Below are 56,421 nucleotides of genomic sequence, written 5' to 3'. Positions count from 1 at the left end.
GGTGGCGACCGCGCTGCTGGACCGGCTGCTTCACCACGCCGTGGTGGTGCAGATCGAGGGCTCAAGCTACCGGTTGCGCCAGCACACCGCGCTCATGCCCGAGCACATCCGCTCGAAGGCAGCCCTGCAGGCTCCGCCGCTCGCCCCGCCCCCGCGTCGGCGCGGACGCCCACCCAAGAATGGAGGTGCTCACCTCGGCATCGCCTGACCGCCGAGCCCGCCGATCTGAGGAAAATTGCCCGCCCGAAATTGCGGAAGGTTCGAAGCCCGTTGACAGGGATCGGCGGGGCGAGGTGGCTTGCCGGGCGGGCGGGTCTCGTCGCGCAAGTGGCCGAGGCCGCCGATCGCGTCGCTCACGCGAACCCTTCGGGCCGGTCAGGGTTGTACGCCGGGCAGGAGCCGGGGCAGCCGGCCGCAGGGTCACCGGCCGAGTTCGACGACGCGCCTGGCGCGGAACCTTGAGTAGCACAACCCCTGTCTTCGGTCCATAACAGCCTCTTGGAATCGACCACAACGAGCTGTTATCATCGCCGTCTAGACGGCACCTTTCTCGATGGTGGATGCGCAAATGGTGGATGAGCAAATGGTGGAGAATGCCCTCGTTATTCCTAAATTGCTTTTGATACATATTCCAAAGACTGCTGGGACAAACATTTTCGTATCTTTGTCGGAACAAGTTCCTGCAGAAATGATCTGCCCGGCCCGTTTCAATGATCTTCATGTTGTACCGAAAAGTCTGCTCAACAAGTGGACGTATTTCGTCCTTCATTGCGGCTTTTCTCACATCAGAGCCATTGATGGTCATCTGATCACTGCCACGTTTATCAGAGATCCAGTCGAGCGCTTCATTTCGATGCTGCGTTTCGTGCGACGACAGAAAGACAATCCATCAGGATTGATGACCATACTTAATTCTATTAACGATTACGATTTTATCATGTCCAGTGAAACGGAGAACTTCGCGACTCATCTGGCAAACGATGCTACCTTCAGGCTGTCCCAGACTGAATTCGCTGCAAGCGAGTACGATCCAGGCGTTAATATCGCAGATCTCGCGGAATCCAAACTTGGTTTGGCAACCGAGAATCTCGAGAAGTTAGATTATATAGGCCTTTCGGAGTGTTTCGATTTCTCCTTTATGAACCTTTGCGGTATCCTCGGCATTTCCGCAAGTCAAAAGGGCCGCAAGATCAATACCTCTGCCGAGCAGCGTCCGAGTATTTATTCCGACGAGGCTGTCCTCACGAGGATAAAGTACCTCACTCGGTTCGATAATGAAATTTATCAACGTGGATCGAAGATTTTTTACGACAAAAACGGCGGCATGAAATTCGAGTTAAGTGCTATTTCGGGAGTCCTGCAAGAGCGCGCAGGAATGAAGTACGTGGTTCACGCCAAGAATGGGCACGTTCTAATCGGGCCCTACATTGATCTGCCAGCCGGTAGATACAAACTCGAATTCCAGATCCTGGAGGCGGAACTCAATTCGAACACAGGATATCTTCGGTTTGATGCCACCGCGGGCATGGGATCACATCTTTTGGCAGTACACGAAGAAGCGGTGACAGATAGTAGAATATCGAACAAAACGATCATATTCGATTTCCAGCTGCTTGAATTTTCGAGCAACATCGAGTTTCGCGTTGCGACGTAGGGAGTGACGGCAGCCGTTTCACGTCATATTCTTGTTAAGAGGATTTCTTGAACGATACTATACGCCAGACTTACTATTTTTTGCGTGAGTGTTGCCATGATAATGCTGTATCAATCGCAATTTGCGATCGTCAAAGGGTTTGGACTAGCGTCCATGCCCTATATACAGTGACTTCATGGGGCACATCTACGCCTGTTTATCAGGCGACATACTATGGAGGATTACGTCAACCGCGTTCGGCGAGCGTCGGTTGCTTCCCAGGCGGCGCTTGAGCGAAGCCGAAATCCGCAGGTCGACGCGATCCGTTGGATTTCGCATAGGTCGGCGCTTGTCAAAGACCCCGTCCGCGGCGGCAGTGGCCAAGTTGCCGTCCACCGGCGGACAGGAACAGGATTTCGCGGATGATTTCGCGGCCCGGCACCGTCGCCGGCGCCACGACCGTACGAACCGCACTTCCTGCAAGCAGTGCGGCACCCTCGCTCGTCCCCAACGCGAGGGGTCCATCGCCAAGCCGTGGCCGTGCAGCCAGCGCAGAGCAGTGGCGACCGTGCCCGAGACACCGCGCTCGCCGCCGCCTCGCGCGGTCGCCACCCACGCGCAGGACCGAGCGCCGGGCCGGCGCGGGGCGGTTCCATGTGCATCGACGCGCGGCCATGCCGCTCGGGCGGTTGCCGCGGCTGCGGATGCGGCGGTCATGGCCCCGGCCGGTCATCGGGCGTCGATCGGCCGATCCCCTCTGGACGGGCCCGGTCCCTGCGGCCGGCCTCCGCTCCCGCCGGGTCCCCCGGGGCCCGGCCTTTTCGTCGGCTCAGACGTAGAGGCGTTCCTTCTCCAGCCCCTTGTAGAGCCCGGCCACCTGCTCGGCGTAGCCGTTGAACAGGAGGGTCGGCACCCGCTGGTCCGTGCCGAGCACCCGCTCGCTCGCCTGACTCCAGCGCGGATGCGCCACGGCCGGGTTCACGTTGGCCCAGAACCCGTACTCGGACGCCTGCAGCGCCTCCCAGAAGGTCTTCGGGCGCTCGGCCGTGAACGTGATGCGGTTGATCGATTTCACCGACTTGAACCCGTACTTCCACGGCACGGCCAGCCGCAGGGGCGCGCCGAACTGGTTGAGCAGCGGCCTGCCGTAGACGCCCGTCGCCAGGAAGGCGAGGTCGTGGTTGGCCTCCGCCAGCGTCAAGCCCTCGGTGTAGGGCCAGGGATAGAAGAACTGCCGCTGGCCCGGCGCCATCGCCTTGTCGAGGAAGGTCTGCATCTGGATGTACTTCGCCTCGCCGGTGGGCCTGGCGAGGGCGACCAGGGCGGCGAGCGGGAAGCCCGTCCAGGGCACCGCCATCGACCACGCCTCGACGCAGCGGTGCCGGTAGAGCCGCTCCTCGAGCGGCATCTTGCGCACCAGATCCTCGAAGCCGATCTCGAACGGCTTCTCGACCAACCCGTCGATCCGGATCGTCCAGGGATCGACCTTGAGGGCGTTCGAGGCCGGGGTCACCGTCTTGGCGGTGCTGTACTCGTAGAAGTTGTTGTAGTCGGCGCTATAGCGCTCCTCGGTGAGCGGCCGGTCGAGCGTGTAGGCCGCGTTGCGCTTGGCCGGGTAGAGGTCGGCGGTCCTGCGCGCCCCGGTCCCCTCCCCCGGCACCGCGGCGCGGGCGGGCCCCGCCAGGGCGGCGGCCGCGAGGCCGAGGCCGCCCAGCAGCGCCCGGCGGTCGAAGAACAGGGCTTCGGGGGTCGCCAGATGCTCCGGGATCTCCCAGCCGTGCCGCGCCTTGATGTGCATGCTCGTCTCCCTGCGGCGGCCGCGCCGCCCTCCTGCCGGGCCGCCGATCCACGGTGGCCGATCCCCGGCAGATCGGCACGCGGCGGCGCCGACGCCAATCACGGTTCGGCGAGGCCGGATCCGCGGTTACTCCGCGGCGGGCGGCGAACCCGCCCGGGCGGGCGGCGAACCCGCCCGGGCGGGCGGCGAACCCGCCCGGGCGGGCGGCGAACCCGCCCGGGCGGGCGGCGAACCCGCCCGGGCGGGCGGCGAACCCGCCCGGGCGGGCGGCGAACCCGCCCGGGCGGGCGGCGAACCCGCCCCGGCGGGCGGCGAACCCGCCCCGGCGGGCGCCAGGCCCGCCCCGGCCGGCGGCAGCATCGTCCGGGCGAGGGGCAGCGGGCGACCCTGCAGGGTCGCGGCACGCACGCGCAGCGCCTGCGCGGTCCCGGCCGCGAGGGCCGCCGCGACGCCGGCGACCTCCTCCACCGGCACCAGCACGAAGACGTCCCCGCCCTGCCCCGAGAAGCGCAGGGCGAGCGTGTCGCCGCTGTCGATCACGTCGGCGGCGGAGAGCCGCGCGGACGGCAGCACGGTCGGCTTCGTGACGCCCATGGGAAAGTTGGTCCGTTGTCCGTAGAGCCGCCAGCATAAGGCAGTGACCTTGCGGCAAGACAAGGGCACGATCGCGCCGCGCTGCAGCGAAGAAAACCGCGGACACCACGGACCGCCCGTGCGATAGAGCCGCATGCCCGCGAAGAATTCGAAGCACATCGCCTACACGGTGGCGGTGTCGGCCCCGGCCGACGAGGCCGGGAGCGTGGCGCTGCAGGTCTACGTGGCGATGGCGCCGGACGCGCCCCGCGCCCTCGCGGCCGTGCGCGCGGTGGCGGCCCCGGACGCGGCGGTGGAACTCAACGGGACGCTCTCGGACCGCCTGACCGCGCGCCTCAAGTTGCGGCCCGGCGAGGTGCGGCCGATCTGACGGGTGTGGCCCGACCCGCCGCGGCCCTCAATCCGCGCCGTCGCGCAGTTCGCGGCGCAGCACCTTGCCGACATTGCTCTTCGGCAGCGTCTCGTGGAAGACGAATTCCCGCGGGACCTTGTAGGCCGTGAGGTTCTTGCGCGCGAAGGCGCGCAGGGCGTCGGCGGTGAGGTCGGGGTCGCGCCGCACCACGTGGGCGACGACCGTCTCGCCGGTCTCCGGGAGCGGCCGGCCCACCACCGCCACTTCGAGCACGCCCGGATGCGTCGCGAGCACGTCCTCGACCTCGTTCGGGTAGACGTTGAAGCCGGAGACCAGGATCATGTCCTTCATGCGGTCGACGAGGCGCAGCTGCCCGTCGGGCTGCAGCACGGCGACGTCGCCGGTGCGGAAGAACCCGTCCGGGGTCATCACCCGGGCGGTCTCGTCGGGCCGGCGCCAGTAGCCGGGCATGACCTGCGGGCCGCGCACGCAGAGTTCGCCCGCCTCGCCGGTCGCCACCTCCTGCCCGGCGGGATCGCGCACCGACACCTCGGTCGAGGGCACCGGGTAGCCGATCGTCCCCGACCACTCGGTCAGGTCGCGGCGATTGATCGAGACGACGGGCGCGGTCTCGGAGAGGCCGTAGCCCTCGATGATCGGCTTGCCGGTGAGCGCCTTCCAGCGCCGCGCCACCACGGCCTGCACCGCCATGCCGCCCGCATTGGCGTATTCGAGGGCGGACCAGTCGACCTGGCCAATGTCGGGATGGTTGAGGAGCGCGTTGAACAGCGTGTTCACGCCCGACAGGTTGGTGAAGCGGTTCGTGCGCAGCAGCTTCACGAAGCCCGCGATGTCCCGCGGGTTGGGCACCAACAGGCAGCACGCCCCGAGCCGCGTCATGAAGAAGAAGCAGCAGGTCAACCCGTAGATGTGGTAGAGCGGCAGCGCCGTGACCATGACGCGGCCGGGGCCCTCGTCGTCGCGCATGCCGAACCAGAGGCGGCTCTGCTCGATATTGGCGGTCACGTTGCGGTGGGTGAGCATCGCACCCTTGGAGATGCCGGTCGTGCCCCCCGTATATTGCAGGAAGGCGAGGTCGTCGGGCGCGATGTCGACCGGCGTGAAGCCGGCCCGGCGCCCGGCCGCGAGGCTCGCCCGGAAGGCGACGGAGCGCCCGGCGGGCAGGCTGTAGGGCGGCACCGCCTTCTTCAGGTGGCGCGAGGCGAGATCGATCAGCCGCCCGCGCAGGCCGAGCGCGTCGCCGGGCCCCGCCACCACCACCCGCTCCAGGCCGGGGAGCGCGGGCAGCGCCTCGGCGACCACGCCGGCGAAGTTCTCCAGCACGATCAGCACCCGGGCGCCGGCATCGCCGATCTGGTGGGTGAGCTCCCGCGCCGTGTAGAGCGGGTTGACGTTGACCGCGGTCGCCCCCGCGATCAGGGCGCCGAACAGGGCGATCGGGTAGGCCGGGACGTTGGGCAGCATCAGGGCGACGCGGTCGCCCTTGCGGATGCCCTGCGCCTGCAACCAGCCCGCGAAGGCCTCGGCCCCCGCCCTCAGGTCCGCGTAGGTGAGGTCCGCCCCGAAGCAGCGGATGGCCGGCCGGTCGGCGAAGCGCGCGGTCGATCGGGCGAAGAGGTCGGCGAGGGTGCCGAGCTGGTCGGTCGCGATCTCCGCCGGGACGCCCTCGGGATAGGCCCGCAGCCAGGGCCGATCCGGATGGCTGGGCGACGGAACGCGCACAGGGTCACCCATGTCTCTCCTCCCGATGCGCCGAACCGGGCGCCGCTCGATCGTGGTGCGTCCGGCCGGTCCGGATCATCTCGCCCGGGGGCCTCCGGGGTGCCGCGGGGGCCTCCCGCGACCATGCCTAGCCTTTTGTTTTGGCGAAGATTTTTGGTGAAGACCGGCGGCCCGGCCCCGACGCCTGCTTAGCGCCTCCGGGCCCCCGATTCAACCGGGGCGGCGCAGCCCGGCCAGGACTGCGTGGGGCAGGAAGGCGGCGAGCACGAGCCCGGCGGCGAGGAGCGCCTGCGCGCCGTCGAGGGGCCGCTGCGGCCAGGCGGCGAGGCCGGCGGCGCGGCCGAGGCCGAGGAGGCCGAGCGCCCACCAGAGCGCGAGGGCGCGCGCGGCCAGGGCCGGGAGCCAGCCGGGTTTCCGCCGCCGCCCGCCGACGAGTCCGGCGAGCGCCAGCCCCGCCCCGAACGGGAGCAGGGCCGCGAGGGCGCCGAGGGCCCGGGCCGCCGCCAGCGGCACGCCGTTCAGGAAGCTCATGCCCCCGACCATGAACCCGGCCCTCAGGACCGCGCCGCCGAAGGTCGGGTAGAGCGAGAGGCCGAGGAGCAGGGCAGTGCCGAGGACGGCGCCGGCGAGGCGGCGGGCGGCGGAGCGGTCGAGCGCCTCGGCGGTCACCGCGAGGATGCGGGCGACCCCGTAGATAATCGCGACGGCGTAGAGGGGGAATTGGTCGAGGAAGAAGCCGTAGACCCAGGCCCCGTAGCCGGCTGCCTCGGCGCGGGCCTGGCTGAACCCGGTGAGCGCCGCGAGCCCGACCGCCGCCAGGGCGGCCGCCAGGGGGACGAGCGCCGCGACCAGCGTGCGGCCGGAGAAGATCATGCGCCCGCCTCCCCTTCGCGCGAAGCTGCCCCCACGCCCAGGCTTACACCGCGGCGGGTGGGGTTGGAACCGGGCGCGGGGCGCGGCACCGGGACGGAGTCCCGCCCTCGCGCCGCCGGTCCCGGATCGCGCGACGGCGCCCGCCTTCGGCGAGGTCCGGCTTCGACGGGGTCCGACTTCGGCGGGGTCCGGCTTCGGGGAGCCGGCTTCAGGGAGCCGGCTTCGGGGAGCCGGCGGGACGTCCGGAGACGCGGCGCGCTGCCGTCGCACCGCGCCGTGGCCGCGCGGGTCTCACCCCCGCGGCGGCGCGGTCCCCTCCACGGCGCAGCGGATCTCGCCATCCGTGCAGCTCAGCACGATGGAGACGGCCGCGAGCGGTCCGCCGGGCGGAAGCGCTGTTCGCGCACGGTCTCGGGCTGCGGCTCTGCTGCCATGGCGCAGACCTCAGATGACGACGATGTTTGACAGTTCGGTCGCGCTGAGAAGGTGCGGGATGTAGAGCAGGCGCCGGAGATAGCCGTTGAGCTGAGAGCCGCCGGCGTAGTGCCCGATGTCCAGCGTGGTCAGGCTCGTCGGCACGGGCCAGGTTGCTGTCGCGACCGATCCGTAGAGGTAGTCGTTGCCACCGCCAGACTTCGCGGCGATCCAGGCGGAGTCTCGGTACGTGAAGCCCGCACGGATCAGGCCGAACTGCGGCGCGCCGTACATCGCGAGGCCGACGCCGGACGCCGCCACACCAACGGCCGGACCGAAATGACTCCGGCTCATCCCCATGAATGCGCCGCCCTCACCGCGCAGGGCGAACACCTGCTGATCCGAATACGGGCTGCCGTTGGCGATGAACTCGGCGACGAAGGTGCCCTCGACCGGGTTGAACCAGTCGCCCACGGCGAGGGATGCCGTCTCGGCCGCACGGGTCGATAGGCCTGCGCCTGACCGCATCGGGGAGGTCGCCTCTTCCCGGGCCTCCATGGAGATCGACAGAACATCGTAGCCGTTGTCGGGGTCCCGCGCCCACCGCCCGAGGCCGACCGTGATCCCGGTATGGCCGTGGGTGTTGCAGGCCGCGAGGATGCAGCGCCACGCCCCGAACGGCGCCGGGACCATCCCGCAGGAGGCGCCGGTGCCAGAGACGGCCTTGCCGAGCAACAGGTCGTAGACGGCGCTGCCGCCCTGGTTCCCCGATCCGCCGTGGAAGTGGATGGTGGCCTCGATGGACCTGACCCCGCCGGGGATCGCGCGCGCCGTGAACGCGGCCGAGTACGCGGCGTCGCCGGACCCGACGGCGATGTTCCGGGTGATCAATCCGCGCGACGACCCCGTGTCCACCATGCGGGTGCCGATGCTGCGACCGTCGAGGCCGGAGACGGAGCCGACGTATAGCTGGAGGCCCGTCTTGGTCCAGGCGTCGTTCTCGAAATCCTCGGTGCGGTCCCACAGATCGGCGCTCGGCGGCTCGATCAGCAGGCCGAGCGGCAACCCCGAATGCGGGTGGTAGGAGAGGCGCGGCATGCCCGCGGCGGCTTGGCGAAGCAGGCCGCCGACGTCGTAGTCCCAGGCCGTGCCGGCACGGGCGAAGGTGATCGCGTCCTCGAGCGAGGACTTCACGCCGGACACCATCGCCAGCCCGGTGAGTGGATTGAGATCGAGCGACACGCCGGCAGGCGTCAGCGCGCTCAGGCGACCCAGAGCGACCATCCGTTAACTCCGACAGCTGTGAGGGATCAGGCCGCGATCAGGCGCGAGAACTGGACGCACCAATTGTATTGCGGACCGCCACCGACGATGGAGATGTGAGCCGCGCTGTCCCGCAGGCAGCCCCGGGCACCGGTCAGCGGGCCGTCGCTGGTGTCGGGGCGCGCGTCGTCGCGGCGCTGGGCGTAGTTCACGCGCAGCCGGCGCGCGGTCGGCGCCACCGCGAGGTCGATGTCGAGGCGCGGCGGGCCGGCGTACTGCGTCGAGGGCACCCCGACCGAGACGGCGCTGATCGGAACCACGTTGCCAAGGTCGTCGTACACGTCGAACCCGTAGCCGCCGCCGGTCCCGCTCGGCGCCGCCGCCATCCCGGACACCGCGATGACGTTGCCCGAGGCGTCGAGGACGAGGGGCTCGACAGGCACCCGGAACGTGGCGCTGATGCGCGCCGCCACGCCCGCCGGCGGCGTCGCCCGCCACACGTCGAGCGGCGTGAGCGCGACGGCGCGGGCCGAGCCGTACTGGCGCATGAACACCGCGCGACCGAACATCTGGCCCATCTCGTAGGCGCCGCGGCTCGTCTTGTGGACGTGGTCAGCCGGGTTGACCGCGAAGGAGTACATGGGGCCGACGAGGCAGAGCAGCGGATTGCGCGCCGCCGCCCGGATCTGGGCCTCCTGCACCCTCTGTCCGAGGATGCTGTCCCACGTGTTGATGCTGTTGGTCTGGGCGAGATACAGGATCACCGGCTCGATCTGGCCGGTGATCTGCTGGATTCGCGTCTCCAGCCGCTGCTGCAGCTGATCCAGCATGCCGTCGTAGTGGTCGCCCCAGCCGCCGGTATTGTCGTTCTCGCCCTGCACCCACAGCACGCCCGGGACCAGCACGCGGCAGCCCTTGCGCCGCTGCTGCTGGTAGATCTGGCTGATCGCCCGCATGCCGAACGTGAACTGATCCGAGCCCTCGGTCAGCTGAGGGTAGGATCGCGAGCCGAGCGCGCTGATGAAGCTCGCGACGCGGAAGTTCGTGTTCGGGATCGCCGCGTCGAGGTCGCGCACGAGGTGGGTGGCGAAGCCGGAGGCGATGGTCTCGTGGGCGACGAGGTCGATGCCCTCCTGCATGTCCGCGAGGTTGGCCACCCCGCCGTAGGTGTGCAGCCCGCCCTCCGGCATCAGCACCCGGCCCGGATAGGGGTTCGAGGTGGACACCACGGCGCCGGTGGTGGCGCCGAAGGCGTTGGACTGCCCCATGATCGGGTAGAGCGGGAGCGTGTTCGCCGGGTCCGGGATCGCGATCGAGCGTGCATGCGCGCTGTCGTCCACCCACGAGACCCGCGTGGGGCCCCTGGGGGGCAGGTCGAGGGCCGCGACGGTCCCGAGCAGCGCGCGGAGCTGCGCCCGGGAGCGCGCGCCCTCCTCGCGCTGCGCTCGTGCGATCTCGTTCGTCAGGCTGGTCCGCAAGGTCGAGACGATCGTCGGGTCCATGCCCGTCGCGGCCGAGCAGGCGGTCACCGCGTCGAGCATCCGCCGGAGCAGTGCGATGATGTCGCCTTTCGGCGGGTCGTACACGTCGGAGGACGGGTTGTTGGCCGGATTGGCGGCGCGGAACACGTCTTCAGGCAGGACCGGAGGCGGCGCCATGCTGATCTCTCGCGTGGGGATATCGGGGTGTCGACGCGCGGCTCGACGTCCGCGACGAAGTCGACGGTCGGCGTGCTCAGCGGGCGGGCCGACCCGGTGTGAGCGCCGGTGTCATCCGAGGCCAACCGCGACCGGCGGACCGGGCGGTCGACATCGATCACGCTCCCTGACGGGCAAGACGGCGCAAGTCTTCGAGGCGGTGCAGTGACCGGCCGACGTCGCAACGACCTGATCTCCGCCCGCGAGGTTCTGGCCGTTGCTCCGCGCGGTGCTGCGCAGCATCCGCGACACGCTGCCGACGGGCAGAAGATCCGGGTTGATGACGAATTGGGCCATCAGGTCACCGCCACTCCGATACGTCATGCCGCAGAGTGAGCGGGACCATACCCGGAATGGTTGTTTGAGCGCAACCACAAATACCATCTGCCCGCGGGCGCGTCGGCGCCGCCCTCGACGGTCTCGATGGCGACCGGGTCGATCCGGGCGCCCGCGGCCGACGCGTCCACGACGTCGGAGGTCTGCGCGAGGACCGCCTGCGCCGATCCGACATTCGCCGAGGTGGGGCCGTCGTTCGGCGCGCTGGCGGGCTAGCTCGGCATGACCGTGCAGATGCTGCGGGACGCGGACGGGCAGCATCACCCGGACCGCCAACGCGGCGCGGCGGAGAGGTTTTCCGCGCGCATCCGGACGCCTCGATATGTGGGATCTTCGGTGGGCGCCCCACCAGGACCACTGCGCGATCCCGCCAACCTCTCGGTGATGGTGGTGGGCCCGGCAGGATTCGAACCTGCAACCAGACCGTTATGAGCGGCCGGCTCTAACCGTTGAGCTACGGGCCCCGCGCGGCGCAGCCGGCGAAGCGATAGCCGACCGGACACGGCGCGTCACCCCCGATCGTGCGGTTCGGGCCGGCACCCGGGCGGGCCGGCGATCCGCGCCGCGCTCCGGGCGGTCACGCCGATCATCCCTCGGCGCGGCCACGATCTGACGCCGCGCCCCGGCCGACCTCCAGCAAGGTTGCGGCCGCCCGGCCGCCCCGCCGCGGCCCCAGCCCCAGATCCGGCCGGCACGATACTTGGGTGGATCATGCCCGAATCCCTGGCTCGACTGGCGCGTCAGGAATTTTTAACCGCGCCGGGCGTAGGCGGATCCCACCGCGACCGACCGGGCAGATTTCTTAAACCGGCGGTGCGATCACAGCCCGACCAGGGTACGGGGTGAATCATGTCTGCCAAGACGCGATCGACAAGGGCGCGATCGACATGGGGCGAGGGCGAGCTCTACGAGGGCCTCTGCCTGCTGGTCATTGCCGGCTTCTGGGGCCTGATCGGCGCCAAGTCCGGCGTGTTCCAGGCCTTCGGCCGATTCATGCTGGAGAGCGGCCTCACCGACCTGTTCACCTTCATGCTGCTGATGGGGCTGACCATGGTCGGCGTCACCGTCCGCAAGTCGCTGAAGCTGCGCCGGGTGATGCGCGAGCGCGATGCCGCCGCCGCCCACGCGGAAGCCGTCGCCCGCCACGACGCGCTCACCGGCCTCGCCAACCGCCGCCTGCTGCTGGAGGCGATCGACCGCCTGATGCGGTCGAGCGCCACCGCGGTCTCCGGCGCCGTCCTGCTGATCGACATCGACCGCTTCAAGCCCGTCAACGACCTCTACGGCCACGCGGCCGGCGACGCGGTGCTCTGCGCCGTCGCCGACCGCCTGCGCTCCCTCGCCCCGAGCCAGGGCCTCGCCGCCCGCCTCGGCGGCGACGAATTCGCCCTCCTGGTCATCGGCGAGACCGGCAGCGAGGCGCTCGCCAGGCTCGCCGAGCAGGTCATCGCCGCCATCGCCCGCCCGGTCGAGTGGGCGCAGGCCGAACTCAAGGTCGGCGCGACGGTCGGCATCACCCTGATCTCCCGCGAGGACGTCGACGCCCACGGCATCATGCACGCCGCCGACCTCGCCATGTACCAGGGCAAGAAGGAGGGCCGCGGCACCTACCGCTTCTTCCAGAGCGCCATGGACCTCGAACTGAAGGAGCGGGCGCTCCTCGAGAGCGAACTGCGCACCGCGATCGAGACCGGCGAGATCGAGCCCTTCTACCAGCCCGTGGTCGCGCTGCCGAACCAGGAACTCGTCGGCGTCGAGGTGCTGGCCCGCTGGCGCCACCCGACCCGCGGCCTCCTCACCCCCAACCAGTTCATCGCGGCGGCGGAGGAGACCGGCATGATCGCCGAACTCAGCTACCGCCTGCTGCGGCAATCCTGCCTCGACGCGCGCAGCTGGCCGAGCCACCTGCGCCTCGCCGTCAACATCGCGCCGCAGCAATTCCAGGACCGCTGGCTCGCCGAGCGCATCCTGGCGATCCTCACCGAGACCGGCTTCCCGCCCAACCGCCTGGAGGTCGAGATCACCGAATCCGCCCTCGTCCAGGATCTCGAGGCCACCCGGGCCACCCTGACCTCGCTGCAGAATCTCGGGGTGCGCATCGCCCTCGACGATTTCGGCACCGGCTATTCGAGCCTCTATCACCTGCGCGAGCTGCGCTTCGACAAGCTGAAGATCGACCGCAGCTACGTCGACTCGATCACCATGAGCGACGAGCGCGCCAAGCTCGTCGACGCGATCATCAAGCTCGGCACCAGCCTCGGCCTGACCACCACCGCCGAGGGGATCGAGACGGCCGCGAGCGTCGAGTGGCTGTCGGGCCAGGGCTGCGATTTCGGGCAGGGCTACCTGTTCGGCGCCCCGATGCCGAAGGACGCCATCGACCGCCTCCTCGGCGCGCCGGCCGACGAGCAGAAGGCCTTCCTGGAAGGGCGCAGCGCCGCCTGACCGCGCCCGGGCGATTCAGGGCTCGGCGCTCGCCGCCGCCGAGGCGACCAAAGCCGGGGCCGGCTCCGCCAGGATCCAGCGGCTCGTGAGGGTGCCGATCAGCAGCGCCCCGGCCAGGAAGGCGACCGGGTAGGCCAGGGCAAGGAGCGGGCTCTGTTTCGGGGGAGTGATCATGCTGCCTCCTCTCGCGCCGCGGGCCCGCCGCGGGCCTCAACGATCCAACGCGGCGTCCGCCCCCGGGTGCCGCGCAACCCCGAGAAGCAGGTTGCGTGCCCGGCCGCTGCGCGGCGGGCAGGCGCCCGGGGCCGCGCGGGTTGTGCGGCGCCGCGAGTCCGCCTAACCTGACGTTGGGTCATCCGGAACGCAAGCTTATGGTCACGCGCGTCGTCACCGTCGCCTTCGAGGGGATCGAGGCGCGGGCCGTGGACGTGCAGGTGCAGATCGCGGCGGGCGCCGTCGCCTTCACGGTGGTGGGACTGCCCGACAAGGCGGTGGCGGAATCCCGCGAGCGGGTGCGCGCGGCCCTGATCGCCTCGGGGCTGGCGCTGCCGGCCAAGCGCATCACGGTCAACCTCGCCCCGGCCGACCTGCCCAAGGAAGGGTCCCACTACGACCTGCCCATCGCCCTCGGGGTGATGGGCGCGATCGGCGCCCTCCCGGCGGACGCGCTCGCCGGCTACTGCGTGCTCGGGGAGCTTGCCCTCGACGGCGGCATCACGGCGGTGGCGGGCGTGCTGCCGGCCGCCATGGCCGCCAATGGCCGCGGCCTCGGGCTGATCTGCCCGGCCGCGAGCGGGCCCGAGGCCGCCTGGGCGGGCGGCGACATGCACGTGCTGGCGCCCTGCTCCCTGATCCAGCTCGCCAACCACTTCAAGGGAAGCCAGGTGATGGCCCGGCCGCGCCCGGCCGTGGCGCAGCCCGGCCGGCCCCTCGGCGACCTGCGCGAGATCAAGGGGCAGGAGGGCGGAAAGCGCGTGCTGGAGATCGCCGCGGCGGGCGCCCACAATCTTCTGTTGAGCGGCCCGCCCGGGGCCGGCAAGTCGATGCTCGCCGCCCGCCTGCCCTCGATCCTGCCGCCGCTGGGGCCGCGCGAACTCCTCGAAGTCTCGATGATCCAGTCGGTCGCGGGCGAGCTGAAGGACGGCGCGCTCTCCAACCGCCGCCCGTTCCGGGCGCCCCACCACTCCGCCTCCATGGCGGCCCTGGTCGGCGGCGGCGCCGGGGCACGGCCCGGCGAGGCCTCCCTCGCCCATGGCGGCGTGCTCTTCCTCGACGAGCTGCCGGAATTCTCGCCCCAGGTGCTCGATTCCCTGCGCCAGCCCCTGGAGACCGGCAGCGTGATGATCGCGCGGGCGAATCACCGGGTGACCTATCCGGCCCGGTTCCAGCTCGTCGCGGCGATGAATCCCTGCCGCTGCGGCCACGCGACGGAGCCGGGCTTCGCCTGCCGCCGCGGCCCCAACGAGCGCTGCGTGGCGCAGTACCAGGCCCGGCTCTCCGGCCCGCTGCTCGACCGCATCGACCTGCGGATCGAGGTGCCGGCCGTCACCGCCGCCGACCTCATCCTGCCGCCGCCGCAGGAGGGCTCGGCGGAGGCCGCCGCCCGCGTCGCCGCCGCGCGCGGGCGCCAGGAGCACCGCTACGCCGAGGCCGGCCTGCCCCCCGGCACCACCAACGCCTCCTGCCCGCCGGGCGTGATCGAGGAGGCGGCGCGGCCGGATCCGGACGGCCAGAAGCTGATCCGCGATGCCGCCGACGCCATGCGCCTCTCGGCCCGCGGCTTCCACCGCGTGCTGCGGGTGGCGCGCACGCTGGCCGACCTCGACGGGGAGGCCCGGGTGCGGCGCGCGCACCTCGCCGAGGCGCTCTCCTACCGGGGCCGCTCCCATCCGCGCCCCGAGGCGGCGTAGCGCCGCCCGGCGACGCCGCGGATTCGCCGCGGGCCGTTTGCCCGCCGCTAAGCCTGTCCGGCAAGCCATCCTTGAGGAGCCGGCCCCATGCTGCGGCGGGCAGGCGGGGGGATGGCATGGGTGATGGCGCGGGGCCGGCCGGCACGGCGACGACGGCGCAGATCGGCGCGCTTGCGCGGGGCGAGGCCGGGCTCGTCCGCGCCGGTTCCGACGCGCTCGGGGCGACGGGGCTCGTCCTCGCCCTCCTGGTCCTGGCGACCGCCTGGTACGCGCGGCGGCTCGCGCGCTGGCGGCGGGAGCGCGAGGTCGAGCACCTGCACGACCGGATCTGGCACCTCGCCGAGAGCGAGGAGCGCTACCGCAACCTCGTCGAGGCGCAGATCGAGCTGATCGTCCAGCGCGACGCGGAGGGGCGCATCACCTTCGCCAACGAGGGCTTCGCGCGCCTCCTCGGCACCAGCCCGGAGGCGCTCCTCGGCACGACCCGGGAGGCGACCATCGCCGAGAGCCTGGCGGCGGAGACCCGGCCGGACGGCAGCCGCACCGCCGACCTCGCGATCGCCCCGGCCGCGGGCGGCCCGCCGCGCTGGTTCGCCGTCGTGGAGTCGGCCGTGGTCGGGCGCGACGGCCGGCCCGAGGTCCTGCGCGCCGGGCGCGAGATCACCGAGCGCGTCGAGGCGGTGCGCTCCCTCGACGAGGCGCGCAGCCGCGCCGAGGCGGCGAGCGTGGCGAAGTCGCGCTTCCTCGCCACCGTCAGCCACGAGTTCCGCACCCCGCTCAACGGCATCCTGGGCATGGCCGACCTCGTCCTGGAGACGCCGCTCAGCCCCGAGCAGGAGACCTACATCCGCGCCATCAAGACCTCCGGCGAGGCGCTGCTGACCCTAATCGACGGGATCCTCGACTTCTCGAAGATCGAGGCCGGGCGCCTCGACCTCGCCTGCGAGCCCTTCGACCCGGCGGCCCTGGTCGAGAGCGTGGTCGAGCTCCTGGCGCCGCGCGCCCAGGACAAGGGCCTGGAGATCGCCGCCGACCTCGCGGACGACCTGCCGCCGCGGGTCCTGGGCGACGGCGACCGGGTCCGCCAGATCCTCCTCAACCTCGCCGGCAACGCGGTGAAGTTCACGGAGACCGGCGGCGTCGGGATCACGGCGGAGCGGGTGGGCGAGGACCTCGTCCTCGCCGTCCACGACACCGGCCCCGGCATTCCGGAGGAGCGGCTGCCGCTCCTGTTCGAGGAATTCGAACAGGGCGACGGCAGCGCGAGCCGCCGCCACGAGGGCACCGGGCTCGGCCTCGCCATCACCCGCCGCCTCGTCGACCGGATGGGCGGGCGCATCGAGACGACCTCGCGCCCGGGCGCCGGCAGCTGCTTCCGGGTCGTGCTGCCCCTGCGCGCCCTCGACGGCGAGCGCCCGCGCCCGCCCGCCCTCACCGGCCGGCGCATCCTCGTGGCGGCGGCCTCGGCGGTCGAGGGGCCGTTCCTGCGCGCGCGCCTCACCCGGAGCGGCGCCGAGGTGGTGAGCGCCGACGGCGAGGCGGCGGCCCGCGAGGCCCTGCGGGCCGGCCCCTTCGACGCGGTCCTGGCCGACCGGGCCCTCGGCGACGAGGCGGTGCGGCGCATCGCCGGGGCGGCCAAGCGGGCCGGGGTGCCGCGCAGCATCGTCCTGCTGTCGCCCTTCGACCGGCGGGATTTCGGCTCGCCCGCCGCCGCGGGCTTCGACCGCTACCTGATCAAGCCGGTGCGGGCCCGCTCGCTCTACGCCCGCCTGTGCGAGGCGACGCGGCCGCAGGGGGGCGAGCTGCGCGAGGGCGCGCCGGCCGAGCGGCGCGGCCCGCCGCCGGGGCGGGCGCGGGTGCTGCTGGCCGAGGACAACCCGATCAACGCGCTCCTCGCCCGCAAGGCCCTGGAGCGGCTCGACGCCGCCGTGACCTGGGTGCCGGACGGGGCGGAGGCCCTGCGCCACCTGGAGGCCGCCGCCGCGGGCGCGGCGGAGGGTTTCGACCTCGCCCTGCTCGACATCCGCATGCCGGGCCTCGACGGGCTGGAGGCGGCGCGGCGCCTGCGCGCCTTCGAGCGCGCCCGCGGAGCCGCCCCGGCGCGCCTCGTCGCGCTCACGGCGAATGCCGGCGCCGAGGACGAGGCCGCCGCCCGCGCCGCGGGATTCGACGGGTTCCTGTCGAAGCCCCTCGACCTCGCCGCCCTGCCCCCGCTCCTCGCGGGCGCGGCCCGGGCGGCCTGAGGGGCCGGGCGCCGCCCGGTTGACAGGCCGCGCGCCGGCACGCGAGGAGTGCGCCCATGGCCGAGCCCGTCCCGTCCCCCGACCGCAGCCGCGACGCCACCCTGGCCGGCGGCATCGCCGCGCTCGCCGTCGCGGTCGTCCTCGTCGCGAACCTCGCGCCGAGTCCCCGCCCGGCGCCGGCCGCCCCCCGCCAGCAGGCGGCCTCGCCGGCCGAGGACCCGACCTGCCGCGAATGGACCGACGACTGCACCCTGTGCATCCGGGACGGGGACGCGATCGGCTGCACCACCCCCGGCATCGCCTGCACGCGCGGCAGGATGGTCTGCACCCGGCGCTGAACCGCGGCGGACGGGTCGCGGCGCGCCGGGCGCCCGCCTTCACCCCGCCTCCGCGACGAGCCCCGCCAGCCCCTCCCGGTAGGTCGGGAAACGCAGGGCGACGCCGAGCTCCTCCCGGATCAGCCGGTTTCGCACCCGCTTGTTCTCGCCGTAGAAGCTGCGCGCCATCGGGCTCAGGGACGCGGTCTCGAAGTCAATCTCCGGCGGCAGCGGCAGGCCCGCGAGCGCGGCCGCGTGGGCGGTCACGTCCTGCGGCGGGGCCGGCTCGTCGTCCGTCACGTTGTAGACCGCCCCCGCCCGCGGCCGGTCGAGGGAGGCCGCCAGCACCGTGGCGATGTCGTCCACGTGGATGCGGTTGAAGACCTGCCCGTCCTTGACGATGCGCTGCGCGCGGCCCTCGCGCAGCTTCACGAAGGCGTTCCGCCCCGGCCCGTAGATGCCCGACAGGCGGAAGACCTGGACCGCCTTGCCGGTCCGCGCCCCGAGGGCCCGCCACGCCTCCTCCACGGCGACCCGGTCGCGGGTGCGCTCATGGGTCGGCGCGGGCGGCGTCGCCTCGTCGATCCAGGCCCCGCCCTGGTCCCCGTAGACGCCGATCGTCGAGAGGTAGCCGATCCAGCGCGCCGGCCCCGCCGCGAGCGCCTCCGCGTAGGCGCGCAGCACCGGATCCCCGTCCTGGGGCGGGATCGAGACCAGGACCGCGTCGCTGCGGGCGACGTCGTCCAGGATCGCCGGATCCGCCCGCACCGGCGAGAACACCCGCGCGATCACGCCCTCGGGCGCGTCCGGCCGCGGCGCCTGCGCGGTCGCGGCGATGCGGGAGAAGCGCGCCCGTTCGCGCTCGACGAAGTGCCGCGCCGTGTAGCCGAGCCCGAAGACGAGGAGGTTCATGCCGAGTGCCCCAGGGAAACCGGTGTGATGCAGGGCTCCGCCCCGGCCGCGCAAGGGGGCTCGCCCTCCCGACGCCCGGGTATGCTCGCCGCGTGGGCGCGCGCCCACTCGGCCAGCACGTCCGGGTCGTCCTCGCCCGGCGGCGGATGCGGGGGCAGGTGCCCGGGCGCGAGCCGCGCGAGCGCCCACACGGCCATGCCGCGCACCAGCGGCGAGGGATCCGCGAGGAGCCGCGCGGCCTCTCCGGCGAGGCCGGGATCGCCCGAATTGCCGATGGCGACGAGGACGTTGCGCAGGATGCGGGCGCGGCCCGTGCGCTTGATCGGGGTGCCGGCGAACCGCGCCCGGAACGCCGCCTCGTCGAGCCGGGCGAGGTCGCGCAGGGCGGGCGCCGCGAGGTCGCTGCGCGCGGCGAGCCGCGCCTCCCTGGCCGCCCCGGCGAACTTGTTCCAGGGGCAGACCGCGAGGCAATCGTCGCAGCCGAAGACCCGGTTGCCGATCGCCGCGCGGAATTCCGGCGGGATCGGGCCGGCATGCTCGATCGTCAGGTAGGCGATGCAGCGGTTGGCGTCGAGCCGGTAGGGGGCCGGGAAGGCGTCGGTCGGGCAGGCGTCGAGGCAGCGCCGGCAGGCGCCGCAGCGGTCGCGCGCCGGCGCGTCGCGAGGCAGTTCCGCATCGGTGTAGATCGCCCCGAGCAGCAGCCATGTGCCGAAGGCGCGGGACACCGTGAGCGTGTTCTTGCCCTGCCAGCCGAGCCCCGCCGCGGCCGCGAGGGGCTTCTCCATCACGGGCGCGGTATCGACGAAGACCTTGAGGTCGGCGCCGCCCCGCGCGGCCAGCACGGCGCCGAGTTCCTTCAACTTGCCCTTGATCACGTCGTGGTAGTCGCGCCTTTGCGCGTAGACCGCGATGGCGGCCCGGTCGCGGGCGGCGAGCACCGCGCGCGGATCCTCCTGGGGGCCCGCATTGACCCCGAGCATCACGATGCTGCGCACCGCGGGCCAGAGCGCGGCCGGCGAGGCGCGCTGCGCCTCCCGCTCCGCCATCCAGCCCATCCCGGCCTGGTGCCCCGCCGCCAGCCAGGCGCGCAGGCGCCCCGGCAGCTCCGGCACCGCCTCCGGCCCCGTCACCGCCAGCGCGTCGAAGCCGAGGGCGCGGGCGCGCTCCTCCAGGAGGCGCCGCAGCGCCGCGCCGTCCCGCGTCAGAAGTCCAGGTCCGCGTAATGGTCGGCCGGCGCCATCCCGGGCACCCGGTCCGCCAGCAGGCCGCGGAAGGACGGGCGGGATTTCAGCCGCGCGTACCACGTCCGCGCCATCTCGTCCTCGTCCCATGGCACGTCGCCGAGGTAATCCACGCAGGAGAGATGGGCCGCCGCCGCCAGATCGGCATAGGTCAGATGGTCGCCCGCCAGCCAGTTCCGCCGGGCGATCAGGTAGCCGATGTACTTGAGGTGGTAGCGCACGTTGGTGCGCGCCGCCCGGATCGCGTTCATGTCGGGCGGGCCGCCGCCGAGATCCGGGGTCATGAAGCGCTTGTGGATCTTCTCGGTGACGAGGTAGCCGGTCACTTCCTGGTCGAACTTGGCCAGGAACCAGTCCAGGAGGCGGCGCACCTCCACCCGCGCGGCGGGCGCCTCCGGCAGCAGGCGCCGCCCCGACAGGCCGAGCCCCCGCGTCTCGTCCAGATACTCGGCGATCACGCCGGATCCCGGCACCGCGAGCCCGCCCTCCTCCACCAGCACCGGCGTCGTGCCGGCGGGGTTGAGCATCAGGAACTCCTCCCGGCGCTCCCAGGGCCGCTCCTCCGCCAGGACCGGCTCCATGCCCATCTCGGCGAGGACCAGCCGGACGAAGCGGGAATGCGGGCAGAAGGGGGAATGATGCAGCGTCGCCATACGGGCCGTGTCGCGCTTCGTGTCTGGGCTGGCCGGGGCGGGCAGGCCTTGCGCGGCGATTGAGCCCGGAACGGATTAACGGCCGGTCATCGTCCCCGCGGAATGAGCCGCATCCTTAACACGGGCGCGCCGGGCTGGTAACCGACCCGAAACCATGTCGTGCGACGGTTGCAACCATCCCCGACACTGTCCCGCCGCGAGCAGCGGCCTCCCAACGAGCGAGCGAGCGATGATGACGGCTGTGGCATGGCGGGCGGGGCGGCTCCGAGCGGGCCGGGGGATGCGCTGATGGACCTCGCGGGCATCGGCAAGGCCGTCATCCTCGCCCTCGTCGAGGGCGCCACCGAGTTCATCCCGGTCTCCTCGACCGGCCATCAGCTCCTCGTCGGCCACTTCATCGGCTTCCAGTCCCCGAACAACACCTTCGAGGTGCTGATCCAGCTCGGCGCCATCCTGGCCATCGTGAGCGTCTATTTCCGGACCCTGCTCGACCTCGCCCTGCGGGCGCCGCGCGACCCGAAGGCCCGCCGCTTCATCCTGGCGATCCTGCTCGCCTTCCTGCCGGCGGCGATCATCGGCGGCATCTTCTCGAAGACGATCAAGCTCTACCTGTTCAATCCCTGGATCGTCTGCTCGACGCTGGTGGCCGGCGGCCTCGTCCTGCTCGTCATCGACGAGACCGAGCTGGATCAGAAGTACGACGACGTCCACCAGTTCTCCCTCGGAATGGCGCTCAAGATCGGCCTGTTCCAGTGCCTCGCGATGATCCCGGGCGTGTCGCGCTCGGGCGCCACCATCGTGGGCGCGATGCTGATGGGCGCGGGCAAGCGCGCCGCGACCGAGTTCTCGTTCTACCTCGCGATGCCGACCATGGCCGGCGCCTTCGCCAAGGACCTGCTCGACAATTACAAGTACCTCTCGCGCGACGACGTCGGCCTGATCGCGATCGGCTTCGTGGTGGCGTTCCTGTCGGCTCTGTTCGTGGTGCGCAGGCTCCTCGACTACGTCTCCCGCCACGGCTTCGGGCTGTTCGCGTGGTGGCGCATCCTGGTGGGGGCGGCGGGCTTCGCGGGGCTGATCGTGTTCGGCTGAGCCGGGGCCGGGCGGCGGCTCAGGGCCGGTCCGCCGCCCCGTCGGCGCGCAGGGCCGCCTCGTGGGCGAGCCGGACCCAGCGCGCCATCGCGTCGGGATCGTCGTAGGCGTCGGCGGGGATCGACCAGTAGGGCATGCGGATCGCCTGGCCCTTGCGGCCCGCATAGCTCCACTGCGTGGCGCCGGCCGCCGCGAAGAGGGGCGCGCTCGCCGCGTCGGCCTTGAGCAGCAAGTCGCCCCGCACCTCCACGGCGACGATCCGGCCGCCGTGATAGATGCCCTTGCCGCCGAACATGCGCCGGACCGTCACCGGCCCGAGCCCCGAGAAGATCTCCTCGATCGCGGTCGCGTCCATTCCGGTCCGAATCCGTCGCAAGGTCCCGCCAGGTGCTGGAGGGCCCGCCAGGTGCTGGAGGGCCCGCCAGGTGCTGGAGGGCCCGCCAGGTGCTGGAGGGCCCGGCGGCCACGCTCCGGGCGGCGCGGCCGCGAGTCAAGCCGGGGCCGCGACGCCGCGACGGGCGGGCTCGACCATTGACGGGTGGCGCCGCGATCCCGTGTGATGCAGAGGGACATCCGCCGCGAAGGACCCCGCCATGGACGATCTCACGCTCGCCGCCGCGTTCCCCCCCGCCACGGGCGAGCAGTGGCGCGCCCTCGTCGACGGCGTGCTCAAAGGCGCGGAGTACGAGAAGCGCCTCGTGCACCGCACCCGGGACGGGATCCGCGTCGAGCCCCTCTACGGCGCCGCCGCGCCGAGCCCGCAGCCCCTGCGCGGCGCCGGGGCGCCGGCGCCCTGGCGCATCGCCCAGCGGGTCGACCACCCGGACCCGGCCGAGGCCAACGCGCTGGCCCTCGCCGACCTGGAGGGCGGGGCCGACGCGCTCACCCTCGTGCTGGCCGGGGCGCGCGCCGCCCGGGGCTTCGGCCTGCCCGGCCCGGAGGCGCTGGAGCGGGCGCTCGACGGGGTCATGCTGCCGCTGATCGCCCTGCGACTCGACGCGGGCCCCGGCGCCGCGGCGGCGGCCGAGGCCCTGGTCGCGCTCGCGGCGCGGCGGGGCGACGATCTCGGGCGCCTGTCGCTGGACCTCGGCATCGATCCGATCGGGCAATTCGCCACGACGGGCGCCCTGCCCGGCCCCTGGCCGGAGGTCGCCTCCGGCCTCGCCGCCACCCTGGCGGGCCTCGACCGAAGGGGCTTCGCCGGGAGGGCGTTCCTGGCGGATGCGCGGCCCTTCCACGAGGCGGGCGCCACCGAGGCGGGAGAACTCGCCGCCGTGCTGGCGAGCGCCGTCGCGCTGCTGCGGGCCCTGGAGGCCGGCGGGCACGACCTCGAACGGGCGCGCGACGCCATCGCGGTCCTGCTCGTCGCCGACGCGGACGAGTTCCTCACCGTCGCGAAGCTTCGGGCGATGCGCCGGCTCTGGGCGCGGGTCGAGGAATCCTGCGGCCTGACCCCGAAGCCGCTCACCCTCCACGCCGAGACGGCGTGGCGCACCACCACCCGGCGCGACCCCTTCGTGAACCTCCTGCGGGCCACCGCGGCGGCCTTCTCGGCCGGGCTCGGCGGGGCTGATTCCGTCACGGTGCTGCCCTTCACGGCGGCGCTCGGCCTGCCCGACGCCTTCGCCCGCCGCTGCGCCCGCAACACGCAGGTGGTCCTCCTGGAGGAATCGAACCTCTGGCGGGTCGTCGACCCGGCCGCGGGCGCGGGCGGCTTCGAGGCGCTGACCGCCGAACTCTGCGCGCAGGCCTGGGCGCAGTTCCAGGAGATCGAGCGCGAGGGCGGCCTCGTCGAGAGCCTGGCCTCGGGCCGGCTCGGCGGCCGGCTCGCCGCGATCCGAGAGGCGCGCGGGCGCGACCTCGCCACCCGCCGCCAGCCGATCACCGGCACCAGCGAGTTCCCCCACCTCGCCGAGGCGCCGGTGGCGGTGCTGGCCCCCGCCCCCGCGGCGGCGGCGACCCCGGCCGGCGCCCTGCCCTCGCTGCGCTTCGCCGAGCCCTTCGAGCGCCTGCGCGACGCCTCAGACGCGGCCCTGGCCGCGACGGGCCGGCGCCCGCGGGTCTTCCTGGCCAATCTCGGCCCGATCGCCGCCTTCAACACCCGGGCGACCTTCGCCCGCAACGCCTTCGAGGCGGGGGGCATCGAGGCGCTCACCAATGACGGCTTCCCGGACCTCGCCTCCCTGGTGGCGGCCTTCCGCGCGGCCGGCACGCCGCTCGCCTGCCTGTGCTCGTCCGACGAGGTCTACGCCGCCGAGGCGGTGCCGGCCGCCCGGGCCCTGGCGGAGGCCGGCGCGCGCAGCCTCTACCTCGCCGGCCGGCCCGGCGCCCTGGAGGCGGCCCTGCGCGAGGCCGGCGTGACCCGCGACCTCTACGCCGGCTGCGACCTCCTGCGCCTCCTGGAGGAGGCGCAGGACCTCGCCCGGGCCTGACATCGGGGCTCCCCCGCGCGCCGTCGCCCGCCTCGTGCGACGGCGCACCGATCCGGGGCAACCGCCGCGAAGCTCGGGCGTTTGTGGCCGGGGGCTATCCCAAGGGGAGACGAGAGTGACGACGATGCTGCGGGCCGCCCTAGCGGGCATGATCATCCTGACAGCCGCGGCGGGTCCCGCCCTGGCCGCGAAGCGCAGCGCGCCATCGGTCAAGCGCTTCGACGGGACCTGGAGCGTCGAGGTGATCACCGAGACCGGCACCTGCGACCGCGCCTACCGCTACGGCCTGATCATCCAGGACGGGCAGGCCCGCTACGCCGGGGGCTCGGACTTCACCATCACGGGCCGGGTGCAGCCGAACGGGGTCGTGCGCGGCGCGATCAGCCGGGGCGACGCGAGCGCCCAGGTGGTCGGGCGCCTCGCCGATGGCTGGGGCAACGGCACCTGGACGACCTCCGGCGGGACGCGCTGCGGCGGGCGCTGGAACGCCGAGCGCCGCGGCTGACGGTCGCTGGCGGCCCGCGCCACAGCCCTCCGGCGAACCTGCCGCAGATTCGCCCCGGACGGGGGGCAGGGTCGTCGGCTCGGACCCTCGAACCGCTTCGGCCGGCACCGGATGATGAGACCCCTCCTCCTCGGCATGCTCTGCGCGGCGACCGCCACCGCGGCGGCCGCCCGCGAGCCCCAGCACAGCAGCGTCCCGCCGCGCGAGGCGGCCGCGACGGATTGCTTCGCCGAGAGCATCGGCAACAACCCGGCGGCCCTCGCCCATGCCCGCAGCGGGCGCTGGTACGAGGCGGCCGGAGTGATCGGCTACCTCTGCCGCCCCGAGGTCGACGCCATGATGCGCGACCACGACCTGCGCCACGGGCCGGGCACCGGCGCGCGCTACTTCCGCGGCGCCTATACCCGCCACCTCGCCCAATCCCTGGAGGAGCGGCTGAAGCCGATGCTCGAGACCAAGGCCTGGGCCAATGCCGAGCCGCGGCCCGACGCCGAGCCGGCCTCCGCCAAGCCCTGATCGCGGGGCCGCTCAGCGGGTCGGCACCGGCGCCGCGCTCGTCGGCCCGATCCCCTTGGGCACCGGCACGCCGGCCGCGCCGCAATCGGCGTTGATGACGAGGCGGGGACCCGCGACCGGTCGAGCCGGCGCGCCACGATCGCCATGTGCTCGGACTGGTCGGCGACGGCGATGCCGGCGGCCCCGAACAGCACCGGGGCCCCGAGCCCGAACGCCATGACCCCGAATGCCATGACCCCGAATGCCATGACGACGTTCGCGGCGCGGCTCGCCCCGACACGCCTCGGCGCCTCCGCGAGGTGTCCCCCATCACCGACCCGTGCTCCGCTCGCCGGACGTATCGGACCGGACTCTCGCTCATGCCGCGCTGACGGGCGCGGCGGGTCGGCCCGCCGGATCGTCAATGCGTCAGGGTCGGCATGGCGCTGGTCGGCCCGATCCCCTTGGGCACCGGCACGTCGGTCGCGCCGTAATCGGCGTTGATGACGAGGCGGGGCGCGCTGGAGAGGTCGATCCCGCGCGCGACGATGGCGGTGAACTCGGACTGGTCGGCCACGACCTGGTTCGTCCTCACCGTGAAGGTGCCGCGCGGCAGGTAGATCGTGCCGACGAGGCGCCGGGCGGAATCGCTCAGCACGGCGAATTGGCGCCCGGGAGGAGCGTCGCGATCCTCGAAGAACAACAGCCCGGCCATGCTCCCGGTCTTGCCCGCCGTGAGGGACACCGTGGAGCGGGGCATGAACTGCACCGGGCGCACCGCGCCGTCCTGGTCCGGCGGGACCTTGCCGGTGAAGTAGAAGCCGACATTCGTCCCCGTGAGGATCCCGGGCGGGGAATTCGTGGTGGTCGTCCTCGGACACCAGAGCGCGTGCGAGCCCGGGACGAGCTCCGGCCAGTAGCACAGCAGCGGGACGAACGGGCGCCAGCCCCGCAACCCCCACCAGCCCCACCCCGTCGAGCGGGTCTCCTGCTTCTCCGAGCCGACCACGAGCGGCCCGTCCTTGATCACGTAGGTGCCCGGCGCGAGGGTGACGCTCGCCCCCGCGTTGATCATCAGGCCGCCGCAATAGGTCCCGGGCATGAGCGTGCGCCGCTCGTCCGCGATGGCGAGGTTGGTGTAGGTGCACCCGCCGACCGGCGGCGGCTCCCGCGCCTGGAGCGGGTCGCGCATGGGCGGGCAGCCCGAGATCGGCCGCGGCCTGACGTAGCCGCCGCCCGCGTAGCCGCCCACCACGCAGGATTTCAGCGAGGTCAGCGCCGCGCCGTCGGTCATCTGGAGGCCCCGGCGATCGGCCGACATCACGTAGACGGAGCAGTTGCCGGCGTCGATCCGGGACTGATCCCTGAGGGCGAGCGCGCCGCTGGCGGCGGCGTCGAGGACGAGGACGCAGACCTTGATCGTGCCGGCCATCTCCGCCGTCGCCTCGACGGTGATGTCCGTCAGGGCCGGCGTGACGAGGCGGCTCATGATCGCGCGCTTGCGCTGCGTGAGGGTCACGGACCAGCCATTGGCCGTGCGCACGTCGCCCTCGACCGGCCCCGGGGCGAACGGGTCGTCCGACGTCTTGCGGTAGCGCGGCGCCGTCCTCACCGCCACCGGCCCGTCGCCCTCCTTCAGCGGCACGAAGCGGCGCACCTGGCTCTCGGCGATGGCCTGCATGCGCTCCAGCTGCGGGGCGGCGATCTGGATGTCCGCGACGATCGCCAGGGCGGCCGCGTCCGCCGCGTTCTGGAGGATCAGCTTCTGATTCAGCCAGGTCGCGTAGTCGACCGTGATGCCGACCACCCCGAACAGCACAGGAGCGCCGAGGCCAAAGATGACCAGCACGTTGGCCGCCCCAGCGAGCCAGAAGCTCCGGGCGAGCTTCGCGAGCTTCCCGCGCACCCACGCACCCCCGTCGGAATTCGAAGCGGATTGAACGGCCTCTTCCGTTACGGAACTTCTTATGCGTGCGCCAAAACCTTCAGGTTAGAAGGCCTATGTCCAATCACAACGAAAGGTCTAATCCAAACAACCTTAGGTTATATTTTGCGCGATGTGGTCCTGACGAGGGCGAGCCCGGCAGGGGCGGGCAGGCGCCCGCGGGGGATCGGCCGGTCCTGGCGCCCTCCCCGAGCAGAACGGCTCGCGGCATCTCCGCTCGGGCCGTCGGTCCCGCGCCATCCCGGCGTCCGAGCCGGTGGTGGCCGTGTCGGCAGACCCGCGACGCGTCGGAGGCCGGCGCGACCGCGCCGATCGGCACGGCGGTCGCGCGAGGCGCCGGAGGCTCCCGTTCCCGCGCGGCGCCTCAGCTGTCCATCTTGAGCGCGGCGATGAAGGCTTCCTGGGGGATCTCGACCTTGCCGAACTGGCGCATGCGCTTCTTGCCCTCCTTCTGCTTGTCGAGGAGCTTGCGCTTGCGCGAGATGTCGCCGCCGTAGCACTTGGCGGTGACGTCCTTGGAGAGGGCCCGGATGGTCTCGCGGGCGATGATCTTGCCGCCGATCGCCGCCTGGACCGGGATCTGGAACAGGTGGCGCGGAATCAGGTCCTTGAGCTTCTCGCACATCGCGCGGCCGCGGGACTCCGCCCGGGTCCGGTGGACCAGCATCGACAGCGCGTCGACCGGTTCGGCATTCACGAGGATCGACATCTTCACGAGGTCGCCCTCGCGGTAATCCGAGATGTGGTAGTCGAACGAGGCGTAGCCCTTCGAGATCGACTTCAGGCGGTCGTAGAAGTCGAACACCACCTCGTTGAGCGGCAGATCGTACACGACCATGGCGCGCTTGCCGACGTAGTTGAGGTCGATCTGGGCGCCGCGCCGGTCCTGGCAGAGCTTGAGCACGCCGCCGAGGTAATCGTCCGGCGTGAGGATGGTGGCGCGGATCCAGGGCTCCTCGATCGTGTCGATCTTCATCACGTCGGGCATGTCGGCGGGATTGTGCAGTTCCCGCATGGTGCCGTCCGCCATGTTGAGGCGGTAGACCACGCTCGGCGCGGTCGAGATCAGGTCGAGGTTGAATTCGCGCTCCAGCCGCTCCTGGATGATCTCCAGGTGCAGGAGGCCGAGGAAGCCGCAGCGGAAGCCGAAGCCGAGGGCCGCCGAGGTCTCCATCTCGTAGGAGAACGAGGCGTCGTTGAGGCGCAGCTTGCCCATGGCGGCGCGCAGGTTCTCGAACTCGGCGGCGTCGACCGGGAACAGGCCGCAGAACACCACCGGCTGGACCGGCTTGAAGCCCGGCAGGGCCTGGTCCGTCGGGCGCCGGTCCTCCGTGATCGTGTCGCCGACCCGGGTGTCGGCCACCTCCTTGATCGAGGCGGTGAGGAAGCCGACCTCGCCGGGCCCGAGCTCGGCCACGTCCTGCATCTTGGGGCGGAAGACGCCGACGCGGTCGACGCCGTAGACCGCGTCCGCCCCCATCATCCGGATGGTCATGCCCTTGCGCAGCACGCCGTCCACGATGCGCACCAGCACCACGACGCCCAGGTAGACGTCGTACCAGGAATCGACCAGGAGCGCCTTCAGCGGCGCCTCGCGGTCGCCCTTCGGCGGCGGCAGCTTGGCGACGATCGCCTCCAGCACCGCCTCGATGTTGAGGCCGGTCTTGGCCGAGATCGGCACCGCCTCGGAGGCGTCGATGCCGATCACCTCCTCGATCTGCTCCTTGACGCGGTCGGGCTCCGCCGCCGGCAGGTCGATCTTGTTGAGGACCGGGACGATCTCGTGGTTGGCGTCGATCGCCTGATACACGTTGGCGAGGGTCTGGGCCTCGACGCCCTGGCTCGCATCGACGACGAGGAGCGAGCCCTCGCAGGCCGCCAGCGAGCGCGACACCTCGTAGGTGAAGTCGACGTGGCCGGGCGTGTCCATCAGGTTCAGGACGTACTCGCGCCCGTCCTGCGCCTTGTAGTCGAGCCGCACGGTCTGGGCCTTGATGGTGATGCCGCGCTCGCGCTCGATGTCCATCGAGTCGAGCACCTGCTCGGTCATCTCGCGCGCCGAGAGCGCCCCGGTGAGCTGGATCAGCCGGTCGGCGAGGGTCGACTTGCCGTGGTCGATATGCGCGACGATCGAGAAGTTGCGGATCGTGTCGATGGGCTTGGCGGTCATCAGCAGGCGGTCTCCGGCGCCCAGGCGCGGCGAAGGGCGTGGCGCACGGCGTAAATCGGGAAGGCGGACGGGAGATAGCAGCGGGGGATGCGTGCGCCAAGACGGCGGCGGGCCGCACGCCGTCCCAGTGTCGAGCCGGCGGCGGGCCGCACGCCGTTCCAGTGTCGAGCCGGCGGCGGGCCGCACGCGGTCCCCGGCATCGGGCCGGCTTCGGGCCGCCTCCCCTCAGGCGCCGAGCCGGTCCGCCACGTCCTCGGCGAGGGACAGGCTGGAGGTCAGGCCCGGACTCTCGATGCCGAACATCTGCACGAGGCCCGGCAGGCCGTGCTCGGCCGGCCCGTCGATCACGAAATCCATCGCCGGCTGGCCCGGCCCCGACAGTTTCGGGCGGATGCCCGCGTAGTCGGGGAACAGGGCGCCCTCGGGCAGGTCCGGCCAGTAGCGCCGGATCGCCGCGTAGAACAGGGCGCCGCGGGCCGGATCGACCTCGTAATCGGGCCGGTCGATCCACTCGACGTCCGGCCCGAAGCGCGTGCGCCCGGCGAGGTCGAGGGTCAGGTGGATGCCGAGCCCGCCCTCGACCGGGGCGGGGTAGATCAGCCGCGTGAAGGCCGGGCGGCCGAGGCAGCCGAAGTAGTTGCCCTTGGCGAGGACGAGGCGGGGCACCCGCGCCTCCGGGTAGCCCTCGGTGGCGCGGGCCAGCGCCTGCGCGCCGAAGCTCGTCGCGCTCACCACCGCGTCGACCCGCAGCTCGCCCGGCGCCTCGCCGCCGTAGAGCGCGACCCAGCCGCCGCCGTCGCGGATCAGCCGCTCGACGGGCGTGCGGAAGGCGAGCGCGCCGCCATGGGCCTCCAGGTCGCCCTGGAGCGCGAGCATCAGCGCGTGGCTGTCGACGATGCCGGTCTCCGGCGACAGCAGCGCCGCCACGCAGGCGAGGTTGGGTTCGAGGCGCCGCGCCTCGGCGCCGTCGATGAGCGCGAGCCCCTCGACCCCGTTCGCCAGCCCCTGGGCGTGGATCGCCGCGATCTTGGCGCGCTCGGGCTCGGTCGCCGCGACGATGAGCTTGCCGGTCCTGGCATGCGGCACGCCGTGGCTGGCGCAGAAGGCGTAGAGGCGGCGGCGGCCCTCGACGCAGTGGCGCGCCCGCAGCGACCCGGACGGGTAGTACATGCCGCCGTGGATCACCTCGGAATTGCGCGAGGACACCCCGGTGCCGATCTGGGCCTCGGCCTCCGCCACGATGACCTCGTGGCCGCGCAGGGCGAGGGCGCGTCCGCAGGCGAGCCCCACGACGCCCGCGCCGATGACGAGGACCAGCATGTCTCACATCCCCCCGCGCGGCTGTTGCGTGGCGCGGCGCCCCCGCGAGGAGACCGCCGCGCCCCGTTCGTCACGCTCGGCGGAGCCCCGCCGGGCCCCGCCCGCCCCTCACGCCGCGATCGACATGGTCGGCTCGGCGGCGCGCACGTCGGCGTCGACGTGGGCCTCGAAGCGCTTGAAGTTGGCCTGGAACATCTCGACCAGCCGCTTGGCCGTCTCGGCGAAGGCCGCCTTGTCCGCCCAGGTCTTGACCGGGTAGAGGATGTGCGGCTCGACGCCCGGCACCGAGGTCGGCACCGCGAAGCCGAAATAGGGGTCGCGGCGGTAATCGGCCTTGGCGAGCGAGCCGTCGAGGGCGGCGGTCAGCAGCCGGCGCGTCACCCGGATCGGCATGCGCCGCCCGGTGCCCACGCCCCCGCCGGTCCAGCCCGTGTTGACGAGCCAGCAATCGACGTGGTGGCGGGCGATCAGGTCGCGCAGCAGGTTGCCGTAGACGCTCGGGTGGCGCGGCATGAAGGGCGCGCCGAAGCAGGTCGAGAAGGTCGCCTCGGGCCCCTTCAGCCCCTTCTCGGTGCCCGCCACCTTGGCGGTGTAGCCCGACAGGAAGTGGTACATCGCCTCGGCGCCGGTGAGCTTGGCGATCGGGGGCAGCACCCCGAAGGCGTCGCAGGTCAGCATGACGATGTTCTTCGGGTGCCCCGCCCGGCCCGTCGCGCTCGCGTTCGGGATGAACGGCAGCGGATAGGCGCAGCGCGTGTTCTCGGTCTTCGAGGCGTCGTCGAAATCCGGCAGCCGGGTGACCGGGTCGATGACCACGTTCTCCATCACGGTGCCGAAGCGCTCGGTCGTGGCGTAGATCTCGGGCTCGGCCTCTCGCGACAGGCGGATGGTCTTGGCGTAGCAGCCGCCCTCGAAGTTGAAGATGCCCTTCGGGCCCCAGCCGTGCTCGTCGTCGCCCAGCAGCACCCGGGCCGGGTCGTTCGACAGGGTGGTCTTGCCGGTGCCGGACAGGCCGAAGAACAGGGCCGAGTCGCCCTGCGCGCCCACGTTCGCCGAGCAGTGCATCGGCATCACGCCGGCCTTCGGCAGAATGTAGTTGAGGTAGGTGAAGACCGACTTCTTCATCTCGCCCGCGTAGGACGAGCCGCCGATCAGCACGATCTTGCGGGTGAAGTCGCAGGCGATGACCGTCTCGGAGCGGACCCCGTGGCGGGCCGGGTCGGCCTTGAAGCTCGGCAGGTCGATGATGGTCAGGTCGGGCTCGTAGGCGCCGAGCGCGTCGCGCTCCGGCCGGATCAGCAGGTTGCGGATGAACAGGGAGTGCCACGCATACTCGGTGTAGACGCGCGCCCGCACCCGGTAGGCCGGCTCCGCTCCCCCGTAGAGATCCTGCGCGAAGAGGTCCTTGCCCTCCGCGTGCGCGACGAAGTCCGCGTGCAGGCGGTCGAACTGCTCGGCCGTGATCGCGCCGTTGTTGTCCCACCAGACCTGATCCTCGGTCCCGGAATCCCGGACGACGAACTTGTCCTTCGGGGACCGGCCGGTGTGGATGCCGGTCTCGGCCACCAGCGCGCCCCCCGCCGCGAGCTGGGCCTCGCCCCGCTGCAGCGCCTGTTCGTAGAGGCTCGGGGCCTCCAGGTTCCAGAAGACGCGCTTGAGGTTGCGCAGGCCGGCCCGATCCGGACCGAACGCCGCGTTGTATACGCCGATGTCGCTCACGAGTGTTCCTCCTGGCGCCGTCCGGGGCGGGGGTCCACCCGGCACGGGCCGATGCCCTCGTTCCGTCGGACGCCGCAAGGTCTGGACGTGGCGACCGCCGCACCCGGCCGGGTCCGCGCCGCTCACGCGGTGCGTGTGACCAGGTGAGGGCCGTTAGTAGGTGGCGAAACTTCGCGGTTCAATTGCCAACGCGCCGCAGCGGTGTAACAGGCCACAAGTTTTGTCATTCGCCGCCCGGGACCGCCGGCCGTTCCCGGCGGGCCTCGGCGGCCATCTCGACCAGGACCTGCCGCAGGGTTCCGGGGTCGCGAAGGCGGCGCGGGAAGGTCACGCGGGCGGTCCGGTCCGCGGCCAGGAGGTCGAGCCCCTCGGGATCGAGCCCGGTGAGGCGCCAGGGGCCGGGCTCCGCCCCCGCGAAATGCGTCGCGTAGAGGGCGAGCGCGTCGGCATGGTCGTCGTTCATGTGGGCGGCCGCCCCGGCCTCGCTCGCGGCGAGGCCCTCCATCCCGGCGAGGTCGGTGAGGAGTTCGGCCGCGCTCAGGGTCGCGGCCTTGGCGAAGCCGCCGTTCAGGTGCCCGGCCGCCGGCTCCAGCCGGAAGAAGGCGAAGTCCGGGAAGTCGGCGTAGAGCTTCGCCTTCGGGTGGCGGGCGAGGAAGCGGGCGCGCACCCGCGGGTCGTCGCTGCGGGCGGCGCGCCCGGCCACGGCGAGGCGCGGATGGGCGAGCGGGTCGCCCTTGCCGCCCGGGCTGAGCAGGAGCGAGCAGCGCGGCTCGGCCTCTAGGTTGAGCGTGTGGGCCGAGAGGCGCGAGAGCAGCATCAGGGGCGCGCCGTCGAGGTCGGTCGCCACCGTGACGAGCGACGCGAAGGGCGATCCGTCGCCGCGATCGAGCGTGGCGAGGGCCCCCGACCGGGTGCTGCGCAGCAGGTCCTTGGCGAGGCCGACCGCGTCGAACGGCGCCTGGGCGGCCGCGAAGGGGGCTGCCGGTTGTCTGTCGCTCTCCGCCATGGCGTCCAACTCCCGCGTCTCGCGCCACCCTGGCCGGGGCGGGCGCGCCCGTCCATCGCGCCTCGCGTCGCGGGTGCGGCGGGGCCGCGCGCCGCCGCCGCCCCGGGTGCTCGCTTTTTGATCGCTTTGGGCCTAAGGGTGTCGAAACCGTGGCCCGGTTGTCACTGTCCAGCGCTTTGTGGCAGACAGCCGGCGGCCCGCGTCTCAGGCCGGATCCGCACCGGCGCGAAGTCGGGTGGCGTTCAGGAGGATCCTGCGATCCTGTCGCACGACGCCATCCTCGTCCCAGGGAATGACCATGCCGACCATCGCCCTCGTCGACGACGACCGCAACATCCTCACCTCCGTGTCGATCGCGCTCGAAACCGAGGGGTACCGCATCCAGACCTACACGGACGGCGCCTCGGCCCTCGACGGGCTCAAGCACTCGCCGCCGGATCTCGCGATCTTCGACATCAAGATGCCGCGCATGGACGGGATGGAGCTGCTGCGTCGCCTGCGTCAGAAGTCGGACCTGCCGGTGATCTTCCTGACCTCGAAGGACGAGGAGATCGACGAGCTCTTCGGCCTCAAGATGGGCGCCGACGACTTCATCCGGAAGCCGTTCTCGCAGCGCCTGCTGGTCGAGCGGGTGAAGGCGGTGCTGCGCCGCTTCGCCGCCAAGGAGGCCGGCCCGGCCGCCGCCGCCCGCGAGGCCGAGGCCGCCGCCGCCCGCTCGCTGGAGCGCGGCCAGCTGATGATGGATCCCGAGCGGCACACCTGCACCTGGAAGGGCGAGCCCGTGACCCTGACGGTCACCGAGTTCCTGATCCTGCAGGCCCTGGCCCAGCGCCCGGGCGTCGTGAAGAGCCGCAACGCCCTCATGGACGCCGCCTACGACGACCAAGTCTACGTCGACGACCGCACCATCGACAGCCACATCAAGCGGCTGCGCAAGAAGTTCAAGGTGGTCGACACCAACTTCGACATGATCGAGACGCTCTACGGCGTCGGCTACCGCTTCAAGGAAGCTTGAGACCCGGCACGTGAGCAGCGGTTCCGCACTCGGCGCCATGCGGCGCCTCCTCGGGGCCGGTGCGCCCGGAACAGGCAGCGAGGCAGATCCCGACGCGGAGGCGCCGCGGGAGCCCCTCTCCCTGCGGCTGGTCGGCCGCTGGATCGCCCAGCGCGCCTCCTCCAGCCTGACCCGGCGCATCGTCGTGCTCAACCTCGCGGGGCTGATCGCCCTGCTGGTCGGCTTCCTCTACCTCAACCAGTTCCGCCAGGGCCTGATCGAGGCGCGGGTGAAGAGCCTGCTGACCCAGGGCGACATCATCGCGGGGGCGATCGCGGCCTCCGCCACGGTCGACACGGACGCGATCAGCATCGACCCCGACCGCCTGCTGCAGCTCCAGGCGGGCGATCCGGGCGCCGGGGCGGAGGAGCCGGTCTCGGCCCTCGAATTCTCCCTCAACCCGGAGCGGGTGGCGCCGCTGCTGCGCCGGCTGATCACCCCGACCGGCACCCGCGCGCGGGTCTACGACCGCGACGGGTCGAACCTGATCGATTCGCGCGCCCTCTACGTGCGGGGCGACCTCGCCCGGGGCGAGGTGCCGGTGCGCAAGGAGCGCCCGAGCCTGATGGAGCGGGCCTGGGACGGCCTGCGCCAGCACCTGCCCTTCCCGCACCGCGAGCCGGGGCCGGAGGATACCGGGCCCTCGGACGGGCGCAGCCTGCCCGAGGTGCAGCGGGCGCTGGCCGGGAGCCGGGGCACGCTGGTGCGCCGCAACGCCCACGGCGAGACCATCGTGTCGGTCGCGGTGCCGATCATGCGCGCCCGCACGGTGCGCGGCGCCCTGCTGCTCTCGACCCAGGAGGGCGACATCGACAAGATCATCGCCTCCGAGCGCTTCGCCCTGCTGCAGGTGTTCCTGATCGCGGCGCTCGTGATGGTGGTGCTCTCGCTCCTGGTCGCCGGCCAGATCGTCGGGCCGGTGAGCCGCCTGTCGGAGGCGGCCGAGCGGGTGCGGCTCGGGATCAGGTCGCGCCAGGAGATCCCCGACTTCACGACCCGCTCGGACGAGATCGGCCACCTCTCCCGGGCCCTGCGCGACATGACCCAGGCGCTCTACCGCCGCCTGGACGCGATCGAGAACTTCGCGGCCGACGTCTCGCACGAGCTCAAGAACCCGCTCACCTCCCTGCGCAGCGCCGTCGAGACGCTGCCGCTGGCCAAGACCGACGAGTCGCGCGGGCGGCTGATGCAGATCATCCAGCACGACGTGAAGCGCCTCGACCGGCTGATCAGCGACATCTCGGACGCCTCGCGCCTCGACGCGGAGCTCGCCCGGGCCGAGGCCGCGCGGGTCGACCTGAAGAAGCTCCTCACCACCGTGACCTCGGTGGCCAACGAGCGGCGCCGGCCGCGGGACGCCGCCATCACCTTCACGGTGGAGGCGCCGCCGGCCGGCATCGAGGACCCCTTCGCGATCATCGGGCACGACAGCCGGCTCGGCCAGGTGGTGAACAACCTGCTCGACAATGCCCGCTCCTTCTCGCCCAAGGGCGCGACCGTGCGGGTGAACCTGCGCCGCCTGCGCAACACGATCGAGCTCACGGTGGAGGATGACGGGCCGGGCATCCCGCCCCACGCCCTCGAGCGCATCTTCGAGCGCTTCTACACCGACCGGCCCGAGCAGGGCTTCGGCCAGAATTCCGGCCTCGGCCTGTCGATCTCGCGCCAGATCGTGCAGGCCCATCGCGGCACGATCCGGGCCGAGAACCGGCTCGGGCCGCCGGGCGAGGACGGCGAGCCCTGCCTGCTCGGCGCCCGCTTCGTGGTGCGCATCCCGGGGCTGCACCGCTGAGCGCCGGGCCGGTCACGCTCCACGCCACCTGCGTGGTGCTCGGCGAATCGGGCGTGCTGATTCGGGGGCCGGCCGGGAGCGGCAAAACGACCCTGGCGCGCGACCTCCTGGCGGGCGGTTCCCAGTGCGGCCTGCACGCTGCCCTGGTGGGCGACGACAGGGTGATCGTGGAGGCCTGCCACGGCCGCCTGGTGGCGCGGCCGCACCCGGCCCTGGCGGGGCTCGTCGAGATCCGCGGCGTGGGCCTTCAAACCCTTGAGAACACGCTGCCTTCGGCGGTTGTGCGGCTCGTCCTGGACCTCGCCGAGACGGCCCCGCGGATGCCCGAGGCGGGGGCGGAGAAAACGACTCTCCTGGGGGTCTCCCTCCCCCGCATGATCCTTCCCCGGGACCCCTCCCGGACGAGCACCGTGTTGTGGCGCTGGCGCCGCCCTCGTGGCATCATGATGACGGAGTGATGCGGATTCCGCCTCGTTGCTCTTGCGCTCGCCCTTGCGCTGCACAAAATGGCGGCTCGGCTCTGTATGGGGCGTCGGAACTCGTGTCGATGATTGGAATGGTGCTCGTCACCCACGGTTTGCTCGCGACGGAGTTCAAGGCCGCGCTGGAGCATGTCGTGGGTCCGCAGGAGCAGCTCGAAACCATCACGATCGGCCCCGAGGACGACATGGAGGTCCGGCGCAAGGACATCATGTCGGCGGTCTGCCGGGTGAACACGGGCGAGGGCGTGGTGGTCCTCACCGACATGTTCGGGGGTACGCCGTCGAACCTCGCGCTCTCGTGCATGAACGGCGGCTCGGTGGAGGTGGTGGCCGGCATCAATCTGCCGATGCTGATCAAGCTCGCGAGCGTCCGCGACGAGGAGAGCCTCGGCGAGGCCGTCCTGCACGCGCAGGAGGCGGGCCGCAAATACATCAACGTGGCCTCCCGGGTCCTCGCCGGGAAATAGCGCTCGCCCTCCCCGTTTTCGCCACGACGAGAGCCGGACGGCCGCCGACGCCATCGCAACCGGCTCCAGCAGGATCCGATCTCCGATGAACGACGACGATGCGGGTGGATGGGACGCTCCGGCGGTGCCTGAGGGCGCGACGGCGCGGGAATTGCCGATCATCAACCGCCGCGGCCTGCATGCCCGCGCCTCCGCCAAGTTCGTCCAGGCGGTGGAGCGCTTCGAATCCGAGGTGACGGTGACGCGCGCCGGCGAGACGGTGGGCGGGCGCTCGATCATGGGCCTCCTGACTCTCGGGGCCGCGCAGGGAACCAGCATCTTCGTGACCGCTCTCGGCCCCGACCAGGATGCCTGCCTGGAGGCGATCGCGGCGCTCCTGGCCAACCGGTTCGGAGAGGACGAGTAGGGGGCGGGGCCGTCGCGCCGCGCGCCCGTCCTCCCCGCGGTGCGCGCGGCGCGACGGCCCGCGCTCCTCTGCGCGCCCCGCTCCCTCAGGCCGAGCGGCGCTCCCCGTCCGCCGCGCGCCGGGCCGGCGCGACGCTCACCGCGGCGTCGAGCAGCATCACGCCCGGCCGCTCGCGCGCCGGCGCGAGCGCGCAGCCGGCCTCGCGCCAGATCCGGTCCTGCCCGGCCGGGCCGAGCCGGATCGCGGCCGCCACCACGGCGCCGTCCCGCCGCACGAGGTCGACCCCGCAGGCGCGGCGCTGGGCGAAGCGCCGGGTGACGACCCGCAGGGCCGTCGCCGCGTCCGCGTCGTGCAGGAGGTTGGGGCCGGGCCGCGCCCCCTCCAGCACCAGGAAATGCTCGACCGCGTCGCGCAGCTGACGGGGCGCGCGCACCCGCTCGAGCGAGGTGCGCCCCCGCGGCAGGGTCGGCAGGGGTCCGGCCGCCGGGCCGGGGGCCGGCCGGGAGGCGACCGTCAGGGGGCGACCGCTCGCGGCGGCGACCTCCCGCAGCGCCGCGATCAGGCGGCCGGCCGGGAGCAGCCCGGGCAGGCGCAGGGTGCCGACGCGCGAGCCCGCCCCCGCGAGGTGGTCGAGGGCCGCGCGCAGGATTGCGGCGGTCTCGCGGGCGTCCACGACCGGCGCCGCCCCCTCGGCGAGCGGCAGGACCCAGAGCTGCGCCGTCCGGCCCGGGCGCAGCCCCGCCGGCAGCTGCAGCGGCAGCACGCCGCGCAGGACGGGCATTCCGTCCCCGTGCTGCCAGACGAGGAGCAGGGCGAGGCGGCGCCCCTCCGCGAGGTGCTGGGCCAGCGTGAGCACGAAGTCGGGGTCGCCGGCGAAGCCCGGCGACAGGGCCCGGGGCAGGAGCGCCCGCCAGGCGGCGACCTCGGCCTCGCGCAGGCTCGCCGGGTGCCGCAATTCGGCGCTCCAGCGCCCCTCCTCCCGGATTCCGCCCTGGATCACCGAGAAGGGTGTCGTCGTCATGCCTGCCCCCCTTTGGCCCGACCGCTCCGGATCGGGTGGCCCGATCGTCCCGGATCGGGACGGATCCGCGGCCGAGGCGGCCGCGCCCCGTTTACCGATCAAGAACCATTCCGGGCGGGGGCGCCCTCAGCCGCCCGGGATCGCCAGGGGGTTGGCCGTGAGGGCGGCGGCGTCCGGCGCGTCCGGGGCCGGGCGGCCGAGGAAGGCGTCCCACAGGCGGCGCACGAAGGCCGGGTCGCCGTCGCGCAGGATCAGGACGAGCCGCGAGGTGCGGTCCGGCCCCGGCCACGCGTCGAGGGTGGCCGGCGCGTGGACGACGTGCTGCACCCCGTGCACGACGACGGGGCGGCCGGGATCCTCGGCGAGGCCGACGAGCCCCTTGAGGCGCAGGAGCTTGGCCCCCTGGCCGGAGCGCAGGAGGTCGAGGAACATCTCGAAGGCCGCCCGCGGCACCGGCTCCGGGCTGACCAGGCTGAAGGCCCGGATCGCGGCGTCGTGCCGGTTCACGTCGTGGTGGTGGTGGCCGTGATGCTGGGCGTGGTGGTGGCGCGCCTCCGCGGCCGCGACCGCCTCGGCGCCGAGCCAGGCCGCGACGTCCGCGATCTTGCCGTCGGTGCCGAACAGGCCGCCGAGCAGCGCCTCGGCCGGCGCGTCGGGCCCGAGCACCGGGGCGGCCGGGTTGAGGGCGGCGAGGCGCGCCCGCAGCGCCGCCGCCTCCCCGCCCGGGAGATCCGTCTTGGTCAGGACGAGGCGGTCGGCCACGGCGGCCTGGCGCAGGGCCTCGGGATGCGCGTCGAGCGTGCCCGCGCCGTTGACCGCGTCCACGACCGTGACGACGGCCTGGAGGGCGAAGCGCAGGGCCAGGTAGGGGTGGTAGAGGAGCCCGTGCAGGATCGGCGCCGGGTCGGCGAGACCGGTCGTCTCGATGATCACGCGGCGGAAGGGCTGGATGCGCCCGTTGTCGCGCTTGCGCAGCAGGTCCTCCAGCGTGGCGATGAGGTCGCCCCGCACGCTGCAGCAGAGGCAGCCGGCGCCGAGCAGGATCATGCCCTCGTCGACGGTCTCGATCAGCAGGTGGTCGAGCCCGACCTCGCCGAACTCGTTGACGATGACGACCGTGTCGGCCAGCGCCGGGTCGCGTAGCAGCCGGTTCAGCAGCGTCGTCTTGCCGGCGCCGAGGAAGCCGGTGAGGACCGTGAGCGGGATCGGGGCCGGCCGGCGGGATGGATCGGGCATCGGGAGGGACTCGAAGGGGCGGGGACACCGCCCTTCTCCCCCACGGGGCCCGGGAATCCAACCCCTCCGCGGGCGTTGCCGCCCCCCGGGTCCCGCGGCCTCGCGGGGCTCAGGCCGCGATCAGCCCCCCCATCGCGGCCACCCGGGCGAGGTGGTGGTCGGCATCCCCGAACAGGGCGTCGATCATCGTCACGCGCTTGAAGAAGTGGCCGACGCTGTACTCCATGGTGACGCCGACGCCGCCGTGGAGCTGCACCGCGCCCTGGCCGACGATGCGGCCCGAGCGGCCGATCTGCACCTTGGCGCCCGAGAGCGCCCGCGCGCGCTCCGCCGCATCCTCCTCCCCGGCCATCATGGTGGCGAGGAAGGCCATCGAGCGGGCCTGTTCGAGGGCGATGAACATGTCGGCCGCCCGGTGCTGCAGCACCTGGAACGACCCGATGGGCGTGCCGAACTGCTTGCGGGTCTTGAGGTACTCGACGGTGAGCGCGTGCATCCGGTCCATGGCGCCCACCGCCTCGGCGCAGAGCGCCGCGATCGCCTCCTCGACCACCCGCTCGATCGCCGGCAGCGCGTCCTCCGGGGCGCCCAGCACCGCCTCCGGCCCGACCTTGACCGAGGAGAGCGAGATCTCGGCCGCCCGCTGCCCGTCCTGGGTCGGGTAGCCGCGGCGGGAGACGCCCTCGGCCCTGGCATCGACCAGGAACAGCCCGATCCCGCCCCGGTCGCGGCGGGAGCCGGCGGTGCGGGCCGAGACGATCAGCCGGTCGGCGCTGTCGCCGTGCAGCACCAGGGACTTGTCGCCCTCCAGGACGTAGCCCGCCCCGTCCCGGCGCGCGCTCAGGCCGACGTCGTGGAGGTCGTAGCGCGCCTGCCGCTCGTGATGCGCGAAGGCGTAGCGGGTCTCGCCGCCGATCAGGCCCGGAAGCCACTCGGCCCGCTGCGCCGCCGAGGCCGCGCGGCGCATCAGCCCGCCCGCCAGGACCACGGTGGCGAGGTAGGGTTCGAGGACCAGGGCGCGGCCGAAGGCCTCCATGACGATCATGGTCTCGACCGGCCCGCCGCCGATGCCCCCGTCCTCCTCCGCGAAGGGCACGGCGAGCAGGCCCTGCTCCGCGTAGGACCGCCACATCTCGGGCGAGAACCCCTCCGGGTGGCGGCCGTGGCGCGTGCGGGCCTCGAAATCGTAGCGGTCGGCGAGGAGCCGCTCGACGCTGTCCTTGAGGAGGCTCTGCTCCTCGCTGAGATCGAAATCCATCGACGTCTCTTCCCCGAATTCCAGGCCGCGCGGGCCCGCGAGAGCATTTCCTGACGAAGTGGATGCCGGTTCGTCGAAGAAAACGCGGCAAAACCAAGGACCTGGACCAGCGCCCGATCGCGGCGCGATCGGGCGCCGATCTAGAGGCCCAGGATCGCCTTGGCGATGATGTTCTTCTGGATCTCGTTCGAACCGCCGTAGATCGAGATCTTGCGCCAGTTGAAGTAGGTCGGCGCGGCCGGGCCCGCGTAGTCGGGGCCGATCGGCGGCTCGTTGTGGCCCTGGTCCTCGTCCTCGGGCAGGTACGGCAGGGCGTAGGGGCCGACCACGTCGAGGAGGAGTTCCGTGGTGGCCTGCTGGATCTCCGAGCCCTTGATCTTGAGGATCGAGGAGGCCGGGTCGGGCTTGCCCTTCTCGCGGGTGCGCTCGGCGGCCACGACCCGCAGCTGCGTCATCTCCAGGGCCTTGAGCTCGATCTCGAGGGCCGCCAGCTTCTCGCGGAAGCGCGGATCCTCGATCAGCGGCGCGTCGCCGACCCGCTCCAGGGCCGCCAGTTCCCTGAGGCGCCGGATGCGCTGCTTGGAGACGCCGACCCGCGCGATGTTGGTGCGCTCGTTGCCGAGCAGGAACTTGGCGTAGTCCCAGCCCCTGTTCTCCTGGCCGACCCGGTTCTCGACCGGCACCCGCACGTCGTCGAAGAAGACCTCGTTGACCTCGCGGCCGCCGTCGAGGGTCTGGATCGGCCGCACGGTGATGCCGGGCGTGCGCATGTCGATGAGCAGGAAGGTGATGCCCTCCTGCTTCTTCGCGGCCGTGTCGGTGCGCACCAGGCAGAAGATCCAGTCGGCGTGCTGGGCCAGCGTGGTCCAGGTCTTCTGGCCGTTGACCACGTAGTGGTCGCCGTCCCGCACGGCCCGGGTCTTGAGCGAGGCGAGGTCCGAGCCGGCGCCGGGTTCCGAGAAACCCTGGCACCACCAATCGTCGAGGTTGGCGATGCGGGGCAGGAAGTGGCGCTTCTGCGCCTCGGAGCCGAACTGCGCGATCACCGGCCCGACCATGTAGACGCCGAATTGCAGCGGCGAGGGGGCCGGGAAGCTCTGCAACTCGTCGAGGAAGATGTACTGGCGCACCGGGTCCCATCCGGTGCCGCCCCACTCGACCGGCCAGTTCGGCACCGCCCAGCCCTTGGCGTTGAGGATGCGCTGCCAGGTGACGATGTCCTGCTTCGAGGGATGGTGCCCGTCGATCAGCTTCTGGCGGATCTCGGCGGGCAGGTTCTCCTCGAAGAAGCGGCGGACCTCCTGGCGGAAGGCCCGCTCCTCGGGCGTGAAACGAAGGTCCATGTCAGCCTCCCGATCGTGTGGTTGCCGGGCTTGCCGCCCGGCTGGCCGGGCCGCGGGGGCCGCCCGTCAGAGATCCCGGAACCCCTTCCCCTCGGCGGCGAGCCGCTCCAGCAGGGGCGAGGGCGCGAAGGCGTCGCCGTACTCCGCCTGGTAGGCGCGCAGGCGCTCCAGCACCGTCGGCAGGCCGATGCCGTCCGCCCAGAACATCGGGCCGCCGCGATAGACCGGCCAGCCGTAGCCGTTGATCCAGACGATATCGATGTCGGAGGCGCGGATCGCCTTGCCCTCGTCGAGGATCTTCGCGCCCTCGTTGACCATCGGGTAGAGGCAGCGCTCCAGGATCTCCTGGTCGGAGGCGGGCTTGCGCGCCACGCCCTGCCGGGCCGCGACCCTGGCGATGATCTCCTCGGTGACCGGCGACGGCGAGGCCTTGCGCTTGGCGTCGTAGTCGTAGAAGCCCGCCCCGGTCTTCTGCCCGCGCCGGTCGATCTCGCAGAGGAGGTCGCGCACGCTCTCCGAGCGGTTGGTCTCCCGGCTCCAGCCGATGTCGAGGCCCGCGAGGTCGCTCATCGCGAAGGGGCCCATCGGCAGGCCGAATTCGTAGATCACCCGGTCCACGTCCCAGGGCGTGACGCCCTCCAGGATCAGCCGGTTCGCCTCGCGCTGGCGCTCGGCCAGCATGCGGTTGCCGACGAAGCCGTGGCAGACGCCGACCAGCACGGCGATCTTGCCGACCTTGCGGCCGACCTGCATCGCGGTGGCGATCACGTCCTTGGCGGTCCTCGCCCCGCGCACCACTTCGAGCAGCCGCATGACGTTGGCGGGCGAGAAGAAGTGCATGCCGATCACGTCGGCGGGGCGGCCCGTCACCGAGGCGATCTCGTCGATGTCGAGGTAGGAGGTGTTCGAGGCCAGGATCGCGCCCGGCTTGGCGACGCGGTCGAGCTTGGAGAAGATCTCCTTCTTGATGCCCATGTCCTCGAACACGGCCTCGATGATGAGGTCGCAGTCCTTCAGATCCTCGATCGCCAGCGTGTCGGCGAGGAGGCCCATGCGGGTCTGGACGTCCTCGGGCCGCAGGCGGCCCTTCCTGGCGGTGTTCTCGTAATTGCTGCGGATCACCGCGAGGCCGCGGTCGAGGGCCTCGCGCTTGGCCTCCACGATGGTCACCGGGATGCCGGCATTGAGGAAGTTCATCGCGATGCCGCCGCCCATGGTGCCGGCACCGATCACCCCGACCCGGGCGATCGGGCGGGTCGGGGTGTCCTCGGGCACGTCCGGGATCTTGGCGGTCTGGCGCTCGGCGAAGAAGACGTAGCGCTGCGCGGCGGATTGGCTCCCGGAGACGAGCTTCAGGAACTGCTCGCGCTCGAAGGCGAGGCCCTGCGGGAAGGGCAGGCGGCAGGCGGCCTCGACGCAGGCGATGCAGGCCTCCGGCGCCTCGAAGCCGCGCATCCTGCGGGCATTCTCCTTCCGGAAGGCGTCGAACAGGCCGGGCGCGTCGCGGCCCTCGGCGAGGCGCTCGTCGCGGTCGCGGATCTTGGTGAGCGGCCGCCCCTGGGCGACGACGCGCTGCGCGAAGGCGACCGCGTGGGCGCGCAGGCCCTCCTCGGGGGCGAGCTCGTCGATCAGCCCCATCGCGGCGGCCTGCCCGGCGCCGAGCGGGGCGCCGCCGACGATCACCTCGAGCGCCTTGCGGGGCCCGACGATGCGCGGCAGGCGCTGCGTGCCGCCCGCGCCCGGCAGGATGCCGAGCTTGACCTCCGGCAGCCCGACCTTCGCGGAGGGCACCGCCACCCGGTAGTGGCAGGCGAGCGCCGTCTCGAGCCCGCCGCCGAGGGCGTTGCCGTGGATCGCCGCGACGACCGGCTTCGTCGCGGCCTCGATCCGGTCGAGGAGGTCCGGCAGGGAGATGCCGCGCGGCGGCGTGCCGAACTCGGTGATGTCGGCCCCCGCGGAGAACATCCGCCCGCCGCCGATCAGCACGATCGCCGTCACGGCGGGATCGGCCTCGGCGCGGGCCAGCGCCGCCGCGATGCCCTCGCGCAACGCCGTCCCGAGCGCGTTCACGGCTCCCGATTGCAGCGTCAGGACCGCGACCGCGCCCTCGCGGCTCTCGGAGACGGGGGTGGCTTCAGTCATCGCGAATTGTCCTCCGAGCGCATTGCGACCGCGTCGAGCCGGTCCGCCGGCGCGGGGCGCCGTCCCGACCTCGCCCGACGGGCCTCGTTCCGAACGCCTCAATAGATCTCGAACAGGCCGGCCGCCCCCATGCCGCCGCCGACGCACATCGTCACCACCCCGTACTTGGCGCCGCGGCGGCGGCCTTCCAGCAGGATGTGCCCGGTCATCCGGGCGCCCGACATGCCGTAGGGGTGGCCGATGCTGATGGCGCCGCCGTTCACGTTCAGCCGCTCGTCCGGGATGCCGAGCCGGTCGCGGCAGTAGAGCACCTGGCAGGCGAAGGCCTCGTTCAGCTCCCAGAGGTCGATGTCCTCGACCGAGAGGCCGTGCTGGCGCAGCAGCTTGGGCACCGCGAAGACCGGGCCGATGCCCATCTCGTCGGGGTTACAGCCCGCCACCGCCATGCCCCGGTAGGCCCCGAGCGGCTGCAGGCCCCGCCGCTCGGCCTCGCGGGCCTCCATCAGGACGCTCGCCGAGGCGCCGTCCGAGAGCTGGCTCGCATTGCCGGCGGTGACGAAGCGCCCCTCCTTCACCCGCTGGCCGTCCTTGAACACGGGCTTGAGGGCGGCGAGGTCCTCCGGACGCGTCTGCGGCCGGTTGCCCTCGTCCTGCGCCAGGGTGACCTCCCGCGAGGCGGTCTCGCCGGTCGCCTTGTCGGTCACGGTCATGCGGGTGGCGAGCGGCACGATCTCGTCGGCGAAGCGTCCGGCCGCCTGGGCCTCGGCGGTCCGCCTCTGGGATTGCAGGGCGTAGGCGTCCTGCGCCGCGCGGTCGATCCCGTAGCGCTCCGCCACGGTCTCGGCCGTCTCGATCATCGTCATGTAGAGCGCCGGCACCCGCTCCACGAGCCAGGGATCGGCCCCGCGGAAGCGGTTGATCCGGTCGTTCTGCACGAGCGAGATCGATTCGAGGCCGCCGCCCACCGCGACGTCGAGCCCGTCCGCCACGATCTCCTTGGCGGCGGTGGCGATCGCCATCAGGCCCGAGGCGCATTGCCGGTCCAGGCTCATGCCGGCGACGCTCGCGGGCAGGCCCGCCCGCAGGGCCGCCTGCCGGGCGATGTTGGACCCCGTGGAGCCCTGCTGGAGCGCCGCCCCCATCACCACGTCGCCGACCTCGGCCGGGTCGATGCCGGCCCGCGCCACCGCGGCGGCGATCGCGTGGCCGCCGAGCGCCTGAGCCTGGGTGTCGTTGAAGGCGCCCCGGTAGGCCTTGCCGATGGGCGTGCGCGCGGTCGCGACGATGACGGCTTCCCGCATCTCCAGTTTCCTCCTCGGGCCGGCTTCCGCAGAGGCGGCGGGCCGGGCGCCCTGGCTGTTATCGGGGAATGGGTATGGCGCCGCAAGGCCCGAAACCCCGGCCGTTCCCTCGGCGACCGGATCCCCGCCGCCGCGCTTTTCGAAAACACGGCTTGCTTAATCGCCATTGAGAGCTAAGGTCCGGGCAAAACGCAAGAGAATTTGGCGAGAGAATTTGGAGGGAGGCCCGTGCCGCTGTTCGATCTGACCGGCCGCGTCGCCGTGGTGACCGGCTCCTCGCGCGGCATCGGCCGCGCCATCGCGGAGCGCCTCGCCGAGCACGGCGCGCGGGTCGTGGTCTCCTCGCGCAAGGAGGAGGCCTGCCGGGCGGTGGCGGAGGCGATCAACGCGCGGCACGGGGAGGAGCGGGCCGTCGTGGTGCCGGCCAACATCTCGTCGAAGGCCGACCTCGAGCGCCTCGCGCGCCGCACGGAGGAGCGCTTCGGCCGCATCGACGTGCTGGTCTGCAACGCCGCCTCGAACCCCTATTACGGGCCGATGAGCGGGATCAGCGACGAGGCCTTCCGCAAGATCCTCGACAACAACGTGGTGGCCAACCACTGGCTGATCGGCTTCTGCGCGCCCGGGATGATCGCGCGGCGGGACGGGGCGATCATCATCGTGTCGTCGGTGGGCGGGCTGAAGGGCTCCGGCGTGATCGGCGCCTACAACATCTCCAAGGCCGCCGATTTCCAGCTCGCCCGCAACCTCGCGGTGGAGCTCGGCCCCCACAACGTGCGGGTCAATTGCCTCGCGCCGGGCCTGATCCAGACCGACTTCGCCCGCGCCCTCTGGGAGGACCCGGCGAGCCGCGCCGCCTACACGGCCCGCACCCCGCTCGGGCGGATCGGCCAGCCGGACGAGATCGCGGGCGCGGCGGTGTTCCTGGCAAGTCCCGCCGGGGCCTTCATGACCGGCCAGAGCATCGTGATCGACGGCGGCCAGACCATCACGTGACGGCGAGGCGGGCCCTCGCCGCGCGGCCTGTCCCGTGTCATACGCTCTCCGGGCGATCACGTCCGGACAGCGCATGACGAGCCCCCGCGGCACTTGAGCGAAGCCGACATCCGCATCGCGACGCAATCCGTCGGATGTCGGATCACTGATCCCGAGATGCCGATGACAGAATCTCCTGCCTGGCCCGCGCTCTCCTTCGCCGAGGCGACCGCGCGGCTGACCGCGCCGGGCTCGCCCTTCGCGGTGGACGAGGCGGTGATCCGCGGCGTGCCGACCCGGATCTGGGCCGCCGCGCCCCCGACCCTGCGCGACATCCTGCTGGTCGGCCGCCGCCACGGCGAGAAGACCTTCCTGGTCTACGAGGACGACAGGGCGAGTTTCGAGGCCTTCGCGCGGGCGGTGCTGGCGCTCTCGGCCGACCTGATCCGCGGCGGCGTCCGCCCGGGCGACCGGGTCGCCATCGCGATGCGCAACCTGCCCGAATGGCCGGTCGCCTTCTTCGCCGCGCTGCTGGCGGGCGCGGTGGCGGCGCCCCTCAACGGGTGGTGGACCGGTCCCGAACTCGCCTACGCCCTGGCCGATTGCGGCGCCAGCGTGGCGGTGGTGGACGCGGAGCGCCTCGCGCGCCTCGCGGAGCGGCGGCAGGATTGCCCGGATCTCCGGCGCGTGCTCCTCGCCCGGGGCGAGGCGCCGGATGCGGAGAGCCTCCGGGAGATCATCGGGCCCGTCGCGGCCTGGGCCGCGCTCCCGCCCGGCACGGTGCCGGACGTGCCGCTCGCGCCCGACGACCTCGCGACCCTGTTCTACACGTCGGGGACGACGGGCCGGCCCAAGGGCGCCATGGGCACCCACCGCAACGGCGCCTGCGCGGTCCTGGCCCATCCCTACTCGGCCGCCCGGGCGGCCCTGCGCCGGGGCGAGCCGGTCCCGGTCGCGGATCCCGCGGCGCCCCAGAAGGTGGCGCTGGTCTCGGTGCCGTTCTTCCACGTCACCGGCTGCTTCGCGACTCTGGTCACCAACCTCCACCGCGGCGGGCGCCTCGTCCTGATGCGGCGCTGGGACCTCGCCCAGGCCCTCGACCTGATCGCGCGCGAGCGCTGCACCAGCGCGGGCGGCGTGCCGACCATCGCTTGGCAGCTCCTCGACGGCTGGGCCGCCGGGACGCACGACCTGTCCTCCCTGGAGACGATCACCTACGGGGGGGCCCCGGCGCCCGCCGAGCTGGTCCGCCGCCTGCGCGCGGCCTTCCCGCGGACGACGCCCGCGACCGGCTGGGGCATGACCGAGACCTCCGCCACCTTCACGCACCACATGGGCGAGGATTACCTCCACCGCCCGGACAGCTGCGGCCCGCCGCTGCCGATCGGCGAGGCGCGGATCGTCGATCCGGAGGGCCGCGTCCTGCCGCCCGGCGAGGTCGGGGAGCTGCAGGTGAAGGGGCCCAACGTGGTGGCGGGCTACTGGAACCGCCCGGACGAGACGGCGGCATCCTTCCGCGACGGCTGGCTCGCGACCGGCGACCTCGCCCGGATGGATGCGGAGGGGTTCCTCACCATCGTGGACCGGGCCCGCGACATGCTGATCCGCGGCGGCGAGAACATCTATTGCTGCGAGGTCGAGAACGCCCTGCACGAGCACCCGGCGGTGGTCGACGCGGCCGTGGTGGCGGTCCCGCACCCGACCCTCGGCGAGGAGCCGGCCGCGGTGGTGGCGCTGGCGCGCGGCGAGAACGCCTCCGAGGAGGAGCTGCGCGCCTTCGTGGCCGCGCGGCTCGCCGCCTTCAAGGTGCCGGTGCGCATCCTCTTCCACGAGGAGATCCTGCCGCGCAATCCGAGCGGCAAGATCCTCAAGAGCGAGCTGCGCAAGCTGTTCTGACCGCGCCGGCGGGGCGGGATCCGCGCGGCACGGCAGGCGCCGGGCCCGCCTGCCGCGTGGGCAGGCGGCGATCCCGCATCCCGCCCTACATCGGCTCGGCGCCGCGGCTCATCGCGGCGACGCCGGTGCGCGAGATCTCGACGAGGCCGATCTCCGACATCAGCCTGATGAAGCGCTCGATCTCGTCGGTGGAGCCGGTGAGCTCGAACACGAAGGAATTGAGCGTCGCGTCGAGGGTGCGGGCGCCGAAGGACGAGGCGAGGCGCATCGCCTCGACCCGGTGCTCGCCCTTGCCCACCACCTTCACGAGGCAGAGTTCGCGCTCCAGCGACTCGCCCTGCAGGGTCAGGTCGACCACCCGGTGCACCGGCACCAGACGGTCGAGCTGGGCCTTGATCTGGTCGATCACGGCGTTGGTGCCGGTCGTCACGATCGTGATGCGCGAGAGGTGCTGCGTGTGCTCGGTCTCCGAGACGGTCAGGCTCTCGATGTTGTAGCCGCGGCCGGAGAACAGGCCGGCGATCCGGGAGAGCACGCCCGGCTCGTTGTCGACGATCACCGCCAGGGTGTGGCGGGCGACCGGCTCGACCCGGACCGGCTCGGGGTAATGGGTGTTCATCGCGTTCATCGGTCTCCCCCGCGGCCCTCAGACCAGGACCTTGCCTTCCTCACCGATCACCGAGCCGAGATCGGCCCCCGTCTCGCCGAGATAGTCGGACAGGAGCATCTCGTTGTGCGCCTTGCCGGACGGGATCATCGGGAAGCAGTTCTCGGTCTTGTCGACGATGCAATCGAAGATCACCGGGCCGTCATAGTCCAGCATCTCCTGGATCGCCGCGTCGAGGTCGCCGGGCCTCTCGCAGCGGATGCCCTTGGCCCCGTAGGCCTCGGCCAGCTTCACGAAATCCGGCAGGCTCGACGAGTAGCTCTCGGAGTAGCGCGAGCCGTGCAGCAGTTCCTGCCACTGCCGCACCATGCCCATGTACTCGTTGTTCAGGATGAAGATCTTGACCGGCAGGCGGTACTGCACGGCCGTCGACATCTCCTGCATGTTCATCAGGATCGAGGCCTCGCCCGCGATGTCGATCACCAGCGCGCCCGGATGGGCGAGCTGCGCGCCGATCGCGGCCGGCAGGCCGTACCCCATGGTGCCGAGGCCGCCCGACGTCATCCAGCGGTTCGGCTCCTCGAACTTGTAGTACTGGGCCGCCCACATCTGGTGCTGGCCGACCTCGGTGGTGACGTAGGTCTCGCGGTGCTTGGTCGCCTCGTAGAGGCGCTGGACCGCGTGCTGCGGCTTGATGGTGGTAGCGGAGGGCCAGTAGCCGAGGCACTCGCGCGCCTTCCAGCCGTTGATCTTCGACAGCCACTCGGTCAGGCGGCCCTTGTCCGGCGTCGGCGTGATCGCCCGCCACTCCGCCAGCATGTCGGCGAGCACCGAGGCGCAGTCGCCCAGGATGGCGAGATCGGCCTTCACGTTCTTGTTGATCGAGGAGGCGTCGATGTCGACGTGGATCTTCTTGGAGAAGGGCGAGAAGGCGTCGAGCCGGCCGGTGATGCGGTCGTCGAAGCGGGCGCCGATGCAGATCATGACGTCGCATTCGTGCATCGCCAGGTTCGCCTCGTAGGTCCCGTGCATGCCGAGCATGCCCAGGAACTGCGGGTCGGATCCCGGATAGGCGCCGAGCCCCATCAGCGTCGAGGTGATCGGGAAGCCGGTGGTGCGGACGAGTTCGCGCAGCAGCCGCGACGCCTCGGGCCCCGAATTGATCACGCCGCCGCCGGTGTAGAAGACCGGGCGCCGGGCGCCGGCCATCAGGGCCACGGCCGCCCGGATCTTGCTCCGATCGCCCTGGATCTGCGGCTTGTAGGTCTTGTGGCCGTTCTCGACCGGCCGCCGGTAGAGGCCGCTCGCGAACTGGACGTCCTTCGGCAGGTCGATCACGACGGGACCGGGCCGGCCGTGCGAGGCGACGTAGAAGGCCTCGTGGAGGATGCGCGGCAGGTCGTCGATCGATTTCACCAGGTAATTGTGCTTGGTGCAGCTGCGGGTGATGCCGACCGTGTCGCATTCCTGGAACGCGTCGGAGCCGATCAGGTGGGTCGGCACCTGGCCGGTGATGCAGACGAGCGGGATCGAGTCGAGGAGCGCGTCGGTCAGGCCCGTGACGACGTTGGTGGCGCCCGGCCCCGAGGTGACGAGGACGCAGCCGACCTTGCCCGAGGAGCGCGCGTAGCCCTCGGCCGCGTGCACCGCCCCCTGCTCGTGTCGGACCAGGATGTGCTTGACGCTGTCCTGGTGGAACAGCGCGTCGTAGATCGGCAACACCGCGCCGCCCGGATAGCCGAACAGCGTGTCGACGCCCTGATCCTGCAGCGCCCGGATCACCATCTCGGCGCCGGTCATGACCTCAGCCGCACCCATCTGATCCCCTCCTTGTGCTCGCGTCTCGTCTCGTGCAGCGGCCGGTTCGGGCAATAAAAAAGGGCCCCGAAGGACCCTGCATGCGCCACCGGCGGGCTCACGGGCTGTCTCTCAAGCCCGCCCCGTCCGTGGCGCCCACCCTACAATAAGACCCGCGCGCATGTCGCGTCGACCCATCCCGAAAAGTGGCGCGGAACCTACGCGCCCGGACCGGGCCGGTCAACCGGTTTTCCGGCGTCCTCGGCCGCGGAGCCTGCTTCGACTTTCGGGGCAGGAGGCGGCGGAGCATTGGGAATCCCCGCGCCCTCCCCTATCTCGGCCGCATCCGGGTGTCTGGCGGGTAGGCGGAGAATGGCGGGGGCCGCGGCCTTCCTGGTGGTCGATGTCGCCGGCACGGGCTGCGCCGTGCGGCGCGAGGCCGTGCGCGAGGTGCTGCCGCTGCCGCGCCTGTGGCGCCCGCCCGGGGTGCCGGCGGCGCTGGCCGGCTTCTTCAGCCTGGGCGGCGCGGCGGTGCCGGTGCTCGACCTCGCGGTCCTGTTCGGGCTCGCGGGCGCGTCCGCCGGCCGGCCGATGCTCTACCGTCACCTGCTCCTCGTGGGCGAGGCGGCGCCGCTCGCCCTCCTGGTCGACCGCGTCGACGACCTCGTCAGCGTGGAACCCGAGGCCGTGACGCCGCTCCCGCAGGGCACCGCCCTCAACGGCTGCGTCGCCGGGGAATTGCGGTGCGGCGGGCGCCTGCTGCACGAACTCGCCGTGTCCCGCATCCTCCTCGCCGAGGAGCGGGCGCGCCTCGACGCGCAGACGCGGCTCGCCCAGGAGCGGCTCGCCGAATGGGCCGCCTGACCCCGCGGGCGCCGACGGAGGATCCGGCCTTCGCGGCGCTCAAGGCGGCGATCGTCGCCCGCACCGGCCACCACTACTACGCCGACAAGGACGACCTGCTCTGGGACCGCCTGCGGGGCCGGCTGCGCGCCGCCGCCGCGCCGGACGCGGGCGCCTACCTGGCGCATCTGAGCGCCAGCGAGGAGGAATGGGCGGCGCTCGAAGCCGAGATCACCATCGGGGAGACGTTCTTCTTCCGCTACGCGGAGCAGTTCGCGGCCCTGCGCCGGACGATCCTGCCCGAGCGCATCGCCGCGAGGGCGCGGGAGAAGCGGCTGCGGATCTGGAGCGCGGGCTGCTCGACCGGTCCCGAGACCTACTCGCTCGCGATCCTGCTGCACGAGATCCTCGGCGAGGCGCTGGCGGAGTGGCGCATCGCGCTCACCGGCACGGACATCAACCGGGAGGTGCTCGCCGTCGCGCGCCGGGCCGAGTACGGGGCCTGGGCCCTGCGCAGCCTCTCGGCCGAGGAGCGGGCGCGCTACTTCCGGCGCGGCGCGCGCGAGAACACCTTCGCGCTGCGCCCGGAATTCCGCGGCCTCGCCCGCTTCGAGCCGCAGAACCTGCTCCACCTCGTCGACGGCACGGCCTCGCTCGCGCTCACGGATTACGACCTCATCCTGTGCCGCAACGTCCTGATCTACTTCCATCCCGACACGGTCACGGCGGTGGTGCGGGCGCTGGCCGAGCGGCTGCGCCCCGGCGGCTGGCTGCTGCTCGGACATGCCGAGCCCAACCCGGCCTTCGCGGAGATCCTGCGCCCGGTGAGCCTGCCCGGCACCGCCGCCTACCGGCGGCCGCAGGAGGACCCGGCGCCGGCCCCTCTCCCGGCGCTCCCGCCCGGACCGGCCCAGGAATCCTTCCCGCCGCGCGTCCCGCCGCCCGCCCCGTCGCGCCCGGCCCGCCGCGCCCCGGCGCGACCGTCGCCCCCGCCCGCGCCTCCGGCATCCCCGGCCGGCGAGTCCCCGCCAGGCGAGTCCCCGCCAAGCGAGTCCCCGCCAAGCGAGTCCCCGCCCGGCGCGGCGCTCGCCGCCGTGCGGGCGCTCGCGGATGCCGGGGATCTCGACGCGAGCTGGCAGGCCTGCCGGGCGGCCCTGCAGGCCGATCCGACCGACGCGCGGCTGCGCTTCTACGAGGGCCTGCTCGCCCGGGCGCGGGCGCGGCCCGAGGAGGCGGAGCGCGCCTTCCGCGCGGCGATCTACCTCGAGAAAGGCTTCGTCATGGCCCATTACCATCTCGGCCTGACCCTGATCGCCCTCGGGCGCGGGGCGGCGGGACGGCGGGCGGTCGAGAACGCCCTGCGGCTCGCCGCCCCCCTGCCGCCCGAGACCGAACTGCCGGAGGGCGACGGCCTGACCGCCGCGCGCCTCACCGACGCGGCCCGGCCGCTCCTCGACGCGGTGGCGCCGTGACGGGTCCGGCTCATCCGACGGCCGCGCCCGGAGCGGCACTTGGCGCGGAGGCCACACTTGGCGCCGACGCGGCACTTGGTGCCGCCCGGGTCGAGGCGATCCTCGACGCGCGCAGCCGCGCCCTGGCCGAGCGCGGCCGGGCGCCGGCCGAGACGCGGGCGCGCCGCCGCGTGCTCCTGTGCCGGGTCGGGACCGAGTGCCTCGCCCTGCCCCTCGACGCGGTGGCCGAGGTGGCGCCGTTCCGGCCCTGCACGCCGGTGCCCGGCGCGCCGCCGGCCCTGATCGGCCTCTCGGGCCGGGGCGGCGCCCTGCTCAGCATCCTCGACCTCGCCACCGCCCTGGACCTGCCGCCGCTCCCGGCCGAGGCGGGCGCGCACCTCGTGGTGCTGCGGCGGGACGCGCCGCGGCTGGGCCTGCGGGTCGAGCGGGCGCTCGCCGTGCTCGACGCGCTCCTGGATCCCGGCCCCGCCCCGCCCGGGCGGGCCGTCGCGGGCCACGCCCGCGCCGACGCGGCCGACGCGGAGCGCTTCGCGCTCCGGGAAGGCTTCGCCCTCCTCGACCTCGCCGCCCTCCTGCAGCCCTTCCTCGGCGCCGCGCCGCGGACCTGAATCCCCCCTCACTTCCGGAGCCAGTGACCAGCGTGTCGATCTCGATCGGGAACCGCATCCTCCTCGGCTTCACCGCCGTGATCCTGGTGATCGTGGCGCTCGGCCTCTACGCCCTCGCCCAGATCGGCGACGTGCGCCGCGCGACCGACCTCATCGTCAGCCGCGACCTCGCGGTGATGCACCAGCTGGAAGGAATCCGCGAGGCGCAGCGCCGGATGAGCGACCTGCGCGACGAGGCGACGACCCGCTACTTCCTGCGCGCCCTCAACCGCGAGGTGCCGCCCAAGGAGGAGCCGGCGGTCGGCTGGCGCCGCGCCGCCACCGCGGCCGAGACGGCGCTGGCGAGCGCCATCACCAACGTCAACGAGTATCGCGGCCAGTCCCTCTCCGCCGACCGGGCCGCCGCCTGGCAGCGGATCGGCGAGATCCTGACCGCGGCGGGGGTCGAATTGCGGGCGATCCGCACCGGGACGGAACGGCAGTTCCAGGCCCTCGATGCCGGCGACGTGGCGACCGTGCAGAATGGGGAGACGGATCTCGATCAGGCGCAGGAGAGCTTCGGGCGCACCATGGTCTCGGCGCGCGACGCGCTCGACGAGGCGATCGCCGCGGGGCAGCGCCGGGTCGGCGCGGTCTACGAGGAGAGCCGCATCTCGACCATCGCGGCGCTCGCCACCTGCGTGGTGATGGCGCTGGTCATCACCGCCCTGATCCGGCGCTCGGTGGCCCATCCGCTCGAGACCGTGATGGCCTTCGTCGGCCGGGTCGGCGAGGGCGATCTCACCGGGCGGATCGCCGACCGGAGCCGGGACGAGTTCGGGCGGCTCGGACTCGTGCTGAACCAGATGGTCGACGGGCTGCGCGAGCTCGCGAGCCAGAACCGCGGCGCCACCGCGAACCTCAACGCGGCCGCGGCCGAGATCCGCGCCTCCGCCCAGGAGCAGGCCGCGAGCGTCGAGGAGCAGTTCGCCGCCGTGCAGGAGACCGCCGCCACGGTCGACGAGATCACCCATGCGGGGGCGCAGATCGGCAAGCGCGCCCAGGAGGTGATCGCCACCGCGCAGGCGACCGCCCAGACCTCGCAGGCGGGGCTGCGCGCCGTCGACGAGACTGCCCGCGCCATGGACGCGATCCGCGAACAGAGCGAGGCGGTGGCGACCAACATCGTCTCCCTGAGCGAGAAGACGCAGGCCATCGGCGAGATCATCGCCACCGTGAACGACGTCTCGGAGCGCACCCATCTCCTCGCCCTCAACGCCGCCATCGAGGCGGCCGCCGCGGGCGAGTCCGGCCGCAGCTTCGCGGTGGTGGCGAGCGAGATGAAGGCGCTCGCCGACCAGGCCAAGGAGGCGACCGGCCAGGTGCGGGCGCTGCTCGGCGACATCCAGCGGGGCATCAACGCCTCGGTGATGCTGACCGAGGAGGCGGTGAAGCGGGTGGCGCTCGGCAAGGAGCGCTCCGACACCACCCACGCGACCATCGAGGAGATCACCGCCCGCGTGCAGGAGAGCGTGCAGACCTTCCAGCAGATCGTCGCCTCGACGAACCAGCAGCAGCTCGGCATCGAGCAGGTGATGGGGGCGCTGCAGAACATCCGGCAGGCGAGCCAGCAGACCGCGGCGGGCACCCGGCAGGTCGAGAGCGCGGCCGCCAACCTGAGCGAGCTCGCGACGGCCCTGACGGCCCTGGCGCAGCGGTACCGGCTGTGACGGCGCCGGGCTGGCGGGCCGGGCCCCGCGGGCGGGCCGAAGCCCGCGGGCGGGCCGGGGCCCGCGGGCGGGCGGGCTGAGGCCGCCGCATGGACATCCGCGCCATGCTGCTCGCGGCCTTCGAGGCCGAGCATCGGGAGCATCTCGGGGCGATCCGGGCCGCGCTCGCCGCCGCGCGCGAGGGCCGCGGCCCGGACTGGAACGACGTCTTCCGGCGCGCCCACAGCCTGAAGGGCGCGGCCCGCGCCGTCGACCTGCCGGCGATCGAGGAGATCGCCCACCGGCTCGAGACCCTGTTCGACCGCATCGTCGAGGGCGCGCACCCCCTCGACGCGGCGACGCTCGCCGCGGTGACGCTCGCCCTCGACCGGATCGAGGGCATGGCGGCGGGGCTCGCCGAGACGCCCGACCCGCCGCTTCCCGCCGACGCCGCCGCGGCCCTCGACCGGGCGCTCGGCCTGCAGCCGCCGGCCGCGCCGCCTCCCCGGGAGGCCGCCCCGGCGACGCCGCCCGCGGCCCCTGCCCCGCAGGCGGAGCCCGCGCCCGAGCCCGCCCTCTCGGTCCTGCGCATCGCCAGCGACGACGTCGAGGGCCTGTCGCGGGCGGTGCACGGCCTCTCCCTCGCCCTTCAGGGCCACGACGAGATCGGCGGCGCCCTCGCGGCGCTCGACGGGCAGGGCCGGATCCTGCGCCGGACCGCCGACGCGTGGCGCGAGCGCACCGGCGAGGTCGCCGCATTGGCGCGGCGCCTGCGCGAGGCGGGGGATCCCGGCGCCGCCCTCCTGGAGGCCGCCCTCGACCTCGGCCGCCGCCTCGACGGCGAGGCGCGGGTGATGGTGCGCGGCGTCTCGGGCCTCGCCCGCGACCAGCACCGCGCCGCCGGCACGGTCGAGGCGGCGGCGCG

Annotated in this window: 47 protein-coding genes, 1 tRNA gene and 1 pseudogene (2 of these 49 only partly in view); 23 read left to right on the top strand and 26 right to left on the bottom strand. The window is 72.6% G+C overall.

Translation table 11 applies throughout. The features are described 5' to 3' along the window. Positions 1-208, top strand: a pseudogene (gene istB / locus MET2598_RS43085) (IS21-like element ISMtsp8 family helper ATPase IstB) (its annotated part extends 463 nt beyond the left edge of the window); the annotation flags it as partial. Positions 209-568: 360 nt separating this feature from the next. Beyond that, on the top strand, positions 569-1,654 hold the full coding sequence (locus tag MET2598_RS39880) for a sulfotransferase family 2 domain-containing protein (RefSeq protein WP_157182268.1): 1,086 nt from the start codon (positions 569-571) through the stop codon (positions 1,652-1,654). Between the two features lie 808 nt (positions 1,655-2,462). On the opposite strand, the gene msrP is transcribed toward MET2598_RS39880, so the two are convergent. Together msrP and MET2598_RS40515 are read right to left on the bottom strand one after the other, a co-directional pair. Then, on the bottom strand, positions 2,463-3,431 hold the full coding sequence (gene msrP / locus MET2598_RS0126620) for a protein-methionine-sulfoxide reductase catalytic subunit MsrP (RefSeq protein ID WP_012330189.1): 969 nt from the start codon (positions 3,429-3,431) through the stop codon (positions 2,463-2,465). A 126-nt stretch (positions 3,432-3,557) separates the two neighbouring features. Further along, the gene (locus MET2598_RS40515) at positions 3,558-4,025 is read right to left on the bottom strand and encodes a hypothetical protein (RefSeq protein WP_018262937.1); all 468 of its coding nucleotides are present in this window, start codon (positions 4,023-4,025) and stop codon (positions 3,558-3,560) included. Positions 4,026-4,158: 133 nt separating this feature from the next. On the opposite strand from MET2598_RS40515, the gene MET2598_RS0126610 reads away from it, so the two are divergent. Next, the gene (locus MET2598_RS0126610) at positions 4,159-4,395 is read left to right on the top strand and encodes a hypothetical protein (protein ID WP_018262936.1); all 237 of its coding nucleotides are present in this window, start codon (positions 4,159-4,161) and stop codon (positions 4,393-4,395) included. A 27-nt stretch (positions 4,396-4,422) separates the two neighbouring features. Here the strand turns inward: MET2598_RS0126610 and MET2598_RS0126605 are convergent, their stop codons facing one another. From MET2598_RS0126605 to MET2598_RS0126580, 6 genes are all read right to left on the bottom strand, one after another. Then, a complete protein-coding gene (locus tag MET2598_RS0126605; RefSeq protein WP_051086530.1) occupies positions 4,423-6,132 on the bottom strand; it encodes an AMP-binding protein in 1,710 nt (569 codons plus the stop codon). 198 nt (positions 6,133-6,330) lie between these two features. Continuing rightward, positions 6,331-6,993 (bottom strand): hypothetical protein, encoded by a 663-nt coding sequence (locus MET2598_RS0126600; protein ID WP_012330193.1) that lies wholly within the window; start codon positions 6,991-6,993, stop codon positions 6,331-6,333. Between the two features lie 444 nt (positions 6,994-7,437). Then, positions 7,438-8,691 carry a phage head spike fiber domain-containing protein gene (locus tag MET2598_RS0126595; protein ID WP_018262934.1) on the bottom strand — a complete coding sequence of 418 codons (1,254 nt, stop codon included), beginning with the start codon at positions 8,689-8,691 and terminating at the stop codon, positions 7,438-7,440. Positions 8,692-8,717: 26 nt separating this feature from the next. Further along, positions 8,718-10,328: a sialate O-acetylesterase gene (locus tag MET2598_RS0126590; protein ID WP_018262933.1), complete on the bottom strand. Its 1,611-nt coding sequence runs from the start codon at positions 10,326-10,328 to the stop codon at positions 8,718-8,720. Positions 10,329-10,439: 111 nt separating this feature from the next. After that, positions 10,440-10,664, bottom strand: coding sequence for a hypothetical protein (locus tag MET2598_RS41595; RefSeq protein WP_157182267.1), 225 nt, complete (start codon positions 10,662-10,664; stop codon positions 10,440-10,442). A gap of 427 nt (positions 10,665-11,091) precedes the next feature. Next, a tRNA-Ile gene (locus tag MET2598_RS0126580) sits at positions 11,092-11,167 on the bottom strand. Between the two features lie 385 nt (positions 11,168-11,552). Between MET2598_RS0126580 and MET2598_RS0126575 the strand changes: the two genes are divergently transcribed. Then, entirely contained in the window at positions 11,553-13,148 is a 1,596-nt protein-coding gene (locus MET2598_RS0126575; protein ID WP_018262931.1) for a putative bifunctional diguanylate cyclase/phosphodiesterase, read from the top strand. A gap of 15 nt (positions 13,149-13,163) precedes the next feature. Here MET2598_RS0126575 and MET2598_RS42370 read toward each other — a convergent pair whose 3' ends face one another. Continuing rightward, entirely contained in the window at positions 13,164-13,322 is a 159-nt protein-coding gene (locus tag MET2598_RS42370; protein WP_012330200.1) for a hypothetical protein, read from the bottom strand. Between the two features lie 197 nt (positions 13,323-13,519). Here MET2598_RS42370 and MET2598_RS0126565 point away from each other — a divergent pair, with 197 nt between their 5' ends. The 3 genes from MET2598_RS0126565 to MET2598_RS0126555 all read left to right on the top strand — a co-directional run bounded on the left by MET2598_RS0126565 (position 13,520) and on the right by MET2598_RS0126555 (position 17,639). After that, on the top strand, positions 13,520-15,058 hold the full coding sequence (locus MET2598_RS0126565; protein WP_018262930.1) for a YifB family Mg chelatase-like AAA ATPase: 1,539 nt from the start codon (positions 13,520-13,522) through the stop codon (positions 15,056-15,058). Positions 15,059-15,174: 116 nt separating this feature from the next. After that, the gene (locus tag MET2598_RS0126560) at positions 15,175-17,301 is read left to right on the top strand and encodes an ATP-binding protein (protein WP_018262929.1); all 2,127 of its coding nucleotides are present in this window, start codon (positions 15,175-15,177) and stop codon (positions 17,299-17,301) included. A gap of 56 nt (positions 17,302-17,357) precedes the next feature. Beyond that, positions 17,358-17,639: a hypothetical protein gene (locus tag MET2598_RS0126555; RefSeq protein ID WP_012330203.1), complete on the top strand. Its 282-nt coding sequence runs from the start codon at positions 17,358-17,360 to the stop codon at positions 17,637-17,639. A 39-nt stretch (positions 17,640-17,678) separates the two neighbouring features. Here MET2598_RS0126555 and MET2598_RS0126550 read toward each other — a convergent pair whose 3' ends face one another. The 3 genes from MET2598_RS0126550 to MET2598_RS0126540 all read right to left on the bottom strand — a co-directional run bounded on the left by MET2598_RS0126550 (position 17,679) and on the right by MET2598_RS0126540 (position 20,424). Continuing rightward, complete coding sequence (locus MET2598_RS0126550; protein ID WP_012330204.1) at positions 17,679-18,530, bottom strand: SDR family oxidoreductase; 852 nt, start codon at positions 18,528-18,530, stop codon at positions 17,679-17,681. Continuing rightward, entirely contained in the window at positions 18,527-19,660 is a 1,134-nt protein-coding gene (gene queG / locus MET2598_RS37390; protein WP_018262928.1) for a tRNA epoxyqueuosine(34) reductase QueG, read from the bottom strand. The genes MET2598_RS0126550 and queG overlap by 4 nt, the downstream gene beginning before the upstream one ends. 71 nt (positions 19,661-19,731) lie before the next feature. Continuing rightward, positions 19,732-20,424 carry a glutathione S-transferase family protein gene (locus MET2598_RS0126540; RefSeq protein ID WP_012330205.1) on the bottom strand — a complete coding sequence of 231 codons (693 nt, stop codon included), beginning with the start codon at positions 20,422-20,424 and terminating at the stop codon, positions 19,732-19,734. 288 nt (positions 20,425-20,712) lie between these two features. Between MET2598_RS0126540 and MET2598_RS0126535 the strand changes: the two genes are divergently transcribed. Further along, the gene (locus tag MET2598_RS0126535; protein ID WP_012330206.1) at positions 20,713-21,516 is read left to right on the top strand and encodes an undecaprenyl-diphosphate phosphatase; all 804 of its coding nucleotides are present in this window, start codon (positions 20,713-20,715) and stop codon (positions 21,514-21,516) included. 19 nt (positions 21,517-21,535) lie between these two features. Here MET2598_RS0126535 and MET2598_RS0126530 read toward each other — a convergent pair whose 3' ends face one another. After that, a complete protein-coding gene (locus MET2598_RS0126530; RefSeq protein WP_012330207.1) occupies positions 21,536-21,871 on the bottom strand; it encodes a TfoX/Sxy family protein in 336 nt (111 codons plus the stop codon). 238 nt (positions 21,872-22,109) lie between these two features. On the opposite strand from MET2598_RS0126530, the gene MET2598_RS0126525 reads away from it, so the two are divergent. From MET2598_RS0126525 to MET2598_RS0126515, 3 genes are all read left to right on the top strand, one after another. Beyond that, a complete protein-coding gene (locus MET2598_RS0126525; RefSeq protein WP_018262927.1) occupies positions 22,110-23,948 on the top strand; it encodes a methylmalonyl-CoA mutase subunit beta in 1,839 nt (612 codons plus the stop codon). Positions 23,949-24,072: 124 nt separating this feature from the next. After that, positions 24,073-24,453, top strand: coding sequence for a hypothetical protein (locus MET2598_RS0126520; protein ID WP_018262926.1), 381 nt, complete (start codon positions 24,073-24,075; stop codon positions 24,451-24,453). A gap of 111 nt (positions 24,454-24,564) precedes the next feature. Further along, on the top strand, positions 24,565-24,969 hold the full coding sequence (locus MET2598_RS0126515) for a hypothetical protein (protein WP_012330210.1): 405 nt from the start codon (positions 24,565-24,567) through the stop codon (positions 24,967-24,969). 400 nt (positions 24,970-25,369) lie between these two features. Here MET2598_RS0126515 and MET2598_RS0126510 read toward each other — a convergent pair whose 3' ends face one another. From MET2598_RS0126510 to MET2598_RS0126490, 5 genes are all read right to left on the bottom strand, one after another. Beyond that, positions 25,370-26,854, bottom strand: coding sequence for a TadE/TadG family type IV pilus assembly protein (locus tag MET2598_RS0126510; protein WP_018262924.1), 1,485 nt, complete (start codon positions 26,852-26,854; stop codon positions 25,370-25,372). A 403-nt stretch (positions 26,855-27,257) separates the two neighbouring features. Then, positions 27,258-29,063, bottom strand: a complete 1,806-nt coding sequence (gene lepA / locus MET2598_RS0126505) for a translation elongation factor 4 (protein WP_018262923.1) — start codon at positions 29,061-29,063, stop codon at positions 27,258-27,260. 225 nt (positions 29,064-29,288) lie between these two features. Continuing rightward, the gene (locus MET2598_RS0126500; RefSeq protein WP_012330213.1) at positions 29,289-30,383 is read right to left on the bottom strand and encodes an NAD(P)/FAD-dependent oxidoreductase; all 1,095 of its coding nucleotides are present in this window, start codon (positions 30,381-30,383) and stop codon (positions 29,289-29,291) included. A gap of 108 nt (positions 30,384-30,491) precedes the next feature. Beyond that, positions 30,492-32,102: a phosphoenolpyruvate carboxykinase gene (locus MET2598_RS0126495; RefSeq protein WP_012330214.1), complete on the bottom strand. Its 1,611-nt coding sequence runs from the start codon at positions 32,100-32,102 to the stop codon at positions 30,492-30,494. Between the two features lie 223 nt (positions 32,103-32,325). Further along, complete coding sequence (locus MET2598_RS0126490; protein WP_018262922.1) at positions 32,326-33,108, bottom strand: HugZ family pyridoxamine 5'-phosphate oxidase; 783 nt, start codon at positions 33,106-33,108, stop codon at positions 32,326-32,328. A 298-nt stretch (positions 33,109-33,406) separates the two neighbouring features. On the opposite strand from MET2598_RS0126490, the gene MET2598_RS0126485 reads away from it, so the two are divergent. The 5 genes from MET2598_RS0126485 to MET2598_RS0126465 all read left to right on the top strand — a co-directional run bounded on the left by MET2598_RS0126485 (position 33,407) and on the right by MET2598_RS0126465 (position 37,309). Then, on the top strand, positions 33,407-34,123 hold the full coding sequence (locus tag MET2598_RS0126485) for a response regulator transcription factor (protein WP_012330216.1): 717 nt from the start codon (positions 33,407-33,409) through the stop codon (positions 34,121-34,123). 37 nt (positions 34,124-34,160) lie between these two features. Then, the gene (locus tag MET2598_RS0126480) at positions 34,161-35,954 is read left to right on the top strand and encodes a sensor histidine kinase (RefSeq protein WP_012330217.1); all 1,794 of its coding nucleotides are present in this window, start codon (positions 34,161-34,163) and stop codon (positions 35,952-35,954) included. Between the two features lie 53 nt (positions 35,955-36,007). Further along, positions 36,008-36,412: an HPr kinase/phosphorylase gene (locus MET2598_RS37385; RefSeq protein ID WP_236728816.1), complete on the top strand. Its 405-nt coding sequence runs from the start codon at positions 36,008-36,010 to the stop codon at positions 36,410-36,412. 89 nt (positions 36,413-36,501) lie between these two features. Beyond that, positions 36,502-36,903 (top strand): PTS sugar transporter subunit IIA, encoded by a 402-nt coding sequence (locus MET2598_RS0126470; protein ID WP_012330218.1) that lies wholly within the window; start codon positions 36,502-36,504, stop codon positions 36,901-36,903. 85 nt (positions 36,904-36,988) lie between these two features. After that, positions 36,989-37,309: an HPr family phosphocarrier protein gene (locus MET2598_RS0126465; protein ID WP_012330219.1), complete on the top strand. Its 321-nt coding sequence runs from the start codon at positions 36,989-36,991 to the stop codon at positions 37,307-37,309. An 85-nt stretch (positions 37,310-37,394) separates the two neighbouring features. Here the strand turns inward: MET2598_RS0126465 and MET2598_RS0126460 are convergent, their stop codons facing one another. From MET2598_RS0126460 to MET2598_RS0126435, 6 genes are all read right to left on the bottom strand, one after another. Then, complete coding sequence (locus tag MET2598_RS0126460; protein WP_018262918.1) at positions 37,395-38,330, bottom strand: hypothetical protein; 936 nt, start codon at positions 38,328-38,330, stop codon at positions 37,395-37,397. 126 nt (positions 38,331-38,456) lie between these two features. Beyond that, the gene (locus MET2598_RS0126455; RefSeq protein ID WP_018262917.1) at positions 38,457-39,566 is read right to left on the bottom strand and encodes a CobW family GTP-binding protein; all 1,110 of its coding nucleotides are present in this window, start codon (positions 39,564-39,566) and stop codon (positions 38,457-38,459) included. A 109-nt stretch (positions 39,567-39,675) separates the two neighbouring features. Then, complete coding sequence (locus MET2598_RS0126450) at positions 39,676-40,824, bottom strand: acyl-CoA dehydrogenase family protein (protein WP_018262916.1); 1,149 nt, start codon at positions 40,822-40,824, stop codon at positions 39,676-39,678. Positions 40,825-40,964: 140 nt separating this feature from the next. Continuing rightward, on the bottom strand, positions 40,965-42,167 hold the full coding sequence (gene pimC, locus MET2598_RS0126445) for a pimeloyl-CoA dehydrogenase large subunit (RefSeq protein WP_012330223.1): 1,203 nt from the start codon (positions 42,165-42,167) through the stop codon (positions 40,965-40,967). Positions 42,168-42,233: 66 nt separating this feature from the next. After that, entirely contained in the window at positions 42,234-44,309 is a 2,076-nt protein-coding gene (locus tag MET2598_RS0126440) for a 3-hydroxyacyl-CoA dehydrogenase NAD-binding domain-containing protein (protein WP_018262915.1), read from the bottom strand. Positions 44,310-44,407: 98 nt separating this feature from the next. Beyond that, entirely contained in the window at positions 44,408-45,610 is a 1,203-nt protein-coding gene (locus tag MET2598_RS0126435; RefSeq protein WP_018262914.1) for an acetyl-CoA C-acyltransferase, read from the bottom strand. Between the two features lie 228 nt (positions 45,611-45,838). Here MET2598_RS0126435 and MET2598_RS0126430 point away from each other — a divergent pair, with 228 nt between their 5' ends. Next, the gene (locus tag MET2598_RS0126430) at positions 45,839-46,606 is read left to right on the top strand and encodes an SDR family oxidoreductase (RefSeq protein ID WP_018262913.1); all 768 of its coding nucleotides are present in this window, start codon (positions 45,839-45,841) and stop codon (positions 46,604-46,606) included. 156 nt (positions 46,607-46,762) lie between these two features. Then, positions 46,763-48,481: an AMP-binding protein gene (locus tag MET2598_RS0126425; RefSeq protein WP_018262912.1), complete on the top strand. Its 1,719-nt coding sequence runs from the start codon at positions 46,763-46,765 to the stop codon at positions 48,479-48,481. Positions 48,482-48,566: 85 nt separating this feature from the next. On the opposite strand, the gene ilvN is transcribed toward MET2598_RS0126425, so the two are convergent. Both ilvN and MET2598_RS0126415 read right to left on the bottom strand, forming a co-directional pair. After that, positions 48,567-49,109, bottom strand: coding sequence for an acetolactate synthase small subunit (gene ilvN, locus MET2598_RS0126420; protein ID WP_012330228.1), 543 nt, complete (start codon positions 49,107-49,109; stop codon positions 48,567-48,569). 18 nt (positions 49,110-49,127) lie between these two features. Then, positions 49,128-50,906 (bottom strand): acetolactate synthase 3 large subunit, encoded by a 1,779-nt coding sequence (locus MET2598_RS0126415; protein ID WP_018262911.1) that lies wholly within the window; start codon positions 50,904-50,906, stop codon positions 49,128-49,130. A gap of 351 nt (positions 50,907-51,257) precedes the next feature. On the opposite strand from MET2598_RS0126415, the gene MET2598_RS0126410 reads away from it, so the two are divergent. The 5 genes from MET2598_RS0126410 to MET2598_RS0126390 form a co-directional block, all read left to right on the top strand. After that, complete coding sequence (locus tag MET2598_RS0126410; protein ID WP_012330230.1) at positions 51,258-51,749, top strand: chemotaxis protein CheW; 492 nt, start codon at positions 51,258-51,260, stop codon at positions 51,747-51,749. Next, complete coding sequence (locus MET2598_RS0126405) at positions 51,737-53,200, top strand: CheR family methyltransferase (RefSeq protein ID WP_018262910.1); 1,464 nt, start codon at positions 51,737-51,739, stop codon at positions 53,198-53,200. Before MET2598_RS0126410 ends, MET2598_RS0126405 begins: the two co-directional genes overlap by 13 nt. Beyond that, positions 53,197-53,808 (top strand): chemotaxis protein CheW, encoded by a 612-nt coding sequence (locus tag MET2598_RS0126400; protein WP_018262909.1) that lies wholly within the window; start codon positions 53,197-53,199, stop codon positions 53,806-53,808. Before MET2598_RS0126405 ends, MET2598_RS0126400 begins: the two co-directional genes overlap by 4 nt. 23 nt (positions 53,809-53,831) lie before the next feature. Then, positions 53,832-55,517: a methyl-accepting chemotaxis protein gene (locus MET2598_RS0126395; protein ID WP_018262908.1), complete on the top strand. Its 1,686-nt coding sequence runs from the start codon at positions 53,832-53,834 to the stop codon at positions 55,515-55,517. Between the two features lie 89 nt (positions 55,518-55,606). Beyond that, positions 55,607-56,421 carry the 5' end (the start) of a hybrid sensor histidine kinase/response regulator gene (locus tag MET2598_RS0126390; RefSeq protein ID WP_018262907.1) on the top strand. 1,429 nt of this gene lie beyond the right edge of the window, so the window shows 815 of its 2,244 coding nt (coding positions 1-815); its start codon is at positions 55,607-55,609; its stop codon lies off the right edge, out of view.

Origin of the sequence: Methylobacterium sp. WSM2598, assembly GCF_000379105.1 — a bacterium.
GTDB lineage: Bacteria > Pseudomonadota > Alphaproteobacteria > Rhizobiales > Beijerinckiaceae > Methylobacterium.
Note: the sequence above shows the minus strand (reverse complement) of the source record. Positions and strands in the feature narration are given on the sequence as shown.

What these genes read in the sequence shown, in the direction of transcription:
- MET2598_RS39880 (WP_157182268.1), top strand. Translation starts at nt 569, where the DNA reads ATGGTGGATGAGCAAATGGTGGAGAATGCCCTCGTTATTCCTAAATTG.
- msrP (WP_012330189.1), bottom strand. Translation starts at nt 3,431, where the DNA reads ATGCACATCAAGGCGCGGCACGGCTGGGAGATCCCGGAGCATCTGGCG.
- MET2598_RS40515 (WP_018262937.1), bottom strand. Translation starts at nt 4,025, where the DNA reads ATGGGCGTCACGAAGCCGACCGTGCTGCCGTCCGCGCGGCTCTCCGCC.
- MET2598_RS0126610 (WP_018262936.1), top strand. Translation starts at nt 4,159, where the DNA reads ATGCCCGCGAAGAATTCGAAGCACATCGCCTACACGGTGGCGGTGTCG.
- MET2598_RS0126605 (WP_051086530.1), bottom strand. Translation starts at nt 6,132, where the DNA reads ATGGGTGACCCTGTGCGCGTTCCGTCGCCCAGCCATCCGGATCGGCCC.
- MET2598_RS0126600 (WP_012330193.1), bottom strand. Translation starts at nt 6,993, where the DNA reads ATGATCTTCTCCGGCCGCACGCTGGTCGCGGCGCTCGTCCCCCTGGCG.
- MET2598_RS0126595 (WP_018262934.1), bottom strand. Translation starts at nt 8,691, where the DNA reads ATGGTCGCTCTGGGTCGCCTGAGCGCGCTGACGCCTGCCGGCGTGTCG.
- MET2598_RS0126590 (WP_018262933.1), bottom strand. Translation starts at nt 10,328, where the DNA reads ATGGCGCCGCCTCCGGTCCTGCCTGAAGACGTGTTCCGCGCCGCCAAT.
- MET2598_RS41595 (WP_157182267.1), bottom strand. Translation starts at nt 10,664, where the DNA reads ATGGCCCAATTCGTCATCAACCCGGATCTTCTGCCCGTCGGCAGCGTG.
- MET2598_RS0126575 (WP_018262931.1), top strand. Translation starts at nt 11,553, where the DNA reads ATGTCTGCCAAGACGCGATCGACAAGGGCGCGATCGACATGGGGCGAG.
- MET2598_RS42370 (WP_012330200.1), bottom strand. Translation starts at nt 13,322, where the DNA reads ATGATCACTCCCCCGAAACAGAGCCCGCTCCTTGCCCTGGCCTACCCG.
- MET2598_RS0126565 (WP_018262930.1), top strand. Translation starts at nt 13,520, where the DNA reads ATGGTCACGCGCGTCGTCACCGTCGCCTTCGAGGGGATCGAGGCGCGG.
- MET2598_RS0126560 (WP_018262929.1), top strand. Translation starts at nt 15,175, where the DNA reads ATGGGTGATGGCGCGGGGCCGGCCGGCACGGCGACGACGGCGCAGATC.
- MET2598_RS0126555 (WP_012330203.1), top strand. Translation starts at nt 17,358, where the DNA reads ATGGCCGAGCCCGTCCCGTCCCCCGACCGCAGCCGCGACGCCACCCTG.
- MET2598_RS0126550 (WP_012330204.1), bottom strand. Translation starts at nt 18,530, where the DNA reads ATGAACCTCCTCGTCTTCGGGCTCGGCTACACGGCGCGGCACTTCGTC.
- MET2598_RS0126540 (WP_012330205.1), bottom strand. Translation starts at nt 20,424, where the DNA reads ATGGCGACGCTGCATCATTCCCCCTTCTGCCCGCATTCCCGCTTCGTC.
- MET2598_RS0126535 (WP_012330206.1), top strand. Translation starts at nt 20,713, where the DNA reads ATGGACCTCGCGGGCATCGGCAAGGCCGTCATCCTCGCCCTCGTCGAG.
- MET2598_RS0126530 (WP_012330207.1), bottom strand. Translation starts at nt 21,871, where the DNA reads ATGGACGCGACCGCGATCGAGGAGATCTTCTCGGGGCTCGGGCCGGTG.
- MET2598_RS0126525 (WP_018262927.1), top strand. Translation starts at nt 22,110, where the DNA reads ATGGACGATCTCACGCTCGCCGCCGCGTTCCCCCCCGCCACGGGCGAG.
- MET2598_RS0126520 (WP_018262926.1), top strand. Translation starts at nt 24,073, where the DNA reads ATGCTGCGGGCCGCCCTAGCGGGCATGATCATCCTGACAGCCGCGGCG.
- MET2598_RS0126515 (WP_012330210.1), top strand. Translation starts at nt 24,565, where the DNA reads ATGATGAGACCCCTCCTCCTCGGCATGCTCTGCGCGGCGACCGCCACC.
- lepA (WP_018262923.1), bottom strand. Translation starts at nt 29,063, where the DNA reads ATGACCGCCAAGCCCATCGACACGATCCGCAACTTCTCGATCGTCGCG.
- MET2598_RS0126500 (WP_012330213.1), bottom strand. Translation starts at nt 30,383, where the DNA reads ATGCTGGTCCTCGTCATCGGCGCGGGCGTCGTGGGGCTCGCCTGCGGA.
- MET2598_RS0126490 (WP_018262922.1), bottom strand. Translation starts at nt 33,108, where the DNA reads ATGGCGGAGAGCGACAGACAACCGGCAGCCCCCTTCGCGGCCGCCCAG.
- MET2598_RS0126485 (WP_012330216.1), top strand. Translation starts at nt 33,407, where the DNA reads ATGCCGACCATCGCCCTCGTCGACGACGACCGCAACATCCTCACCTCC.
- MET2598_RS0126480 (WP_012330217.1), top strand. Translation starts at nt 34,161, where the DNA reads ATGCGGCGCCTCCTCGGGGCCGGTGCGCCCGGAACAGGCAGCGAGGCA.
- MET2598_RS0126470 (WP_012330218.1), top strand. Translation starts at nt 36,502, where the DNA reads ATGATTGGAATGGTGCTCGTCACCCACGGTTTGCTCGCGACGGAGTTC.
- MET2598_RS0126465 (WP_012330219.1), top strand. Translation starts at nt 36,989, where the DNA reads ATGAACGACGACGATGCGGGTGGATGGGACGCTCCGGCGGTGCCTGAG.
- MET2598_RS0126460 (WP_018262918.1), bottom strand. Translation starts at nt 38,330, where the DNA reads ATGACGACGACACCCTTCTCGGTGATCCAGGGCGGAATCCGGGAGGAG.
- MET2598_RS0126455 (WP_018262917.1), bottom strand. Translation starts at nt 39,566, where the DNA reads ATGCCCGATCCATCCCGCCGGCCGGCCCCGATCCCGCTCACGGTCCTC.
- MET2598_RS0126450 (WP_018262916.1), bottom strand. Translation starts at nt 40,824, where the DNA reads ATGGATTTCGATCTCAGCGAGGAGCAGAGCCTCCTCAAGGACAGCGTC.
- pimC (WP_012330223.1), bottom strand. Translation starts at nt 42,167, where the DNA reads ATGGACCTTCGTTTCACGCCCGAGGAGCGGGCCTTCCGCCAGGAGGTC.
- MET2598_RS0126440 (WP_018262915.1), bottom strand. Translation starts at nt 44,309, where the DNA reads ATGACTGAAGCCACCCCCGTCTCCGAGAGCCGCGAGGGCGCGGTCGCG.
- MET2598_RS0126435 (WP_018262914.1), bottom strand. Translation starts at nt 45,610, where the DNA reads ATGCGGGAAGCCGTCATCGTCGCGACCGCGCGCACGCCCATCGGCAAG.
- MET2598_RS0126425 (WP_018262912.1), top strand. Translation starts at nt 46,763, where the DNA reads ATGCCGATGACAGAATCTCCTGCCTGGCCCGCGCTCTCCTTCGCCGAG.
- ilvN (WP_012330228.1), bottom strand. Translation starts at nt 49,109, where the DNA reads ATGAACGCGATGAACACCCATTACCCCGAGCCGGTCCGGGTCGAGCCG.
- MET2598_RS0126415 (WP_018262911.1), bottom strand. Translation starts at nt 50,906, where the DNA reads ATGGGTGCGGCTGAGGTCATGACCGGCGCCGAGATGGTGATCCGGGCG.
- MET2598_RS0126410 (WP_012330230.1), top strand. Translation starts at nt 51,258, where the DNA reads ATGGCGGGGGCCGCGGCCTTCCTGGTGGTCGATGTCGCCGGCACGGGC.
- MET2598_RS0126405 (WP_018262910.1), top strand. Translation starts at nt 51,737, where the DNA reads ATGGGCCGCCTGACCCCGCGGGCGCCGACGGAGGATCCGGCCTTCGCG.